The organism is Bradyrhizobium sp. NDS-1 (assembly GCF_032918005.1).
GTDB classification, from domain to species: Bacteria; Pseudomonadota; Alphaproteobacteria; order Rhizobiales; family Xanthobacteraceae; genus Bradyrhizobium; species Bradyrhizobium tunisiense.
Map to the genome: position 1 here is coordinate 5797325 of NZ_CP136628.1, position 57671 is coordinate 5854995.

The 57671-nt window shown below is 63.9% G+C and carries 51 protein-coding genes (2 of these 51 running past the window's edge); 18 read left to right on the forward strand and 33 right to left on the reverse strand.

What is annotated here, in order from left to right; all coding sequences use genetic code 11:
* Positions 1–267 carry the start of a hypothetical protein gene (locus tag RX330_RS27010; protein WP_317240497.1) on the reverse strand. The gene continues 501 nt to the left of window position 1, outside the view, so only the first 267 of its 768 coding nucleotides appear in the window; its start codon is at positions 265–267; its stop codon lies off the left edge, out of view.
* 12 nt (positions 268–279) lie between these two features.
* On the opposite strand from RX330_RS27010, the gene RX330_RS27015 reads away from it, so the two are divergent.
* The gene (locus RX330_RS27015; RefSeq protein ID WP_317240498.1) at positions 280–1197 is read left to right on the forward strand and encodes a Spy/CpxP family protein refolding chaperone; all 918 of its coding nucleotides are present in this window, start codon (positions 280–282) and stop codon (positions 1195–1197) included.
* 18 nt (positions 1198–1215) lie between these two features.
* Here RX330_RS27015 and RX330_RS27020 read toward each other — a convergent pair whose 3' ends face one another.
* The 9 genes from RX330_RS27020 to RX330_RS27060 form a co-directional block, all read right to left on the reverse strand.
* Positions 1216–2079 carry a sugar phosphate isomerase/epimerase family protein gene (locus tag RX330_RS27020; RefSeq protein ID WP_317240499.1) on the reverse strand — a complete coding sequence of 288 codons (864 nt, stop codon included), beginning with the start codon at positions 2077–2079 and terminating at the stop codon, positions 1216–1218.
* A complete protein-coding gene (locus RX330_RS27025) occupies positions 2079–3269 on the reverse strand; it encodes a dihydrodipicolinate synthase family protein (protein WP_317240500.1) in 1191 nt (396 codons plus the stop codon). The genes RX330_RS27020 and RX330_RS27025 overlap by 1 nt, the downstream gene beginning before the upstream one ends.
* 136 nt (positions 3270–3405) lie before the next feature.
* Positions 3406–4557 (reverse strand): Gfo/Idh/MocA family protein, encoded by a 1152-nt coding sequence (locus RX330_RS27030; protein ID WP_317240501.1) that lies wholly within the window; start codon positions 4555–4557, stop codon positions 3406–3408.
* Positions 4554–5951, reverse strand: a complete 1398-nt coding sequence (locus RX330_RS27035) for a hypothetical protein (RefSeq protein WP_317240502.1) — start codon at positions 5949–5951, stop codon at positions 4554–4556. The genes RX330_RS27030 and RX330_RS27035 overlap by 4 nt, the downstream gene beginning before the upstream one ends.
* A 4-nt stretch (positions 5952–5955) precedes the next feature.
* On the reverse strand, positions 5956–6786 hold the full coding sequence (locus RX330_RS27040) for an ABC transporter ATP-binding protein (RefSeq protein WP_317243976.1): 831 nt from the start codon (positions 6784–6786) through the stop codon (positions 5956–5958).
* A gap of 14 nt (positions 6787–6800) precedes the next feature.
* Positions 6801–7793: an ABC transporter substrate-binding protein gene (locus RX330_RS27045; protein ID WP_212081121.1), complete on the reverse strand. Its 993-nt coding sequence runs from the start codon at positions 7791–7793 to the stop codon at positions 6801–6803.
* Between the two features lie 72 nt (positions 7794–7865).
* Positions 7866–8675, reverse strand: coding sequence for an ABC transporter permease (locus RX330_RS27050; protein ID WP_212081120.1), 810 nt, complete (start codon positions 8673–8675; stop codon positions 7866–7868).
* A 226-nt stretch (positions 8676–8901) separates the two neighbouring features.
* Positions 8902–9561, reverse strand: a complete 660-nt coding sequence (locus RX330_RS27055; protein WP_249153134.1) for a TetR/AcrR family transcriptional regulator — start codon at positions 9559–9561, stop codon at positions 8902–8904.
* 249 nt (positions 9562–9810) lie between these two features.
* Positions 9811–10659 (reverse strand): VOC family protein, encoded by an 849-nt coding sequence (locus tag RX330_RS27060; protein ID WP_317240504.1) that lies wholly within the window; start codon positions 10657–10659, stop codon positions 9811–9813.
* A 220-nt stretch (positions 10660–10879) separates the two neighbouring features.
* On the opposite strand from RX330_RS27060, the gene RX330_RS27065 reads away from it, so the two are divergent.
* Positions 10880–11773, forward strand: coding sequence for a sugar kinase (locus RX330_RS27065; RefSeq protein WP_212081117.1), 894 nt, complete (start codon positions 10880–10882; stop codon positions 11771–11773).
* Between the two features lie 17 nt (positions 11774–11790).
* Positions 11791–12705, forward strand: a complete 915-nt coding sequence (locus tag RX330_RS27070) for a ribokinase (RefSeq protein ID WP_317240505.1) — start codon at positions 11791–11793, stop codon at positions 12703–12705.
* Here RX330_RS27070 and RX330_RS27075 read toward each other — a convergent pair whose 3' ends face one another.
* Positions 12706–13926, reverse strand: coding sequence for an NAD(P)/FAD-dependent oxidoreductase (locus RX330_RS27075; RefSeq protein ID WP_317240506.1), 1221 nt, complete (start codon positions 13924–13926; stop codon positions 12706–12708).
* 240 nt (positions 13927–14166) lie between these two features.
* Between RX330_RS27075 and RX330_RS27080 the strand changes: the two genes are divergently transcribed.
* Together RX330_RS27080 and RX330_RS27085 are read left to right on the forward strand one after the other, a co-directional pair.
* On the forward strand, positions 14167–14961 hold the full coding sequence (locus RX330_RS27080) for an enoyl-CoA hydratase/isomerase family protein (protein ID WP_212081114.1): 795 nt from the start codon (positions 14167–14169) through the stop codon (positions 14959–14961).
* Positions 14958–15563, forward strand: a complete 606-nt coding sequence (locus RX330_RS27085) for a histidine phosphatase family protein (RefSeq protein ID WP_212081113.1) — start codon at positions 14958–14960, stop codon at positions 15561–15563. The genes RX330_RS27080 and RX330_RS27085 overlap by 4 nt, the downstream gene beginning before the upstream one ends.
* 62 nt (positions 15564–15625) lie before the next feature.
* Here the strand turns inward: RX330_RS27085 and RX330_RS27090 are convergent, their stop codons facing one another.
* Positions 15626–17344 carry an IlvD/Edd family dehydratase gene (locus RX330_RS27090; RefSeq protein ID WP_317240507.1) on the reverse strand — a complete coding sequence of 573 codons (1719 nt, stop codon included), beginning with the start codon at positions 17342–17344 and terminating at the stop codon, positions 15626–15628.
* 825 nt (positions 17345–18169) lie between these two features.
* On the opposite strand from RX330_RS27090, the gene RX330_RS27095 reads away from it, so the two are divergent.
* Positions 18170–19165, forward strand: a complete 996-nt coding sequence (locus tag RX330_RS27095; protein ID WP_317240508.1) for a hypothetical protein — start codon at positions 18170–18172, stop codon at positions 19163–19165.
* A 77-nt stretch (positions 19166–19242) separates the two neighbouring features.
* On the opposite strand, the gene RX330_RS27100 is transcribed toward RX330_RS27095, so the two are convergent.
* Positions 19243–19668 (reverse strand): hypothetical protein, encoded by a 426-nt coding sequence (locus RX330_RS27100; protein WP_212081853.1) that lies wholly within the window; start codon positions 19666–19668, stop codon positions 19243–19245.
* A gap of 220 nt (positions 19669–19888) precedes the next feature.
* Positions 19889–20713 carry an NAD-dependent epimerase/dehydratase family protein gene (locus RX330_RS27105; protein WP_212081110.1) on the reverse strand — a complete coding sequence of 275 codons (825 nt, stop codon included), beginning with the start codon at positions 20711–20713 and terminating at the stop codon, positions 19889–19891.
* Between the two features lie 88 nt (positions 20714–20801).
* Between RX330_RS27105 and RX330_RS27110 the strand changes: the two genes are divergently transcribed.
* The gene (locus RX330_RS27110) at positions 20802–21779 is read left to right on the forward strand and encodes an SMP-30/gluconolactonase/LRE family protein (protein WP_317240509.1); all 978 of its coding nucleotides are present in this window, start codon (positions 20802–20804) and stop codon (positions 21777–21779) included.
* A 198-nt stretch (positions 21780–21977) separates the two neighbouring features.
* On the opposite strand, the gene RX330_RS27115 is transcribed toward RX330_RS27110, so the two are convergent.
* Together RX330_RS27115 and RX330_RS27120 are read right to left on the reverse strand one after the other, a co-directional pair.
* Positions 21978–23408: an aldehyde dehydrogenase family protein gene (locus tag RX330_RS27115; protein ID WP_212081108.1), complete on the reverse strand. Its 1431-nt coding sequence runs from the start codon at positions 23406–23408 to the stop codon at positions 21978–21980.
* Positions 23409–23707: 299 nt separating this feature from the next.
* Positions 23708–26071 (reverse strand): transketolase, encoded by a 2364-nt coding sequence (locus RX330_RS27120; protein ID WP_317240510.1) that lies wholly within the window; start codon positions 26069–26071, stop codon positions 23708–23710.
* A 134-nt stretch (positions 26072–26205) separates the two neighbouring features.
* Here RX330_RS27120 and RX330_RS27125 point away from each other — a divergent pair, with 134 nt between their 5' ends.
* Both RX330_RS27125 and ppk2 read left to right on the forward strand, forming a co-directional pair.
* Positions 26206–26667: an Lrp/AsnC family transcriptional regulator gene (locus tag RX330_RS27125; RefSeq protein WP_317240511.1), complete on the forward strand. Its 462-nt coding sequence runs from the start codon at positions 26206–26208 to the stop codon at positions 26665–26667.
* 92 nt (positions 26668–26759) lie between these two features.
* Positions 26760–27680, forward strand: coding sequence for a polyphosphate kinase 2 (gene ppk2, locus RX330_RS27130; RefSeq protein WP_317240512.1), 921 nt, complete (start codon positions 26760–26762; stop codon positions 27678–27680).
* Positions 27681–27727: 47 nt separating this feature from the next.
* Here ppk2 and RX330_RS27135 read toward each other — a convergent pair whose 3' ends face one another.
* The 11 genes from RX330_RS27135 to RX330_RS27185 form a co-directional block, all read right to left on the reverse strand.
* The gene (locus tag RX330_RS27135; RefSeq protein WP_317240513.1) at positions 27728–28807 is read right to left on the reverse strand and encodes a zinc-binding dehydrogenase; all 1080 of its coding nucleotides are present in this window, start codon (positions 28805–28807) and stop codon (positions 27728–27730) included.
* A 59-nt stretch (positions 28808–28866) separates the two neighbouring features.
* Positions 28867–29808: a DMT family transporter gene (locus tag RX330_RS27140; protein ID WP_317240514.1), complete on the reverse strand. Its 942-nt coding sequence runs from the start codon at positions 29806–29808 to the stop codon at positions 28867–28869.
* Between the two features lie 187 nt (positions 29809–29995).
* Entirely contained in the window at positions 29996–30835 is an 840-nt protein-coding gene (locus RX330_RS27145; protein WP_317240515.1) for an aldo/keto reductase, read from the reverse strand.
* Between the two features lie 45 nt (positions 30836–30880).
* Positions 30881–31075: a hypothetical protein gene (locus RX330_RS27150; RefSeq protein ID WP_317240516.1), complete on the reverse strand. Its 195-nt coding sequence runs from the start codon at positions 31073–31075 to the stop codon at positions 30881–30883.
* Between the two features lie 141 nt (positions 31076–31216).
* Positions 31217–33919 carry a molybdopterin-dependent oxidoreductase gene (locus RX330_RS27155; protein ID WP_317240517.1) on the reverse strand — a complete coding sequence of 901 codons (2703 nt, stop codon included), beginning with the start codon at positions 33917–33919 and terminating at the stop codon, positions 31217–31219.
* Positions 33920–33946: 27 nt separating this feature from the next.
* The gene (locus RX330_RS27160; protein WP_375847628.1) at positions 33947–35164 is read right to left on the reverse strand and encodes an NAD(P)/FAD-dependent oxidoreductase; all 1218 of its coding nucleotides are present in this window, start codon (positions 35162–35164) and stop codon (positions 33947–33949) included.
* Between the two features lie 10 nt (positions 35165–35174).
* Positions 35175–35603 carry a globin family protein gene (locus tag RX330_RS27165; protein WP_212081099.1) on the reverse strand — a complete coding sequence of 143 codons (429 nt, stop codon included), beginning with the start codon at positions 35601–35603 and terminating at the stop codon, positions 35175–35177.
* A gap of 122 nt (positions 35604–35725) precedes the next feature.
* The gene (locus tag RX330_RS27170; RefSeq protein ID WP_317240518.1) at positions 35726–37105 is read right to left on the reverse strand and encodes an MFS transporter; all 1380 of its coding nucleotides are present in this window, start codon (positions 37103–37105) and stop codon (positions 35726–35728) included.
* A gap of 335 nt (positions 37106–37440) precedes the next feature.
* A complete protein-coding gene (locus tag RX330_RS27175) occupies positions 37441–38235 on the reverse strand; it encodes an ABC transporter ATP-binding protein (protein WP_212081097.1) in 795 nt (264 codons plus the stop codon).
* 11 nt (positions 38236–38246) lie between these two features.
* Positions 38247–39143 carry a nitrate ABC transporter permease gene (ntrB, locus tag RX330_RS27180; RefSeq protein WP_317240519.1) on the reverse strand — a complete coding sequence of 299 codons (897 nt, stop codon included), beginning with the start codon at positions 39141–39143 and terminating at the stop codon, positions 38247–38249.
* A 60-nt stretch (positions 39144–39203) separates the two neighbouring features.
* Complete coding sequence (locus RX330_RS27185) at positions 39204–40526, reverse strand: CmpA/NrtA family ABC transporter substrate-binding protein (RefSeq protein ID WP_212081095.1); 1323 nt, start codon at positions 40524–40526, stop codon at positions 39204–39206.
* 670 nt (positions 40527–41196) lie between these two features.
* Here RX330_RS27185 and RX330_RS27190 point away from each other — a divergent pair.
* The 3 genes from RX330_RS27190 to RX330_RS27200 all read left to right on the forward strand — a co-directional run bounded on the left by RX330_RS27190 (position 41197) and on the right by RX330_RS27200 (position 46212).
* Positions 41197–42036 (forward strand): formate/nitrite transporter family protein, encoded by an 840-nt coding sequence (locus tag RX330_RS27190; RefSeq protein ID WP_212081094.1) that lies wholly within the window; start codon positions 41197–41199, stop codon positions 42034–42036.
* 60 nt (positions 42037–42096) lie between these two features.
* On the forward strand, positions 42097–43833 hold the full coding sequence (locus RX330_RS27195; RefSeq protein WP_317243978.1) for a bifunctional protein-serine/threonine kinase/phosphatase: 1737 nt from the start codon (positions 42097–42099) through the stop codon (positions 43831–43833).
* Positions 43834–44061: 228 nt separating this feature from the next.
* Positions 44062–46212, forward strand: a complete 2151-nt coding sequence (locus RX330_RS27200; protein ID WP_317243979.1) for a heavy metal translocating P-type ATPase — start codon at positions 44062–44064, stop codon at positions 46210–46212.
* 3 nt (positions 46213–46215) lie between these two features.
* Here RX330_RS27200 and RX330_RS27205 read toward each other — a convergent pair whose 3' ends face one another.
* The gene (locus tag RX330_RS27205) at positions 46216–46689 is read right to left on the reverse strand and encodes an SRPBCC family protein (protein WP_317240520.1); all 474 of its coding nucleotides are present in this window, start codon (positions 46687–46689) and stop codon (positions 46216–46218) included.
* A gap of 42 nt (positions 46690–46731) precedes the next feature.
* On the reverse strand, positions 46732–47601 hold the full coding sequence (locus RX330_RS27210) for an SDR family oxidoreductase (RefSeq protein ID WP_317240521.1): 870 nt from the start codon (positions 47599–47601) through the stop codon (positions 46732–46734).
* Between the two features lie 102 nt (positions 47602–47703).
* On the opposite strand from RX330_RS27210, the gene RX330_RS27215 reads away from it, so the two are divergent.
* Positions 47704–48594, forward strand: a complete 891-nt coding sequence (locus tag RX330_RS27215; protein WP_317240522.1) for a LysR family transcriptional regulator — start codon at positions 47704–47706, stop codon at positions 48592–48594.
* A gap of 131 nt (positions 48595–48725) precedes the next feature.
* A complete protein-coding gene (locus tag RX330_RS27220; RefSeq protein ID WP_375847659.1) occupies positions 48726–49196 on the forward strand; it encodes a MaoC family dehydratase in 471 nt (156 codons plus the stop codon).
* A gap of 16 nt (positions 49197–49212) precedes the next feature.
* On the opposite strand, the gene RX330_RS27225 is transcribed toward RX330_RS27220, so the two are convergent.
* Entirely contained in the window at positions 49213–50130 is a 918-nt protein-coding gene (locus RX330_RS27225; RefSeq protein ID WP_317240524.1) for an intradiol ring-cleavage dioxygenase, read from the reverse strand.
* A 162-nt stretch (positions 50131–50292) separates the two neighbouring features.
* On the opposite strand from RX330_RS27225, the gene RX330_RS27230 reads away from it, so the two are divergent.
* On the forward strand, positions 50293–51567 hold the full coding sequence (locus RX330_RS27230) for a serine hydrolase domain-containing protein (RefSeq protein ID WP_317240525.1): 1275 nt from the start codon (positions 50293–50295) through the stop codon (positions 51565–51567).
* 51 nt (positions 51568–51618) lie between these two features.
* On the opposite strand, the gene RX330_RS27235 is transcribed toward RX330_RS27230, so the two are convergent.
* The 3 genes from RX330_RS27235 to RX330_RS27245 all read right to left on the reverse strand — a co-directional run bounded on the left by RX330_RS27235 (position 51619) and on the right by RX330_RS27245 (position 54532).
* Positions 51619–52938, reverse strand: a complete 1320-nt coding sequence (locus RX330_RS27235) for a TRAP transporter large permease (protein ID WP_212081087.1) — start codon at positions 52936–52938, stop codon at positions 51619–51621.
* On the reverse strand, positions 52935–53450 hold the full coding sequence (locus RX330_RS27240; RefSeq protein ID WP_212081086.1) for a TRAP transporter small permease: 516 nt from the start codon (positions 53448–53450) through the stop codon (positions 52935–52937). Before RX330_RS27240 ends, RX330_RS27235 begins: the two co-directional genes overlap by 4 nt.
* An 83-nt stretch (positions 53451–53533) precedes the next feature.
* Entirely contained in the window at positions 53534–54532 is a 999-nt protein-coding gene (locus RX330_RS27245) for a TRAP transporter substrate-binding protein (protein WP_212081085.1), read from the reverse strand.
* Between the two features lie 370 nt (positions 54533–54902).
* Between RX330_RS27245 and RX330_RS27250 the strand changes: the two genes are divergently transcribed.
* The 3 genes from RX330_RS27250 to RX330_RS27260 form a co-directional block, all read left to right on the forward strand.
* Complete coding sequence (locus tag RX330_RS27250; RefSeq protein ID WP_317243980.1) at positions 54903–56360, forward strand: sensor histidine kinase; 1458 nt, start codon at positions 54903–54905, stop codon at positions 56358–56360.
* Positions 56361–56519: 159 nt separating this feature from the next.
* A complete protein-coding gene (locus RX330_RS27255; RefSeq protein WP_317240526.1) occupies positions 56520–57341 on the forward strand; it encodes a FadR/GntR family transcriptional regulator in 822 nt (273 codons plus the stop codon).
* An 87-nt stretch (positions 57342–57428) separates the two neighbouring features.
* On the forward strand, positions 57429–57671 hold the beginning of the coding sequence (locus RX330_RS27260) for an ABC transporter permease (RefSeq protein WP_212081083.1). It continues 579 nt past the right edge of the window; only the first 243 of its 822 coding nucleotides appear in the window; it begins with the start codon at positions 57429–57431; its stop codon lies beyond the right edge, outside the window.

Sequence of the window (57671 nt, forward strand, 5' to 3'; positions counted from 1 at the left end):
CAACGCGAGCAGCAGCGGATGCTCCAGACCCAGAACCGCTTGCTCGGCCGTGAGCAGCGCGCGCAACAACTCGACCTGGCTCGTCAGCAGCGGCTCGGACTCCAGGCTCCGGAGGGGCGCGCTCCGGCGCTTGCGGCGGCCACGCAAGCCGCCGAGCGTGGACGATTTGCCGAGCGCTTCCGTCAGCAGACTACGCCACAAACCCAGGCGGCCCTCGTCGCCCGTCAGAGCGGCTGGGCGCCCCGGCAGGCTTGGCGTCACCGTCATCCTGCTGTGTTCGTGGCGTGGCTTGGGCCGGTGTTCTGGCCTTACGCCTATTCCGACATCTTCAACTACACCTTCTGGTCCTATGCCTACGAGCCCGGCTATTGGGCGTACGCCTATGACGACTTTGTCGACACCGTGTTCTGGGGTGGTGACGGCCCCTATTCCGCCTATGCCAGCATCAACCCCAATGACTATCCGCAAGGCGGCAGCGGCCGCGCGCGGCCGCGCGCCAGCGTGAGCCCGCAGACGCTGCAGCAATTGTGCGGCGCACCGGATAAGGGCGTGACCGCCTGGCCGCTTGCCGATATCGCGCGGGCTGTGCGGCCGGCGCCGGAACAACGAGCACTGCTCGACGAGCTGAAGACCGCGGCTTCGGAAGCTGCCGATGTGTTCAAGGACTCCTGCGCGGAGACCTATGCACTGACTCCGCCTGGCCGCCTGCGCGCCATGATGAACCGCATCAGCGCGACGCTGGAAGCCGTCAAGATCGTGCGGCCGGCCCTGGAGAGGTTCTACAACTCGCTCAGCGACGAACAGCAGGCCCGCTTCAACGCGCTTGGCCCCCATGTCGGCGAGCGCGCGTCACAGCCGCAGGAAGCCGGCGCCGAGGCCTGCGGCGATCCCAAGTCCAGCCTGACCCAGTTGCCGATCCAGAGGATCGAGGCCGTGCTCCACCCCGCAGGTAAGCAAAAGGAGGCGCTCGACCGCCTCGGCGAAGCAACGGCGAAGGGCGTTGAGGGCCTACAAGCGGCCTGTCCGAACGATGTGCCTCTGACGCCGGTCGGACGGCTTGAAGCAATGCAGCACCGGCTCGAGGCCATGCTGACGGCCGCCAAGCTGGTCGAACCCGCGCTGGACGAATTCTATGCCACGCTCAGCAGCGAGCAGAAGGCGCGCTTCAACACGCTGCAACAGGTCGCAGGGCCATGAGGGTAGCGCGCCCTCGACCTACACGACCGTTTTATGGCGCGCGATGCAGGTGCGCAGCACCTCGTCCATCGGCTTGCCCCACCAGTCGTTGGAGAAGATCTCGATCTCGGAATAGCCGGCAAAGCCCTGCGCTTCGACCGCGTGACGTACCGATTTGATGTCGATGACGCCGTCGCCCATCATGCCGCGGTCGTTGAGGATGTCCTTGGTCGGCACCAGCCAGTCGCAGACATGGAAGGCGAGCAGGCGATCCTGGCCGGCACGCGCGATCTGGCCCATCAGCTCCGGATCCCACCAGATATGATAGACGTCGAGCGCGACGCCGAGCATGCCGCTGCGGCCAGGATCGAGCCGGTCGCAGATGTCGAGCGCCTGCTTTGTCGTGTTCACGCAGGCGCGGTCGGCGGCGTAGGCCGGATGCAATGGCTCGATAGCCAGGGGCAAGTTCGCCTGCTTGGCGTAGTCCAGCATCTCGGCGAGCGCTTCCTCGACCTGTCCACGCGCCGCCGCGATGTCCTTCGACGCTGCGCTGCCCGGCCGCGAATATTGCGGCAGGCCGCCGACGACGAGGACGATGCAGGGCGCGCCCAGCGCCTTGGCTTCATCGACGCAGCGCCGGTTGTCATCACGCACCTCACTCCGGCGCGAGGGGTCCGAGGGGAACATGCCGCCGCGGCAATAACCCGACAGATCGAGGCCGGCATCGCGCACCGCACGCGCGGCACGCTCGAGACCGACGGATGCGACCTGATCGCGCCAGGGATCAATGGCGCGGATGCCGTGCCTCGCACAGGCATCGACGATCGCGACGAGGTCACCCTGCTTGCGGACGGTCGCCGTGTTCAACGACAGCCAGCGGTGGTCGGATGAAAAGTCGCGCATCAGGGTTCGATACCGTGGGTGGCGAGCACGGCCTTCATCCTCCGTGTCGCGAGTTCAGGATTGGCGAGCAGGCCGGCCTTGTCGGCCAGACGGAACAGCTCAGCCAGATGCAATGTGGAGCGCGTGCTCTCCTGTCCCCCGACCATGGTGAAATGATCCTGGTGGCCGTTGAGATAGGCCATGAACACGACGCCGGTCTTGTAGAACCGCGTCGGCGCCTTGAAGATGTGTCGCGACAAAGGCACCGTCGGCCCCAGCACGTCGTGGAAGCCGGCTTCGTCGCCGGCTGCCAGCCGCGACAGTGCATAGGACGCTGCCGGCGCGATGGCATCGAAGATACCGAGCAGCGCATGCGAAAAGCCTTCGCTGTCGCCGGCGATCAGCTCGGCGTAGTTGAAATCGTCGCCGGTATACATCCTGATGCGCTTGTCGAGGCGGCGACGCATGTCGATCTCGCGCTGCTTGTCCAGCAGAGAGACCTTGACGCCGTCGACCTTGCCGGCGTTGCCATTGATGATGGCGACGGCCGTATCCATCGCCTTGTCGAGATCTCTCGTGCCCCAATAGCCCGTCAGCGCCGGATCGAACATGTCGCCGAGCCAATGGATGATCACGGGCTCGCGAACCTGCGACAGCACGCGGTCGTAAACCTTGGCATAGTCATCGGCGTTGCGGCCGAGCTTTGCCAGCGCACGCGACGCCATCAGGATGATGCGGCCGCCGACCTTCTCGACCGCCGAGACCTGCTCCTCATAGGCGCGGATCACGTCGTCGATCGACTTGGCGTCTTCAACCGGGAGATGATCGGTGCCCGCGCCGGAGAACACCAGCGCGTTACGGCGCTTGGCGGCCGACACCGAGCGCGTGATCAGCTCCAGCGAAGTCGGCCAGTCCAGTCCCATGCCGCGCTGCGCGGTATCCATGGCCTCGGCGACGCCCAGGCCGAGATCCCACACGTGCTCGCGGAAGGCGATGGTCTTGTCCCAGTCGACGGCGACCGACAGCCAGGGATCGTTGTCAGCGAAGGGATCGGCGACCGTGTGCACGGCCGAGAAGGCGATGCGGTTCAGCGGCCCCTCGAGCTTTGCGGGGAACGTGCGCGAGGCAGCGAGCCGGTAAGTCTCGATCGAGCGATCGGCCTTCGGCAGCTTGAGCGACAAAGACGACATGGGTTGGACGGGCTTATTCATGATCTCGAACCTCTCCTCGTCATTGCGAGCGAAGCGAAGCAATCCAGAATGCCTTCGCGGCGCCAGTCTGGATTGCTTCGTCGCTTCGCTCCTCGCAATGACGATTTGGTAAACATCGCGACTGATCCAATAGACCTCACGCCTTGATCGGGGCGACGTCGATCCAGCGCCGCTCCTTCCAGCTCTTCAGCGCGCATTCGGCGAGCTGTACGCCCTTGGCGCCTTCGAGCAGGGTGAATTTGTAGGGGGCATCCTCGTAGACGTGCCGGATGAACATCTCCCACTGCTCCTTGAAACCGTTGTCGTAGGTGACGTTGTCGGGCAGCTTCTGCCAGTCGCCGTAGAAATCGTGCAATCGCTTCTCGTCGGGATTCCACACCGGACGGGGCGTCGCCTGTCGCGCCTGGATCATGCAGTCGGTAAGACCTGCGACCGCCGAGCCGAGCGTGCCATCGACCTGGAAGGTGACGAGGTCGTCGCGATAGACGCGCGTCACCCAGGACATGTTGATGTGGGCGATGACGCCGCCCTCGAGCTGGAACGTGGCGTAGGCGGAATCGTCCGCGGTCGCCTTGTACTTCTTGCCCTGCTCGTCGTACCGCTCAGGGATGTCGGTATTGCCGATGCAGCTCACGCTCTGGACGTTACCGAAGAGATTGTCGAGGACGTAGCGCCAGTGACAAACCATGTCGAGGATGATGCCGCCGCCGTCCTCGTCGCGGTAATTCCAGGACGGCCGCTGCGCCTCCTGCCAGCCGCCTTCGAACACCCAATAGCCGAACTCGCCGCGCACCGAGAGGATGCGGCCGAAGAAGCCGGAATCCCGCAAAAAGGCGATCTTCTTCAGGCCCGGCAGGAACAGCTTGTCCTGCACCGTGCCGTGCTTGACGCCCTTGGCATTGGCGAGCTTCACGACCTCGAGCGCTTCCTCGAAATTCGTCGCGATCGGCTTCTCGCAATAGACGTGCTTGCCGGCATTGATGGCCTGGGTCAGAAGACCGGGCCGCGCCTGCGTGGTCGCGGCGTCGAAGAACATGGTATCGTTCTTGTCCGCGAGCGCAGCATCGAGGTCGGTGCTCCAGCGCGTGATGTTGAAGCGCCTGGCGAGCGCCTCGACCTTGTCGGCGCTGCGGCCGATCAGGATCGGATCTGGCATCACGCGATCGCCGTTCTTCAGGCGGATGCCGCCCTGGTCGCGGATCGCGACGATGGAGCGGATCAGATGCTGGTTGAGCCCCATGCGGCCGGTGACGCCGTTCATGATGAGGCCGAGGCGTTGGGTGGTCATGCCAGTTGCTCCTGAAGTGATTTTGGCTGTTCGAGCGGGCGCAGCGCCGACCAGTCCGGATGGCCCGAGGTCGCAAAGCCCGCAACATGAAGCGATCCCGTCAGGAGATCACCGTCGTGAATGGAGAGGCGGATGCCCTGCCCGGCATCGGCGTAGAGATCGGGATGCGCGGCCGCGAAGGCCGCAGCTTCGGCGAGAGGCGTCTCGCCAAAGCCGTCGACATAGTGATGGCCGTTGCGCTCGGCATGGGTCACGCCGAGGAAGGCACCGAGCGCAAGGTCCTGCTGCACGGCAAGGCCTGCCTGGCAGGTGAGGTCTTCGCCGGTCACGAAGAACTTTTCGCCGCCCGCACTCCATTTCGCCGCGCGCGTCGCATTGACGATGGACTTGTAGAGGCCTTTGCAGGATTTCGACGATATGCCGCAGTAGCCCAACGCCCGTGCTGCCGGGAACGCATCGTAGGAATCGTCGGCCTCATCGATAATGAAGCCATGCGAAGCCAGCGAGCCGAGCGGCGATTGCCGCGTAATGTCGCGTGGCATCGGCTGCTCGACATAGAGCAAGCGCGTGGCGATCGAACGCAGCGCCGCATCATGATCGAGCCGTTCTATCAGCGCCTGTAACGCCGCGAGGTCGGCATACTGCTCGTTGGCGTCGAGCGTCACCTTGGTGCCGCGCCCGAGTGTATCCAGCTCCTTGCCGATCCGCACCAGCCGCGCCGCATCGGCCACAGGATCGCCCGACAGCTTGAGCTTGAAGTACTGAGCACCGGCATTTTCACGCGGATCGGCAACGCCGCCCTCGCCTTCGACGGCATCATCAAGGCCGACCGTATGTCTGATGGCAACACGTTCCAGCGGCTCGCGGCCGGAAAGAAACGTCCTGATATCCCTCTCGCTCAGATCAGGAGAAAGCCGCGCATCGATACCCGCAATGTTGGCAGCCATTCCGTCGAAGAAACTGGTCCCGGCGGCGCGCAGTAGCGCATCGAGGACCGCTTTGTCGATCTCGGCCGGGCCGTAAGCCGCTGCGAGCGGCGGAATGTTCTTCTTCGCGCAGGTCGCGACCTGGGCACCGATGCACGAGGCATGCAGATCGAATGCTGTCTGGTACTCAGTGCGGGCAAGATAGAGCGCGCGTGCGATCTCCAGCGACCGACGCAACTCGTCCACCGTCTGAGCCGGCGACAGCTCCGGCCGCTTGTCGAACCATTTCGGCACCAGCAGCTCGGCGCTGGCGCCGACCGCGGTGCCTCGGCCCTCGACCTCGATCTCGACCCGCACGAACAGCTGCGGCGTCGCGTTGATCGTGATCGCGCCAAAGCGGAACGGCCGGGCGAACTGCACGGGTCGTTCGAAGAAGGCGATGTCTCGCAGCTTCAGGCGCGGCGCCATGGTCTTAGTCCAGAGAACCTTGCGAGAAAAAGTGCTTGCGGATGCGCTGCACGAGCTCGGTGAAGACAGGATCGGCCATCGCGTCGAGCGAGCGCGGGCGCGGCAGCGGCACGTCGTAGATCGCGGCGATCGCGCCGGGGCGCTCGGTCATGACGAGCACGCGGTCGGCGAGGAATACGGCCTCGGGAATCGAATGCGTGATCAAGAGCACCGTCTTCTTCGTCTCGCGCTGGATCCGCATCAACTCGACATTCATGCGCTCGCGCGTCAGCGCATCGAGCGCGCCGAACGGCTCGTCCATCAGCATGATCCTGGGATCGTGCACCAGCGCACGGCAGATCGAGGCGCGCTGCTGCATGCCGCCGGAAAGCTGCCAGGGCAGCTTCTTCTCGAATCCTTCGAGTCCGACCATCCTCAACAATTCCTTGGCGCGCGGGAGATATTTGTCCCGCGGCAGCCGCTTCATGTCGATCGGCAGCATCACGTTGCTGAGGATGTTGCGCCAGGGCAGGAGCAGCGCGTTCTGGAAGACGATGCCGACATTGCCGTGCGGGGTCGTCACCTTCTCGCCTTCGACCAGGATTTCGCCCGTGGTCGGCGGCAGCAGGCCCGAGATCAGCTTGAGCAGCGTGGACTTGCCGCAGCCGCTGGGGCCTACCACGACGAAGAACTCGCCGTCGTTGATGTGAAAGTCGAGCGGCCGCAGCGACGGCACATCGCCATCGCGCGTCCGGTAGGTCTTCGACACGCCTGACAGCTTGATGCCCGACGCCTCGCCGGCAGCCCGGTCGCTCACCAGTCTCAGATGTGCGGCCGGCTGCGCGGTTTCACTCATGACTGTCGCAGATTTCACGTGCCACTCTTCGGCAGATAGTCGTTGGTGTAGAAGGCCTTCGGGTTCTCCTTGGCCTTCGCATCGAGACCGCCATATTCGACCATCAGATTGACCGAGTCCGTCATGTTCTGGTCGGTAACCTGGAACGGCCGCTTGCCCTTGGTCTCCGCCGTTCGGTAGAGCGGAATGGTCAGCTCGAAACCTTGCGTCAGCGTGTCGATCTTCCCGCCCTTGGGGTTAGCGTCGAGGATCGCCTGCGCAGCGGCCCTCGGCTCCTTCTCGGCGGCTTCGACCGCCTTGGTCGTCGCCGACATGAAGCGGCGGACGAGATCGGCGTTAGCCTTCACATAATCGGTGTTGGCGATGACGCCTGACGACACCATGTTGATGCCGTAGTCGGCGAACTTGATCGGATAGACGTCCTTGCCGGTGGCGTCCTTGATCTTCATCGACTGGTCCATGACGTAACCGAGCAGGAGATCAGCCTGGCCGTTGATCACGGCGTTGAGCTTGGTCTGGCCGTCGCCGGCAACGGTTTTGAAGTCGCTTTCCTTCAGGCCGGTCTTCTTCAGGAACAGCGGCCAGATCTGGGTCATGGAATCGGCCGGCGTGATCGCGACCGTCTTGCCCTTGATGTCCTCGGGCTTCCTGATGTTCTTGTCGGCGAAGCCCATGGCGGACATCGGCGAGGTCTGCAGCAGAACGCCGGTCGCAACCACGGGCGCCCCCTTGATCGCAGCGCGCATCATGGTGGGGACGTCGACATAGCCGAAATCGGCGGTCTTGGCAGCGACGGCCTGCGTCGTCGCGGCCGAGCCGCGGCCTTCCTGGATCTCGAGGTCGATGCCCTCGGCGGCGTAGATGCCCTTGGCCTTGCCGTAATAGAACGGCGCGTGCTCGCCATAGACGTACCAGTTGAGCATCAGCACGACCTTGTCGGCGGCCTGCGCCGGCATGGCCGCGAAGGTCATCAGCACCGCCGAAACGGCCCCTATCCACTGCTTCATCGTCACTCTCCCTTTGCCGTTTTACGTCGGCCATTGTTGGCCGATCATCGTTTCACGTCAGAACCAAAATCCTTAAGAGGCGAAAATCACGTCCTCGCGCTGGCTGACATGCCAGGGAATGACCAGCTTCTCGATGCGGTCGACGATCCAGAACAGAACCACGCCTAGCAGCGCGAGGATCACCAGTGCGGCGAACATGGTCGGCAGATCGAACGTGCCGATGGAGCGCTGCATCACGTAGCCGATGCCGGAATTGGAGCCGACGAATTCGCCGACGACGGCGCCGACCACGGCAAGCGTCACCGACACTTTGAGCCCCGAGAAGATCGCGGGCAGCGCGTGCGGCAGGTTCACCGCACGGAACACCTGGAAGCGGCTGCCCTGCATCGCACGCGCGAGATCGACCATGTCAGGGTCCACCGACTTGAAGCCCTGCACCGCGGAGACGACCACCGGGAAGAAGCCGAGCAGGAACGCCGAGATGACTTTTGGAATGATGCCGAAGCCGAACCACACCACGAACAGCGGCGCGATCGCGATCTTCGGCACGGACTGCGAGAACACCAGCAGCGGATAAACGTAGCTCTCCACCGTCTTGGAGCCCGCGATCAGCATCGCCACGGGAATACCGAACAGCGCGGACAGCGCGAAACCGCAGACGGTCGCATAGGTCGTCGGCCAGGACTGGCGCAGCAGTTCCGGCCATTCCGTTCGCAGCACCGCGACGACATCGAGTGGCGCCGGGATTTGGTACGCGGGGATCTTGAACAGGCGGATCGCGAGATCCCAGGCGACGACGATGAAGACGAGGAACAAAAACGGCCGAACCCAGGCTGCATTCAACAGCTTGGAAACAGCGTTCTGCGGCTTCGGCTCGGCCAATTTTCACTCCCGGCAGTCTTCTTCGTTGTGACGAGAAATTAACCCGTTGGATAAATACTGTCCAGAACTTTCCCTGTGACGTTTTGCGGCGGGTTCCGGGCGTGCCAAAGTCATTCCGGGTCGATGCGAAGCATCGAACCATGGGTGCTTTGCGCACCTGAGAATCGTGAGATTTCCGGGTTCGGTCCTACGGATCGCCCGGAATGACGGCGGGGAAATTAGCGGACTAGACCGTCTGCACTACGGCCGCGCGCGACTTCGGTGCCTTCGCGATCTCGAACAGCGCGACCGACTGTCCCGTCAGGGCAGCCAACACGAGGCCCACCATGTGCGCCAAGCGCTCGTCCTTGGCCTTTTTTTCCAGCAGATCGCGGCCGAAGATCACGCTGAGGGTCGCCGAGTTCGAGAGGTAGAAGAAGCACAGCCCTGCGATGGAGATGTAGAGCTGCACCGGATCGACTGCGACCTGGAAGTCGCCGCTGTCGACGCCGCGCCGCACCACGGTGCGGATCATCTCGACGAAGGGGGAGTGCATCGACTTGACCTTGGTCGACTTCTTCAGGTGCTTTGCGCGCGCGAGGTTCTCGGTCTGGAGCAGCGACAGGAATTCGGGATTGCGCAGGAAGTAATTCCAGGTGAACTCGATCAGGCGCCTGATCGCCTCGGGCGGCTCGAGATGCTCGAGATCGAGTCCCCGCTCCTCGCTGCGGATCTTGTCGTAGGCGCCTTCGAGCACCGCCAGATAGAGTTCGTCCTTGTTGCCGACGTGATAGTAGAGCATGCGCTTGTTGGCGCCGGCTTTCGCTGCGATGCGGTCGACACGCGCGCCGGCCAGGCCGTGGGCGGAAAACTCCTGCTTGGCGGCTTCGAGAATGCGCAGCCGCATCCCCTCGGGGTCGCGCTGCCATTTCAGAGTTCGCTTTGCCGTTGCCTTCGCCAAACCTGGTGCTCGCTGGGTGCCGTCGCTACGCGTGTAACACGCGGGCGGGCGTTTGAGAACGCAAGGTTGCTGGTTGGCTCCGTCATTCCGGGGCGCGCCCTCTTGGGGGCGAGCCCCGGAATCCATTGTGCGGCAGGGGCGGTGGATGAATGGATTTCCGGGCTCGTCGCTTCGCGACGCCCCGGAATGACAGAATCACTCCACAGGCTTCTGCGAGCGCTCCAGCAGCACGGTCGCGATGCCGCAGGTGCCGCTCCGCACCGTCATGATGCGCGTGCCCGGCTTGCGGCCGTTGCGGACTTCGCTGACGTCGAGGCCGGCAGCGATCAGCCGGGCGCGGGTGGCGTCGATGTCGGCGACGCGCCAGCTCAGGCCCCAGAGCCGGTCATGCGCGAGGTCACCGCCGGCGACCGGCCGGCGCACCACCTCGACGATGAGGTCACCGCAGCGGAAGAACATCAGCTGGCCCCAATCCTGGTGCGAGCGGTCGAGCGCCAGATCGAGGCCGAGCCGCGCGCCGTAGAGCGCTGCGGCACGTTCGGAATCCTCGGTCGTGACCACGACATGATCGAGCGCGTCGATCGGCGCGATGTCGGTCGCGACCGATTTGGGACGCTCGTCGGCCAGCTCGAGGAAGAACATGCGCACGCCGCGCGTGAGCTCCGTGGCCGCACGCGTGCGCTTCCAATGCAGCACGGCGTCGGTGACGGCATCGCTGCTTTCGACCTCGGCGATCGGATCCGGTCTCAACGCCACCCGCTCCAGCCGGCGATGCATCTTGCCGATTTCCGCGACACGAAAGCACAGGCTGGCGAGCACGCCGTCATGGTCGTCGAGCAGCGCGCGCATGCGGTCGGCGGTGACGCTGAAGCCGCTCGGTGCCATCAATTCGATCGTCGTGTTGTCGAGGGTGAACAGCACCCGGTCGGCGCCCTCGCCGGAGTTCTGCCAGGCCGGCGCGCGCCCCAGAAGCGTCTGATAGGCCGCCTTGGCCGCACCGATATCCCGGACCAGCGCGACGACGTGATCGAGGCCGGTGATCATCTTTCCCCCTTTGATCGGCCTATTGGTGACCGGAACCGTGAGCCGAAACACGGCATTTGCCCGGGCTTGGCATTGCCCTGTCATGGTCGTATTCCGGCAACATGCTGACCTCAAGCGCTTCGGGCGATAGATTTGCGAATAATTTCAGCGTCCCCCCGGAGCGGAACCGGTGCTAGAGTAATCTCTCCGGCCGGGACCACAAGCGCATCACGGACAAGCAATGCAGGCTCTCTTCATCGGACAGACCTATATCGACGTCGTCTTCATCACCGACCACATGCCGACCGGCGACGAGAAGCACGTGGCCTCGGACTACGCAGTGTCGTTCGGCGGCAACGCGGTGACGGCGGCGTTCTGCTGCGCCAAGCTGGGCATCGTGCCGGATCTCATCGCCACCGCGGCCAATGACTGGCTCGGGCGCATGTTCCAGGACATGTGTGCGAAATACGCGATCTCGCTGCACGGGCGGAAGGTGAACCAGTCCTCGCTCTCCTTCATCATGCCCAAGGACGGCAAGCGCGCCATCGTCCGCTGCCGCGACGACGAGCACATCCACCCCTTCCCGATGCTCAATCTCGGCGGCTGCCGCGCGCTGCATGTCGACGGACATCAGCCGGATGCCGCGCTCCATTACGCCAAGGTCTGCCGCGAGGCCGGCATCCTGACCTCGCTCGACGGCGGCGGCCTGCGCACCAACACGCATGAGCTGCTGGAATTCATCGACGTCGCGATCGTTGCCGAGCGTCTTTGCGAGCAGATGGACCTGACGCCGGAGAAGATGCTCGATTATCTCAAGGGCCGCGGCTGCAAGATCGGGGGCATCACCATGGGCGAGAAGGGCCTGCTCTGGTACGACGAAACAGGGACGGTGCAAGTGATGCCGGCGATGCCGATTCCGCGTGAGCGCGTGATCGACACCAACGGCGCCGGCGACGTCTTCCACGGCGCCTACGTCTATTCCTACCTCGCCCATCCCGGCAAGAGCTGGCGCGAGCATTTTGACTTTGCCCGCGCAGCGTCGACCTTCAAGATCCAGCGCCTCGGCAATGAGGCCGGACTGCCGACGTTGGTCGACATCGCCAAGGTCAGGCACGAATTCGAGGTCAGGGTCTAGCGTTCGCCGAGGTTATCATGGGGCGCGTCTTCGTCGCCGGCAGCATCAACATGGATGTGGTGGCGACGGCCGATCGCCACCCGCGGGTCGGCGAGACCGTCGCGGGTAAGCAGGTGCTGTACTTTCCGGGCGGTAAGGGCGCCAACCAGGCGGTGGCGGCGGCGCGGCTCGGCGCAGGAACGACGCTGATCGGGCGGCTGGGCAAGGATTCGTTCGGGGCCGAGCTGAGGGCGTTCCTCGGCGATCAAGGCGTCGATCTGGCGTCCGTCCGCGGCGCGGACACGCACACCGGCACTGCGATCATCACGGTCGCCGAGGCTGACAACACCATCGTCGTTATTCCCGGTGCCAACGCGCTGGTCAGCGCGGACGATATCGCCGATGTGCCGCTGGCGAAAGGCGACGTCGCGGTCAGCCAGTTCGAGATCCCGCTGCCGACCATCGCCGCCTTCTTCCGGCGTGCCCGCGAGGCCGGGACCACGACCTTGCTCAACCCGGCGCCGGCGCAGGAGATGTCCGGCGAACTGCTCGCGCTGATCGACATCCTCGTGCTGAACGAGACCGAGCTCGGCTTTCTCGCCGGCGTAGGGGTGTCCGACAGCGACGAGGCCGCACGGATCTTCGACGTCGCGCGGAAACTTCAGGCGCGGCAGGACCAGACCATCTGCGTCACGCTCGGCAAGCGTGGCGTGCTTGCGCTTGCGGGGCGCGAAGAGATCACCGTGCCCGGGCGCACCGTGAAGGCGATCGATACAACCGGCGCCGGCGACTGCTTCGTCGGCGCAATGGCGGCGCAACTGGCCGGCGGTGTGCCCTTGCGCGCCGCCCTCACCTTCGCCAACGCCGCAGCGTCGATCAGCGTGCAGCGGATGGGCGCCGGGCCATCGATGCCGACGGTCGGGGAAGTTGCGGCTGTTCTCGGCGCCGGTTAGTCACGCCAGCGCGCTCTTCAGGTCAAAACTTTCGTCGGCGGCCTGCTCCGCCGTGATCGAGCGGTCCATGGCCTGCAGGCGGCGGCCGAACATGTGATCGCCGGCGCGGTTGATGGATTCGATGCCGAGCAGCTTCTCGCCCTTGTAGCAGAACGCGGAAAACGCCTTGTTGGCGGGATCGCCGCGCAGAACGACGCGGTCGTATCCGGTGGTCAGCCCTGCGATCTGCAGCTTATCGTCGCCCTGGTCGCTCCAGAACCAGGGATGGCCGTCGTAGAGCTTTCGGTCGCCGGTCAGCCGCGCGGCGAGGCAGCGGGCGTGGTCAGTGGCGTTCTGCACCGATTCCAGCCGCAGCGATCCGCCGAAGCGCGGGCTGGCGAACAGCGCGCAATCGCCGATTGCGGAGATATCAGCGTCAGCCGTCGAGAGGTATTCGTCGACGATGATGCCGGCCGCAACCGGAAGTCCCGCCTCGGCTGCCAGCTCGATGTTCGGCAGCACGCCGACGCCGACCACGACGAGGTCCGCGGGCAGATGCCGTCCGTCGCTCAAGGAGACGCCGGTGACCTTGCCGTTCTCGGCTTCGATCGAGGTCGCCTGCACGCCAAGATGGATGCGTATGCCGGCCTGGCGATGGCCCTCCTGAAAATACTCCGAAACCTCCGCCGTCACCGCCCGCGCCATCACGCGCGGGGCGAGCTCGAGCACGTCGACCTCGAGGCCCTTGATCCGGGCCGTCGCGGCGAATTCCAGGCCGATGAAGCCGGCGCCGATGACCACGACCCGCGTCTTCAACGGCATGATCGCGCGCAGCGCCTGGCTCTCGTCCAGAATGCGCAGATATTTCACGTCGGGCAGATTGGCATTCGGCAGATCAAGCAGCCGGTTGCGCGCGCCGGTCGCCAGCACGAGGTGACCGTAGGCAAGCGTCTCGCCGGAGGCGAGATGCAGCTTGCGCCCCGCGCGGTCGATCGACACCGCGCGGCCCGCGACCAGCTCGATCTTCTGGTCGTGGTAGAATTTCTCCGGCCGGAACATCAGGCTCTCAGGACCGGCCGAGCCCTTGATGTAGGCTTTCGACAGCGGCGGCCGCTGATAGGGCAGATGCGCCTCGTCATTGATGAGGCAGATGCGCTCGGAAAAGCCCGCCTGGCGCAAGGATGCCGCGGCCTGATAACCGCCATGGCCGGCACCGACGATGATCACCGGACCGTCGGTCATTGGAGCAGCCCACTTTCGGAGACACGAGCGTGACCCATGTCGTCTCCTCTTCGCTGATTTTGATTTGCTGGCCTCAGGAGGAGCCGGCGCTCGTGTCCGTTCCTTGGCAAAGGCGAGTCTATTTGAGCCTATCGGTCCGCCCGGCGCAAGGGCTGCCGGGGCACTGGCGGCCCGGGGATTGTCACCCCGTGCCTTCTGCGATTTAGTTGCTGCTAATCACCTCCTGCCGGAGATTTCCAAATGAGTGCGCCCGCCTCCCAGCCCGATGATCCCGCCCTGCTGCGGATCGACGGCCCGATCGCGACCATCACGCTGAACCGTCCCGCCGCGTTCAACTCCATCAACCTCGCCATCGCGCAGAAGCTCGAGCAGCTCGCGGCCTCCATCGAGAGCGACGACAACATCCGCGTCGTCGTGCTCGAAGGCGAAGGCCGCGCGTTCTCGGCCGGTGGCGATCTGCAGACGATCGGGGCGGCCGCCGAAGCGGGTACGGTGACGCCGGTCGTCGGCGAACTCTTGAAGCACTATCACGCCTTCATCGAGATCATCCGCCGCATGCCGAAGATCTCGCTGTCGAGCGTGCACGGCTCGGCCGCCGGGGCTGGCATGGGCCTTGCCTTCGTCACCGACCTCTGCATCGCCGCGGACGACGCAAAATTCACGCCGGCCTATGCCAAGATCGGGGTGTCGCCCGACGGCGGCTCGACGGTCGGCATCGTCGGCACGGTCGGCTCCCGCCGCGCGCTGCAGCTCTTCCTCGCCGAGGACAATTTCAGCGCGCAGCAGGCCCATGAATGGGGTCTCGTCGCCAAGGTCGTTCCCGCCGCGGAATTGAAGGCGGCCACGCGAAAACTCGCCGAGCGTCTCGCGCAGAACCCGCCGGCCGCAATCGCCGGCACCAAGCAGCTGGTCTACCAGGCCGCCACCACGGCGGTGAAGCAACAGTTGGATGCCGAGGAGCACAAGATCATCATGGCGATGAACACGCAGGAATTCCGCGTTGCGGTGAAGAAGTTCACGAGCAAGTCGAAGTGACGCCCGCGCGCGGTTTCTACGGACTTCGCCACGGCGCAACCGACTGGAATCGCAAGGGGCTATTCCAGGGCCGGACGGACAACGCGCTGAACGAGGACGGCCTGCGGCAAGCGCAGGAGGCAGCCCAGATGTTACGCGGCGTCGGCATCAGCCGCATCATCGCAAGCCCGCTGGTCCGCGCGGTGCGGACCGCCGAGATCATCGCAAACGCAATCTCGGTGCCGCTCGCGATCGACGACGGCATCGTCGAGTTCGATTTCGGCAGCTTCGAGGGCCTCCCCGTCCGCGATCTCATGATCAAGCACGGCGTCACATCGGCGACGGGCCTCGTGTCGATCCTTCCGACCGACGGAGAAAACTGGGATGCCATGGCCGGACGGTCGCTGGCTTGCGTCTCCGCTTGGCTCGAGCGACATCCCGGCGACGACCTGCTGTTCGTCTGCCACGATGCGGTGATGCAGGCCATGGCGAACGCGCTGTGCGGCAGCTATTTCAAGAACAGCCATGGCGTGCCGTTCCGCTACGTCTGCGAGGCCGGGCAATGGCGGATCGAGCAAGTCGCTACGGCGGACAGATATGGCCCGTCCCCGCCGGCGACTTGAGGCAGCCGACCGATTTCGGCGCCCGCCGCTCGTGCGGTCCGAACGTTCGTTCGAAGGGTTGATCAGCCCTTCTCGGTCTTCTTCCCGTTCCTCTGCATGAAGTCGAAATCGCAGCCCTCGTCGGCCTGCATGATGGTCTCGTGGAACAGCCAGGCGTAGCCGCGCCGCGCGTCTTCCGGCGCAGCAGCCGGCTTCAGCATAGCGCGGCGCTGTTCGAGTTCGGCTGCGTCGACCAGCAGCTCGATGCTCCGCCTGGCAACGTCGAGGCGGATCATGTCGCCGTTCTGCACCAGCGCCAGAGGCCCGCCGACGGCAGATTCCGGCGTGATGTGCAGCACGATGGTGCCGAACGCGGTACCGCTCATGCGCGCGTCCGAAATGCGCACCATGTCCTTGGTACCGCCGCGCGCGAGCTTCTTCGGAATCGGCAGATAGCCGGCCTCGGGCATTCCGGGCGCACCCTTGGGGCCGGCATTGCGCAGCACCAGCACGTCGTCGGCGGTCACATCGAGATCGGGATCGTCGACCCGCAAGGTCATGTCCTCGACGGATTCGAACACGACCGCCCGCCCGGTGTGCTGCAACAGCCTGGGGCTCGCGGCCGATTGCTTGATCACCGCACCGCGCGGCGCGAGATTGCCCTGCAGGACAGCGAGGCCGCCCTCTTTCTTGATCGGATTGTCGCGCGAGCGGATCGCGTCCTGGCCGGGCACGTCCTCGGCATTCGCGACGACGTCGCGCAGCGCCTGGCCTGAGATGGTGTTGGCGTCGAGGTCGACGAGATCGCCGAGTTGCGCCAGCAATTTCGGCACGCCGCCGGCGTGGTGGAAGTGCTCCATGTAATGTTCGCCGGACGGCTTGAGGTCGACAAGCACCGGCACCTCCCGGCCAATCTGGTCGAACACTTCGAGGTCGAGCCGGTGTGGCGAGCGATGTGCCATCGCGGTCAGATGGATCAGGCCGTTGGTCGAGCCGCCGATTGCCTGAAGTACCACCTGCGCATTTTTGAAAGACGCCGGCGTCAAGAGCTCGCTCGGCTTCGGCCCTTTCGCCTTCGCCATCTCGGCCGCCACCTTGCCGCTCGCCTCGGCCAGGCGGAAACGCTCGGCATGCGGCGCCGGGATCGTCGCGCTCATCGGCAGCGACAGGCCCATGGCCTCGATCATGCAGGCCATGGTCGAGGCCGTGCCCATCACCATGCAGGTGCCGACCGATGGCGCCAGGCGCCCGTTCACCGCCTCGATCTCAGCATCGTCCATCTCGCCGGCGCGATATTTGGCCCAGAGGCGGCGGCAATCGGTGCAGGCCCCTAACACCTCGCCCTTGTGATGACCGACGACCATGGGACCGACCGGAATGACGACGGTCGGCAGGTCAGCGCTGATCGCTGCCATCACCTGCGCCGGCAACGTCTTGTCGCAGCCCCCGATCACGATCACCGAATCCATCGGCTGTGCCCGGATCATCTCCTCGGTGTCCATCGCCATCAGGTTGCGCAGATACATCGATGTCGGATGCGCAAAGCTCTCGGCGATGGAGATGGTCGGGAACACGAACGGCATCGCGCCCGACAGCATCACGCCGCGCTTGGCGGCTTCGATAATCTGAGGGACGTTGCCGTGGCAAGGATTGTAGTCGCTATAGGTGTTGGTGATGCCGACGATCGGGCGTTCCAGCGCGTCGTCGGAATAGCCCATGGCCTTGATGAACGCCTTGCGCAGGAACAGCGAGAAGCCGGCATCGCCATAGCTGGTCAGTCCCTTGCGCAAACCACTCGTCATCATGCCACTCCTTCCAGCTTACCATCGTGGTATCCCCTCAGGTTGGATTGTCAATAAGATCGACCCAAACAGTCGCACGCTACGGCACCTTCCGTCGCTTCGAGCGCCAAGCGTTGATGATGCGGGCGCGGCATCGTTCGCCACGAGAAACATGTCGCCGCAACCGTTGCGGTTCTACTCCACGGACGAAGGTGCGGCAGATCTTCGGGATCAGGAAGATGTCGACACGCAACTGCCCGGAGCAATCGCATGAAGCACCCGGCTTCCCGATCGCAGCGGCCTTCAGCCCTTGCCGCGGAGTATGTCGGGTACGACCAGCCCGCTTTCATGAATCCCGACGTCACGTTCAGCACATCCTCCTCGGAACATTTGAAAGCGCGCAGCAGTCGGACATGCGCTGGTCGATCCTGACAGGCCACATTCGAGGCATAGTGTTCAGTTGGGGCCGGCGCACCGGGTTATGTTTGCGGAGGTGTCGAGGCAAGAGACAAGTCCGGCCGGTTCAGCGCTCGCTTCGGTGGTCCCCACGCGCGCCAGGATCAATTTCCGTCTCGGCACCGGCGATCGCAGACCGGTCACAGAGTCGGTGCAGCCAGATTTCGGGTTCCTAATCAGGTCGGCCTCCGGGACCGGGCTTGCATGTCGTGCCTGGCGCGCCCCAGCCTCAGGCAAGCGATGGAAGCGGGAACCTACCCCCGGCAGCCGCGACATTTGAACGCAACTAAGAATGACTCGCAACAATTGCATCACGGCCTGTTCCGTGGAATCTTTTGCGAATGACTTGCATTTGCATAGCTCCGGCTTGGCCTGGGAGCATCCCGATGCATGCATCGCGGAGATTTGGGTGAGGGTGGATCGTTCGTGCCTAGAAAATTGAGCTTCCCACGCGCCGCTGCAGTCGCAGCGATGTTCGCTGGTCAACTGGCGAGCTGCGTTTCAGCCTTGGCCGAGGATAAGTCGAAGCCGGTGCCTGGCAGCTCGCAGAGCCATCGCACTCCGAAGCCGACGCAAAGCCTGCCATCAGCCCACGTGGACATCGACACCGAGCACATCTTCGGCTTCAGCATGGGCTCCGATATCGGCAATCCGGGAGACATCGAGGTCGAGTTCGAGAATGTCGGCGCGTTCGGAAAGCGTTCGGGCACTTACGCAGCCTGGGCCAATCTCAATCAGGTCAAATACACGGTGTCGGATAATTTCCGGATCGCACCCGGGTTTTCGCTGAGCGGACAGCACATCAAGGGCGTGCCGGGACTTGCCGATCATCGGGATATCGCTTTCAGCGGCGCAGCGCTCGAGCTGCGCTACAAGCTGGTCGACCGCACAGTCGCGCCGTTCGGATTGACCCTCCACGCGCAGCCCGGCTGGAGCCGGATCGACGACGGCAGCGGCATGCATATCGCCCAATATGGCGGTGAATTCGCCGCGCTGTTCGACAGCGAACTGATCAAGGACAGGCTGTTTGCGGCTTTCAACGTCTGGTACGCGACGGGCGGAACGCGCGAAATCGCGACGAACCTGTGGCGGCACGATTCCGAGATGCAGCTCCAGTCCGCGATATCTTATGTGTTGACGCCCGACCTCGTGCTCGGCCTCGGCGTTCGCTACGCGCGGGCCTATGACGGTGGCGCGCTGAACCGCTACGTAGGCGATGCTGTCTTCGCGGGGCCCACCTTCTCCTACACCATCTCGAAGGAGGTCGGCATCTCCGGCACCTGGCAGATGCAGGTTGCGGGCAACGCCGTCGGCGACGGCCGCAGCCTCAATCTCGAGCAGTTCGAGCGGCATCAGGCGTTGTTGCGCATCAACCTGCATTTCTGATGTCGACCGCCGCGACGCTGAAGGTTTTCTCCACTCCCGCCGACCGATCTGCGGGCCGGCTGGAGCGCTGACTATCGTCAATACCGTCTTAGCAGACCGCGCCCCACGCCGGCCTCGCCATAATCGGCGCAGGCTCTCCTTGGGTCTTTGATCAACTCTGCCCGAACGCGCCTGAACGTTTTGCTGGCCGCTTCGGACACCTCGGGGCGAAACTTGGTGAAATCGTAAGTGTCGCCGTCACGCGCCTTGATGGCAGCCGAATAGGCGTCAATCATGGCCATCGCTGCATCAGGGCTGCCGAGCATCCGGGCGCCGAGTTGAACACTGCCGGCACCATCGACCTCGTAACCGACGCAGCGCTGCTCGAGCACCACGGACGCGGTGACGAGCTGGTCGAGAAACGTCGCCTCGGCATTGCTCAGCGTTGCGGCTTGCACCGGCCCGGGCACGAGTCCCGACACGATCATCGCGAGCATCGCGACATCAGACATTTTGATTTTCATTGTCGTGGCACTCGAATTGCGCTCGCGCATATCGAGAACCCCAGCGATTCTTCGGTGTTGACCTAGATCAACGGGAACGCCGTGTATGTTTTGCCCGCGGCCAAGTCATGCACCCGAACGCGTCATTGCGAGCGCAGCTAAGCAATCCAGAGTCGTTTGCCGCGGAGGGATTGAGGAGTGCTTTGCTGCGTTCGCAATCAGGATGATGCTCCAGCGAGGACTACCGCTTATTCCAGTCGATCACGCGACTTGTATCAGCGTCGAACTCCATGCTGCAGAATGTACCGCCCTGAAAGTAATCACCGACCGGGTCCGGCTTCAGCTTGGCCTGCTCCGCCATTGCATGCTCGCGGAAATCTTCGGCCCGGCCCGTGGGGCGATAGCCGAATTCGTAGGCACGGTGATTGTCCCACCAGGCGCGTTCGTTGAAGGAAGCGCCGTAGAAGACTTCGAAATGGATGTCGGGATGCTCGAGCCCGATGCGGCAGAGCTGCACGAGGTCATCGGGCTTGAGCCAGATCGAGAGCCGGCGCTGGTCGAGCGGCATGTCGCCGAAATTGCCGATGCGCAGGCAGGTGACCTTCATGCCGTGCTTGTCGGCGTAGAGCGCGCCGAGAGCCTCGCCGAACACCTTGCTGACGCCATAGCGGCCGTCGGGACGCGGGGTGACGTCGGCGCCGATCTTGTGGTGGCGCGGATAGAAGCCGACGGCGTGGTTCGACGAGGCGAACACGACGCGCTTGACGCCCTTCCGGTAGGCGGCCTCGAACAGATTGTAGCCGCCGATGATGTTGGCCTGGAGGATTTGATCCCAGGTACCTTCGACCGAATAGCCGCCGAAATGGAGGATGCCGTCGACGCCCTCGCAGATCGCCTCGCACTGCGCGAGATCGGCGAGGTCTGCCGCCTTGAACTTTTCGTTCGCGCCGAGATCGGCGGGCGGCTTGATGTCGGAAAGCAGGAGATCCGGATAGATCGGCGGCAGCAATTTCCGCAGGCTCGTACCGATTCCGCCCGAAGCTCCCGTCATCAAAATGCGTGGCATGTCTTCCTCACCTGTAGTGGCCGATTTGCGGACACGTGTCCCTAATGATAGCAGGATTGTCCAGAGGGAACGAAACGAGAGAACCGACATGAATGAGGCATCGTCCCACTCCCAGGAACGTCCGGGCTGGCGGCCGGCGACCTATTACCCCGATCCCGCGATCAAGGCGCTCGATCCCCGCTTCGAAAAATACTGGCTGAAGCTTTCGGCGGTGGAACGGTTGGCGACCGGCCTGCGCTGGGCCGAAGGCCCGGTATGGTTCGGCGACGGGCGCTATCTCCTGTGCAGCGACATCCCGAACCAACGCATCATCAAATGGGACGAGGAGACCGGCGCGGTCTCCGTGTTTCGCAAGCCTTCGAATTTCGCCAACGGGAACACCAGAGATCGCCAGGGCCGGCTCGTCACATGCGAGCATGGCGGCCGCCGCGTAACTCGCACCGAATATGACGGTAGCATCACCGTGCTGATGGACTCGTTTGGCGGCAAGCGGCTGAACTCGCCGAACGACGTCGTGGTGAAGTCCGACGGCTCGATCTGGTTCACCGATCCGACCTTCGGCCTGCTCGGCAATTACGAGGGCTACAAGGCCGAGCCGGAGATCGAGCCGAACGTCTATCGGTTCGATCCCGCGACCGGCAAGGCGACCATCCTCGCCGAGGGCGTGCTCGGTCCGAACGGGCTGTGCTTCTCGCCGGACGAGAAGATCCTGTACGTCGTGGAATCCCGCGGCGTGCCGAACCGCAAGATCCTCGCTTATGACGTTTCGCCTGACGGCACCTCGATCTCCAACAAGCGCGTCCACATCGATGCCGGCCCGGGCACGCCTGACGGCATGCGCTGCGACGTCGACGGCAATCTCTGGTGCGGCTGGGGCATGGGCGATCCCGAGCTCGACGGCGTCGTGGTGTTCGCGCCCGACGGCGTCATGATCGGCCGCATCGCCCTACCCGAACGCTGCGCCAATGTCTGCTTCGGTGGCGTCAAGCGCAACCGCCTGTTCATGGCGGCAAGCCAGTCGATCTACGCGCTGTATGTGAACACGCAAGGCGCGGCGGGGGGATAGGCGCCTGCTCTTCCCCGTCATTCCGGGGCGCGCCAGCTTCGGCGCGAGCCCGGAATCCATCGTGCGACGGTCTCTGTGGATGAATGGATTCCAGGCTCGTCGCTTCGCGACGCCCCGGAATGACAAAGAGAGAGATGCGAAAATAAAACGCCGGAGCGGCTTCCCGCTCCGGCGCTATGTTTGTTCAGACGCTAAAGCTTACGCCGCGTTGAAGCCGGCGACCGCCTTCACTTCGAGGAAGTCCTCGAGGCCGTACTTGCCCCACTCGCGGCCATTGCCCGACTGCTTGTAGCCGCCGAACGGTGCGGTGCGGTCGTTGGGGACGCCCTGGAGATTGACGTTACCCGCACGGATCTGCCGGCCGACGCGCTTGGCGTCCTCGACCGAAGCGCCCGTGACGTAGCCGGCGAGCCCATAGGGCGTGTCGTTGGCGATGTGCACGGCTTCGGCTTCGTCCTTGGCACCGATGATGGTCAGCACCGGTCCGAAGATCTCTTCACGGGCGATCGTCATGTCGGGAGTGACGTCGGCGAAGATGGTCGGACGGACATAGAAGCCCTTGTTGACGCCCTCGGGCAGGCCCGGGCCGCCGGCGACGAGAGTTGCGCCCTCGTCGATGCCCTTCTTGATCAGGCCCTGGATCTTGTCCCACTGGCCGCGGTTGACGACCGGACCGATGGTGGTGCCTTCAGCGCGGGGATCACCGGCCTTGGTCTTGTCGGCGACGGCCTTCGCGATCGCGGCGACTTCCTTCATTTTCGACAGCGGCACAATCATGCGCGAGGGCGCGTTGCAGGACTGGCCGGAGTTGTTGAACATGTGCATCACGCCGCCGGTCACCGCCTTCGTGAGGTCAGCACCTTCGAGGATGACGTTCGGCGACTTGCCGCCGAGTTCCTGGCTCACGCGCTTCACGGTCGGCGCAGCACGCTTCGCTACATCGATGCCGGCGCGGGTCGAGCCGGTGAAGGAGATCATGTCGATGTCAGGGTGCTCGCTCATGGCGGCGCCGACCTCGGGGCCGAGGCCGTTGACGAGGTTGAACACGCCCTTCGGCACGCCGGCTTCATGCAAGATTTCCGCGAAGATCAGCGCAGAGGTCGGCGTGAACTCCGACGGCTTCAGGATCATGGTGCAGCCGGCGGCCAGCGCGGGCGCAACCTTGCAGGCGATCTGGTTCAGCGGCCAATTCCAGGGCGTGATCATGCCGACCACGCCGATCGGCTCGCGCAGCACCATGGCGGTGCCGACCGGCTCCTCGAAATGATAGTTCTTGAGCACGTCGAGCGTGGTCATGAGATGACCGAGGCCGGCACCGGCCTGGAGCTTCTCCGCCATCGGCAGCGGCGCGCCCATCTCGTCGGAGACCGCAGCACCGATCTCCTTGAGACGGCCCTTGTAGATCTCGATGACTTTCGAAAGCAGCGCGACGCGCTCCTCGCGGCTGGTCTGGGAGAACGTTACGAAGGCGCGCTTGGCGGCGGCGACGGCCTTGTCCACGTCGGCCTTGGAGCCCAGCGCAACCTCGTACATCGCCTCTTCCGTCGCGGGGTTGACCACGGCGGTGGACTTCTTGACGGCGGGATCGACCCAGGCGCCGTCGATGTAGAATTGCATGCGATTGACCATCGTTAACCTCTTCTTGGGGGCATGTGGGGGCGTTTCGGCAGGCATCCTTGCACGAAAGCGCCGGCAATTGAACCCGCCATATGCGGGGCCAGCGTTGCGGCGGACGCGCGGAATATGGGACGCGATTTGGAGCGAAGCAAGCGGCCATGGGTCCCGGCTCGGCGTCGCGTCATTTCATGCCGCAACGCGTCCGGGACACGAGATTATAACGAGTCCAGACTCTCACGTGCCCCGGACGCAGCGCAGCGCTACTTCAGCGGTGCGCTGCAGAGCCGGGGCCCATGCGGGGGTTACCCCGACTACACCGCCATCTTCCGATGCAACACGGGCGCGCCGGTGGTGAGGCTTTCGGCCGCATCGATGATCGCATTCGCATCGATGCCGTAGTGCCGGTACAGGTCAGCGATGGTGCCGGTCTGGCCGAACTGCTCGACGCCCAGCGCCTCGACGCGGTGGCCACGGACGCTGCCGAGCCAGCCGAGGGCGGAGGGATGCCCATCGATCACGGTCACGATGCCGCAATCGCGCGACAGCGGCGCCAGCAATTTCTCGATGTGGCTGAGATGCTGCACGCCGCGACGGTCGCGCCGCAATTTTCGCGCAGCGGTCCAGCCTGAATGGAGTCGATCTGCCGAGGTGATCGCGAGCAGGCCGATGTCGCGCCGGCTCTCGCCGATGAAGCCGGTCGCCTCGATCGCCTCCGGCGCGACCGCGCCGGTATAGGCGATCACGAGTTCGGCATTCGGCCCCGGCTTGCGCAGCCAATAGGCGCCCTCGGTGACGCCCTGCGCAAGCTCCGGCGTCATGATCCGCTGCGCCTGCTCGATGCTGCGCGTCGAGAGCCGCAAATAGACCGAGCCGCCCTCGCCCGGCTCGCGCTGCATATGGTTGAAGCCCCAACCCATGATCACGGCGAGCTCGTCGACGAAGGCCGGCTCGAACGCGGCGAGCCCGTCCTGTGCCATGCCGATCAGGGGCGTTGCGATCGACTGGTGCGCGCCGCCTTCAGGCGCCAGCGTGATGCCTGATGGCGTCGCGGCCACCATGAAGCGCGCATCCTGGTAGCAGGCATAGTTCAGCGCATCGAGGCCGCGCTCGATGAAGGGATCGTACAGCGTGCCGACGGGCAACAGCCGCTCGCCGTTGATCTGGTGCGACAGGCCGAGCGCCGAGAGCATGATGAACAGGTTCATCTCGGCGATGCCGAGCTCGAGATGCTGGCCCTTGGGTGAGGCGTCCCAGTTGTAGGTGGACGGAATTTTCTCACTGCGGAATAAGTCCGCCTTCTCGGCGCTGGCGAACAGGCCGCGCCGGTTCACCCAGGGGCCGAGATTGGTCGAGACCGTGACGTCCGGCGAGGTCGTCACGATGCGCTTTGCCAGTTCGCTGTCGCCGCGGGCGATCTCGTTCAACACGAGGCCAAACCCCTGCTGGGTCGACATCTGCGGCGACGGCTTGAACGCGAGCTGCGGGGGCACCTCGACAACCGGCGCGGTCAGGCGGCGGCCGTCCTGGTTGAACGGCACGCGCGCGAGGAAGGCGTCAAGCTCGCCTGCGGATTGCGGGAGGCCCTCGTATTTGTCCCACTCATGACCGGGTCGAATGTTCTGGCTGTCGCGATATTTCTCCATCTGCGCGACCGTCATCAGGCCGGCATGGTTGTCCTTGTGACCCTGGAACGGCAGACCGACGCCCTTGATGGTGTAGGCGATGAAGCAGACCGGGCGATCGTGGTCGATGGACTCGAACGCCTCCAACATGCTCGCCATGTCGTGGCCGCCCAGATTGGACATCAGCGCCAGCAATTCCTCGTCGCTGCGCTTGTCGATCAGTTGCGTGATCTGGCCCTGGTCGCCGATCTCGTCGTGCAGGTGCTTGCGGAACGCAGCGCCGCCCTGGAAGCACAGCGCGGCATAGAGTGCGTTCGGGCAATTGTCGATCCAGCGCCTGAGGGCCTCGCCGCCGGGTTCGGCAAAGGCCTCGCGCATCAGGCGACCGTATTTCACGATGACCACGTCCCAGCCGAAATTGCGGAACATGGTCTCGAACTTTTCCCAGAGACCTTCGCGCACCACCGCATCGAGCGACTGCCTGTTGTAATCGACCACCCACCAGGTATTGCGCAGGCCGTGCTTCCAGCCCTCCGCGAGCGCCTCGAAGATGTTGCCTTCGTCCATCTCGGCATCACCGACCAGGGCAATCATGCGCCCTTCGCGGCGATCCTTCATCCAGCCATGCGCCTTGACGTAGTCCTGCACCAGCGACGAGAACAGCGTCTGCGCGACGCCGAGGCCGACCGAGCCGGTGGAGAAATCGACGTCGTCGACATCCTTGGTGCGCGAGGGATAGGATTGCGCGCCCTTGAAGCCGCGAAAATTCTCAAGCTTCTCGCGGCTCTGCCGGCCGAACAGATACTGGATGGCGTGGAACACCGGGCTCGCATGCGGCTTCACCGCGACGCGATCCTCAGGTTTCAGCACGTGGAAATACAGCGCCGACATGATGGTCGCGAGCGAGGCGGACGAGGCCTGGTGGCCGCCGACTTTGAGGCCATCCGCGCTCGGGCGGATGTGGTTGGCATGGTGGATGGTCCATGACGACAGCCACAGCGCCTTGCGGGCCAGAGCGTTCAGGGTGTCGAGACGGGTGGAATCAACGGGCATGGCAATGCTCCCGGCAACAGGTACCGCCGATGATACGCCCGCGGGCGGCGGTAAACTTCTCAATTTATCGCGCAATACCCGCTGATATTGGGATACCATACCAATATCGTCCAGAATATGCAGGTTTCATCCCAATGCCAGAGCTCGACACCATCGACCGCAAAATCCTCGCGCTGCTCCAGGCCGACAGCCGCATGACCATGCAGGAGCTCGCCGACAAGGTCGGGCTATCGGTCTCGCCCTGCCACCGGCGGGTCAAGCTCCTGGAGGAGCGCGGCGTCATCTCGCGATACATTGCGACCGTCGACCAGAAGGCGCTCGGGCTGCACGTCAGCGTGTTCATCTCGATCAAGCTGGCGCGGCAGAAGGAGGAGGACCTCAACCGCTTCGCGCGCGCGATCTCGAAATGGGACGAGGTGCTGGAGTGCTATCTGATGACGGGCAACCGCGACTACCTGCTGCGCGTGGTGGCGGCCGATCTCGCCTCCTACGAGACGTTCCTGAAGACCAAGCTGACACGGCTCGACGGCATCGCCTCGATCGAGTCCAGCTTTGCGCTCAGCCAGGTGAAATATTCGATCGCGCTGCCGGTGTGACCGGCGTCAGCGGGATTGCACGTTGTCACATGGGCGCAACAAACCCCGCCGATGGTCGTTGTGACTGGTAATTCGAGCCGAGAGATGGACCCATGACCGCATCCGATCGCAAATCCCAGATGTCCAAGCGCGAGCGCATCATCCAGGAACTGGCCGACGATCTCGACGAGGAGCTGGAGATGGAGCTGGATGATACCCGTCTCGACGAGCTCCTGGACGAGACCGAAACGCTGAGCCCGACGGTCGATCGCAGGCTCTATTTCCGGGAACTGCTTCGCCTTCAGGGCGAACTGGTCAAGCTCCAGGACTGGGTGCAGAGCGAGAAGAAGAAGGTCGTCGTGCTGTTCGAGGGCCGCGATTCCGCCGGCAAGGGCGGCGTCATCAAACGCATCACCCAGCGGCTCAATCCCCGCATCTGCCGCGTCGCGGCGCTCCCTGCTCCGAACGAACGCGAGCGAACGCAATGGTACTTCCAGCGCTACGTCGCGCATCTGCCGGCCGGCGGCGAGATCGTGCTGTTCGACCGCAGCTGGTACAACCGGGCGGGCGTCGAGCGCGTGATGGGCTTCTGCACGGAGGACGAATATCAGGAGTTCTTCAAGACCGTGCCCGAGTTCGAGCGCATGCTGATCCGCTCCGGCATCATCTTGGTCAAATACTGGTTCTCGATCACCGACGACGAGCAGCAGTTCCGCTTCACCATGCGCATCAAAGATCCGCTCAAGCAGTGGAAGCTGAGCCCGATGGACGTCGAATCCCGCAGCCGCTGGGAGGCATACACCAAGGCCAAGGAGACGATGCTCGAATACACGCACCTGCCGGATTCGCCCTGGTGGATCGTCGATGCCGTCGACAAGAAGCGCGCCCGCCTCAACTGCATCGCGCATCTGCTCAGCCAGATCCCCTACCAGGAGGTGTCGCGCGCGCCCGTGGTGCTGCCGCCACGCGTCCGCAATCCCGACTATCAGCGCGGTCCGGTTCCGCCGGAAATGTACGTGCCGGCGAAGTACTGAGTAGGTCTTGTAGAGTGGGTAAAGCGCCTTTGCACCCTACAAGAGCGTCACCGCCACGGCTGCACGATGATCTTGGTGTGCGCCTCTGGGTTGGCAAGATCGGCGAACGCCTTTGCGACGCCGTCGATGCCGACCTCGGCCGTCACCATCGCCGCCGCGTCCACCTGCCCTTCCGCGATCAGCCGCAGCGAGCCTGCGAACTCCTCCGGCGTATAGCCCAGCACGTATTGGACGTTGAGCTCCTTCATGATGCCGAGCATCGGCTCGTTTCTGTCGCTCTCCATGCAGACGCCGACCACGACGATTTTGGCATCGCGCGGGGCGCCCTCGAAAACCTGCTGCAACAGCCCGGGCACGCCGACGCATTCGAAGATGATGGCAGGCTTCAGCGCCGGCAGCATGGCCTGGAACGGCGGCCGCGCCGCTTTCTCCGCGTCGGACATCTGCGCGTGCTCCGCCCAGGTCGCATAGGGTTGCGACACCTTGGGATCGACGACGATGTCCGCGCCAAGCTTGGCGGCGAGCGCGCGGCGCGCCGGCGAATAGTCGGCAGCGATGATCGGATGCAGGCCCTTGATCCTCAGCGCCGCAATCACCGCAAGCCCGACCGGCCCGCAGCCGATCACCAGCGGCACCTCGCCGCCACGGATATTGGCTTTCGCCACAGCGTGGACGCCGACCGCGAGCGGCTCGGTCAGCGCGGCGTGTTCCGGCGCGAGACCGTTGGGCACTTCGAGCAGCAGCGCTTCGCTGAGCAGCATCGCCTCGGCATAGCCGCCGATATTGTCGTTGGAGTAGCCGATGCCCTCGATGCCCTGCGGCGTCACCAGCGCCGGCAGCGAGCAGACGCGCGTACCCGGCTTGAACTTGCGCGCGGTACCGGCTCCGTAGTCGACGATCTCGCAGCAGAACTCGTGGCCGAACACGACGTCGCGCGACAGATCCATCGGCTTGCGCCCGGTCTTCCGCGCCATCTCCACCATGCGGTGAGCATGCTGACGCGCATGCAGATCGGAGCCGCAGATGCCGCAGGCGAGCGTCTTGACCAGCACCTGGCCGAGCCCCGGCGTCGGTTCGGCCATCTGTCCCACGACAATCTCACCGTTCCTGAAAATCGCAGCGCGCATTCGGCTCCTCCCTTATCGTTGGAGCCGTTGATAGCACGAAGCGGACGCGCGGACTTGCGTCAGGGGTTCGGGGAACGCTCTTCCAGCACCAGCAGTTGGGCCCGACGCACTCGCTCGCGATGGGCGATGTAGAGGCCGCTCGCAACGATGAAGGCCGCGCCGACGATGGTCCAGAGATCAGGCACTTCGCCGAAGATAAAGAAACCCAAAATGCTGACCCAGAGCAGCTGCGTGTAGGAGAACGGCGCCAGCACCGAAGCATCGCCATAGCGGTAGGCCAGCACGATGATCCACTGGCCGACGGTCGAGGCAACGCCGATCACGATGCCGAGCCCGATTGCGGTCCAGCTCGGTGTGACCCAGACGAACGGCACCATCACGCTGAGGATCACAACGCCCGTCAGCGCCGAATAGGCCATGGTGGTGAGGACGGCCTCTCGGCCGCTCATCATGCGCGTCAGGATCAGCGCGGCAGCCCAGCAGAACGCCGAGATGATCGGGAAGAATGCGGCGGCATGAAAAGCACTCGTGCCCGGCCGCAGGATGATCAGCACGCCGGTCAAGCCAATGCCCGTGGCGATCCAGCGGCGCATGCCGACCTTCTCGCTCAGGAAGATGATCGACAGCGCGGTGACGAACAACGGCGAGACGAACCCGGTGGCGGAGGCTTCCGCGATGGGGAGGAAACTCAAGCCCGTGATGAAGAACAGCGAGGAGCCCAGCAACGCGGCGCCACGCATCAGCTGCAAGCCAAGACGCTCGGTGCGCATCGCATGCAGCGGCGAGCCCGGCATCATCACCGGCGTGAACAACAGCGCGAAGGTGACGAAGCGGATCCAGGTGATCTCGATCGACGGCAGGCTGGTCGACAGGTATTTCGCGGTGACGTCGGAGCAGCCGAGAAAGATCGTCGACAACAGCACCAGCGCAATGCCTTTGAAGGGATGATCGACGCGCGCGAGCGCGCGGCGAGCCTTCTGCTTCTTCTCCGGCGCGGGCATGGGAATACTATCGAGCCTTGCGGCTACGGCGGGCGGCGGTGTCACTGTGGGAACCCGGCAAAATGCGAATCGAGAACAGTCGTAAAAAACGACAATTGCGCCGCGTTCACAACTTCCGAAAACAGGATGCCGATATGCGCCGGCCGCCGCGCGCGTCAATGCTCCGTTAATAATGAGCCTTTGTGCATTACAGCATGGGCAGGCCGCGCGGCTTCGGCCCGCGCGGAAACGCCGCATCGAGCGCGGAAATCTCCTCTTTCGTCAGCACGAGATCACCGGCCCCGGCATTCTCGCCGGCATGTTCTGCGGACGACGCCTTCGGGATCGCGAACACCGTAGTTGCACGGGTGAGAAAGCTCAGCGCGACCTGACGCGGCGTCACGCGACGCGCCTCCGCAATCTTCGCCAGCACAGCGCCGCCCTTGCTGCGCGCATCCGGGAAATCGTCGTGGCCGAACGGTGAATAGGCAACCACGGCGACGCCATTCCGCTCGCACCAGGGGATCACCGCGTGTTCGATCGCGCGTTCCTTGAGGTGATAAAGCACCTGATTGCAGGCGATGCGGCCTTCGCCGGCGACCTCGAGAATCTCGTCGAGATCGTCGACGTCGAAATTGGAAACGCCCCAGGATTTGACCTTGCCTGACGTCACCAGCTCCTCGAACGCAGCGACGGTGTCTTCCAGCGGATAAGAACCGCGCCAGTGCAGGAGATAGCAATCGAGACGGTCGGTGTTCAGCCGCTTCAGTGAGCGCTCGCAGGCGGTGATCGTTCCGCGGCGCGAAGCGTTGCTCGGCAGCACCTTGGAGACCAGGAACACCTCATCGCGCCGGCCAGCAATGGCGTCGGCAATCACGAGCTCTGCATCGCCATACATCTCGGCGGTGTCGATGTGGGTCATGCCGAGATCGAGCCCGCGCCGAAGGGCCGCGATCGCGCGCTCGCGATCGCCGTGGTCGAGATACCAGGTGCCCTGCCCGATCACGGAAACACTGGTGCCGGTCCTGCCGAAGGGTCTGGTGTTCATGTTCGCTCCGCTGTCGTTCTTCTGCTCAGGCAACCGTTACCAGGTTCAGGAGTTCAATCCGCTGACATCGGCGACCAGCACGCTGCCGGTCGACGACTCCGTGATGTAGGGCCTGTCTGTCCTGGCGCCACCATCACCGTTGGAGGCAAGGTGCAGATCGCCCTTGCGGCGGACCTTGTCGGGCATGGTGAAGCAGAGCCTGGTCTCGATCAGGCGCGGCGGCGTTTCCATATGCATCATTGTTGTTGTGGTTGTTGGCTGGCGGGACGCGCAGCAGCATAGGACACAAACGAGCGCGCGTCGATTGGCGGCGGGCAAGGCCGGGTCCACGCTAGATCATGTCCCGGACGTGCTGCGCAGCATCCGAGGCACGAGACCTACCTACCCCACCGCGCTTGCGATCTTCGCTTGCTTCATCGGCACGTCCGTCGTCGCGATCAGCCGCTTCAACTCGGGGATGCAGGAGCCGCAATTGGTGCCGGCCTTGAGCTTGGCCCCGATTTCGGCGGCCGTGCGTGCGCCGGTGGCGATGCTGTTGCAGATGGTGTCGCGGCCGACGCCGAAGCAGGCGCAGACGATCGGTCCGCCAGAAGCGGCCCCCTCGCCGGACTTGCCCGACAGCAGCATGCGACGCTGATCGTCGGTGACGTGGTCGGCCACGAACAGGCTCTTCACCACCTCCCAATCGCCCGCATCATGCGCGGGTCCCACGAACAAGCAGGTTTCGATGCGGTCGCCCGCGAAAGACGCGGCGCGATAGACCCCGCCGCCGAAGTCGCGATAGTCGGCGACGTCCTCGCCGGCGACGCCCTCCAGCCAGGCCGGCCAGCGCGAAAGGTCCGCATTGTCGGCAAAGAGATAGCCGAAGCCGTCGGCGACAGTGACGCGGGTCCATAACAGGTTCGGTGGCAGATCGAGTTGTTTCCGCGACAAAGCAAAGCCGCGGAAGACATATTCGTAAGGTGCGATCGCGGCCGGCGTCGCCTTGGACTCGGGCTGGCCCGAGAACGGATCGGTGAACGACTGCACCAGCGACCCGACGCGGCCATGCGAGCTATTCATCGCGCTCCAGTGGATCGGGACGAACAGCGTGCCGCGCTGCTGGCGGTCGCTGACCACGGCCTTCAGGATGCACTGGCCGTAGTCGGTGGTGATGCGGGCATAGCCATCATGGACGATGCCGTACTTGCTGGCGTCGTCGGGGTGGATCTCGACGAAGGGCTCGGGCAGATGCGCGCCCAGCCGCTGGCTGAGACCCGTACGCGTCATGGTGTGCCACTGGTCGCGGATGCGTCCGGTGTTGAGCCTGAGGGGACGTGAGGCGCCGGTCTCGCTCCGCAGCGACGGCACCTCCGGCGCAACGAAGCGGCCCTTGCCGTCATTGGTGAAGAAGCCGCCGCTCGCGAAGAAACGATCGCTCGGCGCGCCGCCTTCGCGTACCGGCCATTGCACCGGCTTCAACGCGTCGAAGGCTTCGTCGGACAGCAAGGTCAGTGCGCTGATGTCGAAATCACGGCTGCCGTCGTTCTCGAAGGCCGAGAGCGCGGCATGCTCGCGAAAGATGTCGGCGGCGGATTTGTAGTTGAAACTATCGCCGAAGCCAAGACGTTTGGCGGTCTCGCTCAAAATCCACCAATCGGGACGTGCCTCGCCCGGCGCCGGCAAGAACGAACGCTGGCGCGAGATGCGGCGCTCGGAGTTGGTGACCGTGCCCGACTTCTCACCCCAGGCCAGCGCGGGCAGCAGCACATGCGGCCCCGCCTCGACGGTGTCGTTGGAGAGCACGTTCTCGGAGACCACGAACAGTTCGAGCTTCTTCAACGCCTCGCGCACAAAGTCCGCATCCGGCAGCGACACTGCCGGGTTGGTGCCCATCACCCAGAGCGCCTTAACCTCGCCGCGATTGATGGCCTCGAACAGCTGCACCGCCTTCAGCCCCTCATGGGTGGCGATGTGCGGGGCCTTCCAGAACCGCCTGACGCGATCGATGTCAGGCGGCGTGAAGCCCATATGAGCAGCGAGCATATTGGCGAGGCCGCCGACCTCGCGGCCGCCCATGGCGTTGGGCTGGCCGGTGAGCGAGAACGGCGAGGCGCCTGGCTTGCCGATACGCCCGGTGGCGAGATGGCAGTTCAGGATCGCATTGACCTTGTCGGTGCCCTGCGCCGACTGGTTGACGCCCTGTGAATAGAGCGTGACGACCTTCTCGGTGTCGCGGAACATCTTGAAGAAATCGGCGACGTCCTGCTCGGAGAGGCCCGTGGCGAGCGCGGTCGCGGTGGCGCTGCCGGCAATGCTCCGGGCGCGCGCCAGCGCCTCGTCGAAGCCTGACGTGTTCTGCGCGATGTAGTCCCGGTCCAGCGCGCCGTTGTCGGCGAGATGGACCAACAGGCCACAGAACAGCGCGGTGTCGGTGCCGGGCTTGAGCCCCAGGAACAGATCGACGTCATCGGCAGTGTCGGTACGACGCGGGTCGATCACGATCATGCGCGCGCCACGCTCCTGCCGGTTCTTCAGCATGCGCTGGAACAGCACCGGATGACACCAAGCCGCGTTCGAACCGACGAAGACCAGCAAATCGGCGTGGTCGAGATCCTCGTAGCAGCCGGGCACGGTATCGGCGCCGAAGGCGCGGCGATGGCCGGCGACCGACGACGACATGCAGAGCCGAGAATTGGTGTCGACATTGGCGGTGCCGAGAAAGCCCTTCATCAGCTTGTTCGCGACGTAGTAGTCCTCGGTCAGGAGCTGGCCGGAGAGATAGAACGCGACTGCGTCGGCGCCGTCGCGCGCAACGATGTGCTGCATGCGATGGGCGACGTGGTCCAGTGCATCGCTCCAGGCGACACGCTCCAGCACGCCCTTGCAGCGGATCATCGGATAGAGCAGACGGCCTTCCAGCCCGACGGTCTCGCCGAGCGCGGAGCCCTTGGAGCACAGCCGGCCGAAATTGGCGGGGTGATCAGGGTCGCCGGCGATCGCAGCCCCGCCCTTGCCGTCCGGTGTTGCCAGCACGCCGCAGCCGACGCCGCAATAGGGACAGGCCGTCCTGGTGGCACGAAGCGTGGGATCGATCACCGTCATATCAGGCTGCCTTATCAAGCTGGCGTGTCATGCCGCCTTGGAGGGACGCGCGAGCGCGCGGCCGAACATCATGTCGGTGCGGATCGCCGCCACCTTGTCGCGATTGCGGATCAGCTCGAGATACCAGAGCGCATCGACGGTATCGCCGATCAGCACGGCGCCGGTGAGCCGTCCGTCCGCGATGACGAGCTTCTTGTAGGTTCCGCGCCTGCGATCGGTCAGCACGAGGCTTTCGCTGCCCTCCCCGCCCATGAAATCGCCGGCGGAAAACACGCTGACGCCGGAGACCTTCAGATTGGTCGAAACCACGCTGCCCTGATAGGAAGCAGGACGTCCGGCGAGATGCCGCGCTAGCACGCGCGCCTGCTCGTAGGCGGGCTCGACGAGGCCGTAGCAGGTGCCGTGATGCTCGGCGCATTCGCCGAGCGCGAAGATGTCGGGCGAGGACGTCTGCATGACGTCGTTGACGACGATGCCGCGATTGACCGCGATCCCCGCCTCTTTCGCCAGCGCCGCGCTCGGTTTGATGCCGGCCGCGAAGATCACGGCATCGGCCTCGATGCGGCTGCCGTCGGCAAGCTCGACGGCTTCGACATGATCATCGCCATGGATGCGTGCGGTCGAGGCGTTGAGCAGGATGCGGATGCCCTTGCGCTCGACCAGCGTCTTGAGCAGGTCGGCGGCCGGCCCGTCGAGCTGACGCTCCATCAGCCGGTCCATGAGGTGCAGCAGCGTCACCGGCGCGCCGGCCTTGGCGAGGCCGTAAGCTGCTTCAAGTCCGAGCAGGCCGCCGCCGACGACAACGACGCGCTTCTTGGCCGCGGCAAGCGTCAGCAACAGGTCGACGTCGCGGGTGTCGCGAAAGGTGTGCACGCCGGCGAGATCGGCGCCCGGCACCTTGAGCCGCAGCGGCGTCGATCCCGTGGCAAGCACGAGCTTGGAATATTCCATGCTCTCTTCGCCTTCGATCTTCAGCTCGCGGCGGCCGACATCGATCTCGGTGACGCGATAGCCGTAACGCACGGTGACGCCGCGATTCCGCCACCAATCCGCCGGCCGGAGTTCGATCTCGTGCGAGCCGGTCTCGCCGGCCAGCACGGATGAGAGCAGCACGCGATTGTAAGCGAGCCGCGGCTCCTCGCCGATAACGGCGACCGCGTAGCGGCCGAGGGCGGTCTTGGCGAGCTCGTCGACCAGACGCGCGGCCGCCATACCGTTACCGACGATGACCAGCGGTTCACTCACGAGGCATCTCCTATTCAGCGGCCTGCGGCTGCGCGCCGTAGGCTTCGGACATCATGTAGCCGGACAGCACGCCGTAGACATCGGTCCACGCTTTTGCGAGTTCGGGCGTCCAGTCTTCACCGAGCCCCTTCTCCAGGGTCCACAGCAGGGCCGCGCCGACCACGGGGTAGTGCTCGGCCTTGGCGCCATAGGCGACATGGCGCTTGGCGAGCACCGAGGCTGAGGGAAGGATCGAGTTCAGGTTCGACAGGCCACCGACAACGGCAGCGAGCATGCCCATCAGCTTCTTGCGCTGCTCGGTCATGTCCTCGGGAAACATCGTGCGCACGGACGGCGCCATCTCGAAAAGACGATCGTAGAACAGCACCGCAGCCTGCGCTGAAATCGGTGCGACCTTGGCGAAGCTCTGCTGGACGAGGGCGATCTGTTCTGGCGTCATGCTGTTCTCCTGTCTGTTTCGGTCTGCCTTCGCCCGCGCCGTTGCGGAAGAAGTTCATGGGTCAAACGTCATCAGAGGGACTTCTCCCCGCGTACGGGGAGAAGCGAGATTCGTACCAAGTATTAGACCCTTGCTTCGGCAAGGCTTGCCGCCCCTTCACCCTGCGGGCTGCGACGCAGGTAGAACCACCAGGTCAGAGCGAGACAGGAGGCGTAGAAGGCGAGATAGATCGCGAGCGCGAGCTGCGGCCCGCCGGTGATGGCGATCGACTTGCCGAAGCCGGTCGGGATCAGATAGCCGCCGACGGCCCCGATGGCGCCGATGAAGCCGACCGCTGCACCGCTCTCGATGCTCGCCGTCTTGAGCGCCAGCGCGCGCGCCGTGTCGCCCTTGCCGCGCACCTTGAACAGATTCTCCTCACGGAAGATCGAGGGGATCATGCGATAGGTCGAGCCGTTGCCGATACCGGTCGTCACGAACAGGATCAGGAACATCGACAGGAAGCCGATGAAATCCTTCTGCCCGACGAAGTAGAGCACGCCGACCGTCGCGCCCGCCATCACGATGAAATTCCAGAACGTGATGATCGAGCCGCCGATCTTGTCCGCAAGCCAGCCGCCGAGCGGACGCGACAGCGAGCCAACCAGCGGGCCCAGGAATGCGATGGCAATCGTGACCTGCGGGAACTGGGTCTTGATCAGCAGCGGAAATGCAGCGGAATAGCCGATGAAGGATCCGAACGTGCCGATATAGAGGTATGCCATGATCCAGGTGTGCTTGCGCTTCACGATCGCTAGCTGGTTCTTCACCGACGATTTCGCCGTGGTGAGATTGTTCATGAAGAACACGGCGCCGAACACCGCGATCGCGATCGGCAGCACCCACATCAGCCCGGCGTTCTGGAGGAAGATGCCGTCGACCGGCGTTGCCTGGAACAGGTTGAAGACGGCGAGCGTCATCAGGATCGGGGTCAGGAGCTGTACGCTGGAGACGCCGATATTGCCGCCGGCGGCGTTGAGGCCCAGCGCCCACCCCTTCATCCGGTCGGGGAAGAAGAACGAGATGTTGGTCATGCTGGAGGCGAAATTGCCGCCGCCCAGACCCGCGGTCGAGGCGACCAGCAGCATCAGCCAGAACGGCGTATCGGGCTGGCTCACGAAATAGGCAAGCGACAGCGTCGGAATGAACAGGATCGCCGCACTGAAGATGGTCCAGTTGCGACCGCCGAAGGTCGTCACAGCGAAAGTGTAGGGAAAGCGCATCAAGGCGCCGATTAGGCCTGGCACCGCCACGAGCTGGAACAGCTGGTCGGTGGTGTAGTGGAAGCCTGCCTGCGGCAGCTTGGTGGTGACGATGCTCCAGATCAGCCAGACCGAAAAGCCGATATGCTCGGCGACGATCGACCAGATCAGATTGCGTCGCGCGATAGACTTGCCAGTCGCATTCCAGAATGCCTCATCTTCGGGGCGCCAGTCTGAAATCCAAGTTGGATTCTTCGTCATTGAGTATCCCTTCCAGGCTCACCGCTGCGTCGTTGCAGGCTCTGCCTCACATGGAGGCGCGCTCCGAGGCTTCACCCCGGTGGCGAGTTCACGATGCTGATTGATGGTGTTGAGGGACGTCGTCGTTGGCGTCGCGCAAAGACGTTTCAATTTCCGTGCCAATTGCGCGCATGCTGGAAATCCAGGGATTTCAGCACGTTATTCGTATTGCCAGAATTCGTTGCGAAGCGTTTCCGCTCGCTAAATTTGCGATTCGCTCAATCCTTGTGCGCCGCACAAGGATTGAGCGGGATGTCGATTATTTGGGCGCAAGCATTCTCGCGTTAGCCGTTCGCTTACGCGGCCTCGACGAAGCGATGACGCTCGTAGAGGAATTCGAGCACACGCTGCCGGCACTTCAGATAAGTGGCGTTGGTCGCGAGCTCGAGCCGCCGTCGCGGCCGCGCCAGCGGCACCTCCAGCACCTCGCCGATCCGCGCGCTCGGCCCATTGGTCATCATCACGATGCGGTCGGACAACAGCACGGCCTCGTCGACGTCATGGGTGATCATCAAAATGGTGTTGCCGAGCTTCTGATGCAGCGCCATCACGGAGTCCTGCAGGTGAGCGCGCGTCAGCGCGTCGAGCGCGCCGAAGGGCTCGTCCAGCAGCAGCACCTTCGGCTCCATGGCCAGCGCCCGCGCAATGCCGACACGCTGCTTCATGCCGCCGGAAATCTCCGAGGGCCGCTTGTCCCGGGCATGGGCCATCTGCACGAGATTGAGATTGTGCATCACCCAGGCGTCGCGCTCGGAACGGGACTTGGTCTTGGCGAAGACCTTGTCGACGCCGAGCCTGACGTTCTCGTAGACGGTGAGCCACGGCAGCAGGCTGTGGTTCTGGAACACCACGGCGCGGTCGGGTCCCGGCGAATTCACCTCGCGGTTCTCCAGCAGTACGCCGCCGGTGGTGGCATTTGTCAGGCCCGCGATGATGTTGAGCAGGGTCGACTTGCCGCAACCGGAATGGCCGATGATCGAGACGTACTCGCCCTTCTCGATCGTCAGGTTGATCTCCTTGAGCACCTCGGTGCTGGCGGCGCCGCGGGTGAAGACCTTGTCGATGTGGTCGAGCTTCAGATAGGCGGTCATGTGCTCTCTCCTCAGTTCTGCGCGGTGCCGCGGGTGACGACCTTGCCGAGGCCCGCGATCAGGCGGTCCAGCACGAAGCCGATGATGCCGACATAGAACAGCGCCAGGATGATCTCGCTGATATGCGACGAGTTCCAGGCGTCCCAGATGAAGAAGCCGATACCGACGCCTCCGATCAGCATTTCCGCGGCGACGATCGCGAGCCAGGACAGGCCGATGCCGATGCGAAGGCCCGTGAAGATGTAGGGCGCGGCCGCCGGGATCATGATCTTGGAGAAGAACTCGAGCGGATTGAGCTGCACGACGGCAGCGACGTTGCGGTAGTCCTGCGGGATGTTGCGGATGCCGACAGCGGTGTTGATGATGATCGGCCAGATCGAGGTGATGAAGATGACAAAGATCGCCGAGGGCTGGCCGTCGCGGAAGGCCGCGAGCGAGAGCGGCAGCCATGCCAACGGCGGAATGGTGCGCAGCACCTGGAACAGCGGATCGAGCCCGCGCATCGCCCAGACCGATTGCCCCACGAGAACGCCGAGCGCGATGCCGGCGATCGCCGAGAGCGAATAGCCAAAGGCGACGCGCTGGAGACTGGCGGACAGATGCCAGAACAGACCCTTGTCGATGCCGCCATGGTCGAAGAACGGATCGAGGATCAGCTCCTTGGTGTCAGTGAACACCTTCGACGGCGGCGGCAGAGCCGAGCCGGCTCGGCGGCAGACCAGCTCCCATATAAGCGTAAGCAGCGCGATCACGACCAGGGGCGGGATCACGCGCACGGCCGTCTCCCGCGCCATGCGCGCGTAAGCTTCCGTGCGCGGGGGGCGCTTCGGCGTCAGCGCGACGACCGGCGCGGCGCTGGCCGCAGGCGTCGCAGTTTCAATCTCAATCTTGGCGGCAGTCATGTTCATCGCAATATTTCTCCGGCTGCAAAGGACGACGCGGCCGCCCGAAGGCGGCCGCTGGCTACATCAGACTTCGACGCGCTTGATCGCGAGCGACTTCAAATAGGCAGCCGGGTTTTCCGGATCGAACACCTTGCCGTCGAAGAAAGTCTCCTTGCCGCGCGAGGTGGATGTCGGGATCTCAGCGGCCGCGACGCCCAGCGTCTTGGCCGCATCGCGCCACATGTCCTCGCGATTGACCTTGGCGATCAGCGCCTTGGTATCGAAACCGGCTTCGTACTTGCCCCAGCGGATGTCCTCGGTGAGGAACCAGAGATCGTGGCTCTGGAAGGGGTAAGAGGCGAAATCCCGCCAGTACTTCATGATGTGCGGCGAGTTCTCGACCACCTTGCCGGGAATGCCGTAGTCGAACTTTCCGGCAGTGCGGTCGAGCACGTCTTCGACCGGGCAGTTCATCCACTGCCGCTTGCCCATGATCGCGGCGAGCTCGGCCTTGTTCTCGGCCTTGTCGGCCCATTGCTGGGCTTCCATCACTGCCATCAGCAGCGCCTTGGCCGCCTTGGGATATTTGTCGACGAAGGCGGCGCGCATGCCGAAGGATTTCTCGGGATGCTTGTTCCAGAGCTCGCCGGTATTGATTGCGGTGTAGCCGATCTTCTGATGGATCAGCTGCAGATTCCAGGGCTCGCCGACGCAGAAGCAGTCCATGGTGCCGACCTTCATGTTGGCCACCATTTGCGGCGGCGGCACCACGATGGTCTCGATGTCCTTGTCGGGATCGATGCCGCCGGCGGCGAGCCAGTAGCGGATCCAGAGGTCGTGCGTGCCGCCGGGGAAAGTCATCGCGGCCTTCACGGCCTTGCCCGACGCCTTCTTCTTCTCCAGCGCCGCCTTGAAGGGCGCTGCATCGACGCCGAGCTTGAGGTCGGCATATTCGTTGGCAACGGAGATGCACTGGCTGTCGAGATTGAGCCGCGCCAGGATGTACATCGGGGTCGGCTGGTTGTTCTGCGTCACCTTGCCCGCCGAGATCAGGTACGGCATGGGCGTGAGGATATGGGCGCCGTCGATGCCGTTGCCTTCGGAGCCGAGCACGAGATTGTCGCGCGTCGTGCCCCATGAGGCCTGCTTCTGCACGTCGGTGTCGGGCATGCCGTATTTGGCAAACAGGCCCTTGTCCTTGGCGACGAAGAGCGGGCCAGCATCGCTCAGCGCGATGAAGCCGAGCTTGGCGCCCTTGACTTCGGGACCTGCATCCTGGGCGAAGGCGCCGGCGGGGAAATTCAGTTTTGCGGCGGCGAGAAGTGCGGCGGTGGAGCCGGTGGCTTTCAACAATTGACGGCGGCTCAGGCCAGTCGATTCCGAGGGCCGGCGGGTGCGCTTGGTCATAGGCAGTGTCGTCCTTTGCATCGTTGCAGAATTGATTGGCGTCTGTGCACACGAGCAGCCCGTCCGTCCGGCGGCGCCATCTTTGGCGCATGCGAACGCACGACGGGGGAGACCCCCGTCTGGTGGCGTCAGCAAATCGGATGAGAAGTCTCGCGGGACGGCTTCAATGGCGTCGACTGGAACTATTCAAGCTTCATGCCAAGCCCGACACCGTGAAAAGGACAAAATTTTCAATGCGTTAAAGAGTTCACGCCAGAATGTCGCAGGCCTGCGCCGCATGCGAAATTTGCGATTTGCTCAATCCTTGTGCGACGCACAAATGTTATGCAATAGCTCACGCAAGAGGCCGAGCGCGTACCAGGATCAGTTCAAGAGATCGCGCATCAGATTGATATCACTGCGTCTTTCCTGCGCCCTCGGCCGGCACGCAACTTGCATTTCCTTTGGCGTCAACGAAGACTGCGGCTTGCCGCATTGTTGCAGCCTCTGGCGGCTGCATCCCGGAAGCTCAACTGCTTCGCGGCCTTTTTGGTCCTCGTGACGCGATTCCCAAGGCTTCCAAACTCTCAATAGCTCTCGTGCGCGGCCGGCCAGCCCGCACGGCCCAAGACGTTCAGCCGCGCTCCTGAGGGGCGTGTCGATCTCACTTACGAAGCAAAAGGAACCATTGATGTCGTATCTCGCGCCTTCGGAATTCGTCACCAAGATGGTGGATGCAGGCGAGTCCAAGATCTTCATGTCCACCCGGGATACCATCATCCGCGCCTACATGGCCGGTGCCATCCTGGCGCTGGCGGCCTGGTTCGCCGTCACCATCACCGTGAACACGGGCCAGCCGCTGGTCGGCGCGCTGCTGTTTCCGGTCGGCTTCGTCATGCTCTACTTGTTGGGCTTCGACCTCCTGACCGGCGTGTTCGTGCTCTCGCCGCTGGCCCTGATCGACAAGCGCCCGGGCGTCACCTTCGGCGGCGTGCTGCGCAACTGGGGCCTCGTCTTCGTGGGCAATTTCGCCGGCGCGTTCACCGTGGCCTTCATGATGGCCTTCGTCACCACCTTCGGCTTCACCCAGGCGCCCGACAAGGTGGGCGCGGCGATCGGCAACATCGGCGAGGGCCGAACGCTTGGCTACGCCGCCCACGGCGCGGCCGGCATGGCGACGCTGTTCCTGCGCGGCATGCTCTGCAACTGGATGGTCTCGACCGGCGTCGTCGGCGCCATGATCTCGACCTCGGTGCCCGGCAAGGTCATTGCGATGTGGATGCCGATCCTGGTGTTCTTCTACATGGTGTTCGAGCATTCGGTCGTGAACATGTTCCTGTTCCCGTCGGGCATGCTCCTCGGCGCGAAGTTCTCGATCATGGACTATCTGATCTGGAACGAGATCCCGACCGTGCTCGGCAACCTCGTTGGCGGCCTCGCCTTCACCGGCATGACTCTCTATGCGACGCACGTCATGACAAAGCCGAAGCGCCAGATCGACAAGGTCGCGAAGCCCCGCGTTGCGGCCTGATCGAACACGTCTCGACAGGGGAGCCTCGCCCAGCCAGGGTGAGGCTCCTCTCTCCTGGTGATGACGATGCCCCTCGGTCTCCTGATCTCGGTCGGCCAGCACTCCGACAAGGGCCGCAAGCCGGTCAACCAGGACTTTCACGGCGTTCTCATTCCCGAGGAGCCGCTGCTCAGCCTGAAGGGCATCGCCGCGGTCCTTGCCGACGGCATCTCCTCCAGCACGGTGAGCCAGATCGCCAGCGAGTCGGCGGTCAAGAGCTTCCTGATGGACTATTATTGCACGTCGGAATCCTGGACGGTGAAGACGTCCGCCCGCCGCGTGCTGGACGCAACCAATTCCTGGCTGCACGCGCAGACGCGCAAGAGCCAATACGCCTATGACCGCGACAAGGGTTATGTCTGCACCCTGACCGCCATGGTCATCAAGGCGACCACGGCGCACATCTTTCATGTCGGCGACTGCCGCGTTTACCGCGTGGCGGGCAAGGCGCTCGAACAGCTGACCGACGATCACCGGATCATCGTGTCGTCGGAGCAGACCTATCTCGGCCGCGCACTCGGCATCAATCCGCAGCTCGAGATCGATTATCAGGCGTTCGAGGTCGAGGCCGGCGACGTTTTCCTGCTGGCGACCGACGGCGCCTACGAATTCGTCGACGCGCGCTTCGTCACGAGCGCGCTGAGCGAGCATGCAGGCGGGCTCGACGGAGCGGCCAAGGCCATCGTCGAGGAAGCCTACCGGCGCGGCAGCGACGACAACATCACCGTCCAGATCCTGCGCATCGACGCGGTGCCGCAGCGCGAGCCGGCCGGCATCTTCAATCAGACGTCACAATTGCCGCTGCCTGCGCTGCCGGAGCCGCGCGCGATCTTCGACGGCTACCGCATTGTCCGTGAGATTCACGGCAGCAGTCGCAGCCACATCTATCTCGCGGTCGACGTAGAGACCGAGGAGCCGGTCGCGCTCAAGCTGCCGTCGGTCGATTTGCGCGACAATGCCGCCTATCTCAAGCGTTTCCTGATGGAGGAATGGATCGCGCGCCGGATCGACAGCCCGCACGTGCTGAAGCCGCTGTCACAGTCCAGGCGGCGCAGTTACCTCTACGTAGCGACCGAATTCGTCGAGGGGCAAACCTTGAAGCAATGGATGACCGACAATCCACGCCCGGATCTCGAAACCGTGCGCGGACTGATCGAGCAGATCGCCGCCGGGCTGCGCGCCTTCCATCGTATGGAGATGCTGCATCAGGACCTCAGGCCCGACAACATCCTGATCGACAAGACGGGCACCGCCAAGATCATCGACTTCGGATCAGTCAAGGTGGCCGGCGTCGCGGAAGCGGCGCCGCCGGACGAGGCCGACGAAATCCTGGGCACCGTCCAGTATACAGCTCCGGAGTATTTTCTTGGGCAGGGCGGCACGCCGCGCTCCGACATGTTTTCGCTGGCGGTGATCTGCTACCAGATGCTGACCGGAAAACTGCCTTACGGCACACAGATTGCCAGGATCCGGCGCAAGGCGGACGTACGAAGGCTCAAATACCGCCCGGCCGACGACGATCGCAACGTGCCTGCCTGGGTCGACGGCGCGCTCAAACGCGCGCTGCATCCTGATCCCTACAAGAGGCATGAGGATCTGTCCGAATTCGTCTTCGAGCTCCGCACGCCCAACCCCGTCTATCTCGACACGCGGATCACGCCGCTGTTGGAGCGCAGTCCGTTGATGTTCTGGAAGCTGACGACGGCGGCACTCGCCTGCGCGGTCGTCGTGCTGCTCGCGTTGCTGCACACGCGTTAAACGTATGATGGCATCGACGTCAGCCCTGTGGGGAGCAAGCGGAAGCATTGTGCTCGCCGGAGCATCTGGTGATCTGGCCGGCTGTTCGGCGTGGATTGCCCCTGTCGCAGGTATAGGGTCCATATGGAGCGTCATGCCGACGAAATCGAGGTGACCGTCATGACGGTATCTGTGCCGAACGAGTCCGCTGGCGCTGCCGGCAATGCGCTCAATCTGCGCGTTGAAGGCATGGACTGCGGCGCCTGCGCGATCAAAGTCGAAAACGCGCTCAAACGGCTGCCCGGCGTGAGCCACATCAATATGAACTATTCGACCGAGACGCTCTCGGTGCGCCTCGACGAGGATCGAACCTCGCGAGAGATCATCGAGGGCAAAATCCGGGCGCTCGGCTACACACCGAAGCCGCTGAGCGGAGCGTTCCTCGGCACGTCCGACGCCACGGCCACGCACGAGCAGGCGCCGGGTGCAGAGCCCTGGTGGAAGACGCGCAGGGGCCGAATGGTTCTCGGCCTGGGCGGCCTCCTCGCGTTTGCGTTCGCCATCTCGACAGCAAGTCCCGAACTCTCGTTTTGGGGCTACGGCGCTGCAGCGCTCATCGGGCTCGTGCCGGTCGCGCGGCGGGCTTTCGTGGGCGCTCTATCCGGCACGCCGTTTGGCATCGAGACTCTCATGACCGTTGCCGCCGCCGGGGCCATCGCGATCGGTGCCGCCGAAGAGGCGGCGGTCGTCATAGTCCTGTTCGCGATCGGCGAGCTTCTGGAGACCGTGGCGGCGGGGCACGCCAGGGCGGGAATCAAAGCTCTGGTTGATCTCATGCCGCGAACCGCCCGGATCGAAGAGGGCGGCCAGGTTCGAGAGGTCCCCGTCGAGCGTTTGCGTGTGGGCGACATCATCGCGGTTCGTGCGGGCGACAGGGTGCCTTCCGATGGCGCCGTGATCGAAGGCCAATCCGAGGTTGACGAGGCGCCCGTTACTGGCGAGTCAACTCCGGTCGCAAAGGGCGTCGGCGATCAGTTATATGCCGGGAGCATCAATGCGAATGGAACGCTGCGCGTTCGGCTCACGCGCACTGCCGCTGACAATACGATTGCACGCATCATTCATCTGGTTGAAGAAGCGCAGGGATCGAAGGCGCCCACCGCGCGTTTCATCGATCAGTTTTCGGCACGATACACGCCGGCTGCCATGGCAGTGGCAGCGCTCATCATGGCCGGACCACCTCTCGTCGCCGGAGCTGATTGGTACACCTGGATTTATCGCGGATTGGCGACCCTGCTCATCGCGTGCCCCTGCGCGCTCGTGATCTCGACGCCCGCGGTAATCGCCTCCGGCCTTGCATCGGGTGCACGGCGCGGGCTTCTCATCAAAAGCGGAGCAGCCCTGGAAATCCTGGGCAAGGTCAGGACCATCGCCTTCGACAAGACAGGCACTCTGACCGTCGGAAGGCCGCAGGTGACCGACATCACTGCGGTCGAGGGAACCGAGAACGATGTTTTGGCGAGAGCAGCGGCGGTCGAAGGCCACTCGAGCCATCCGCTCGGCCTCTCGATCGTCGCGGCGGCGAAAGCGCGCGGTCTCGCAATTCCGCAAAGTTTCGGCGGTATTGCTATTCCCGGCAAGGCCGTTACCGCGCGTCTTCGCGAGAGCTTCGTTTCCGTGGGTTCGCCGCGTTATGCGGCCGAACTCGGGCTATTGCGCGACGATGTCGCATCCGGCATCGAGGCATTCGAGCGTGAGGGGAAAACCATCGTTGTTGTACTCGCCGGCAAGCGCGTCATTGGGTTCATCGCTCTGCGAGACGAACCACGCGAAGATGCGGCGGCCGGTATCGCTGGGCTGAAGGCGCTCGGAATTCGAACCGTCATGCTGACGGGGGACAATCGACGCACTGGCGAGGCCATCGGAAGGGCTCTCGACCTCGAAGTGCAATCCGAGCTTCTCCCCGACGCCAAGCTCGCGATCATCAATGACTTGAAAACGGCCGGTCCGATCACGATGATTGGCGATGGCATCAACGATGCCCCGGCGCTTGCGGCTGCTGATGTCGGCGTGGCCATGGGCAACGGTACAGATGTGGCGCTGGAGACCGCAGATGCAGCGCTCCTCAGGGATCGCGTACTCGGGGTGGCCGAATTGGTCGCGCTCTCACGAGCGACGCTGTCCGTTATCCGGCAGAACATCATCATCGCGCTCGGGCTCAAGGCCGTCTTTCTAGCGACCACGGTGCTCGGCGTCACTTCGCTCTGGATGGCGATCTTGGCCGACACGGGCGCCACTGTGCTGGTCACGGCAAATGCCTTGCGCCTCTTGCGCATGGGGATCAGCTTGGAAAGCGGGACGCTTCCGAAGAAGCGGTCCCCTGAGGCATGTTTGTTATGATGATCAGAGCTTGCCTTCCATGACCAGTTCGCGGGTCCGCTTCAGCGTCGACAGCAGGGCGGCCTTGTAGCCCTGGTCGCTGTCGAACTGCGCCTGCTCGGCTTGCTCTTCGGGGCCGAACGGCTTCTTGCCGCGCAAGCCGGTGTAGCAATAGAACCGCAGTTGCAGACCCCCGGCTTCATCTTCGAACAGTTCGTTGATGATCGCGCCCTCGCGCGGACCGGTGGCCTGAAAGAAGGTCACCTTGCGCTCCGGCTCGAAGGTGATGATCTCGCGCAGATCGCTGCCTGCGATGGTAGCTTCGCGCACGATGTGCGTTGCGCTCTCCTCCACCACCTCGCAACGGGTACAGAGATCGGGTGGAAGAAACAGCCGGGCATCGCGGGCCTTGAGAACCAGGCCTTGCCAGACCTGAGCGCGAGTCAGCAGTGTCGCGCCTTGCCGATTTACAGGAACGGTGGCGGTCGAATAGATCATGATGGAATTCCTTGTTATCGTGATCGGAGAATGCCGTTGGCCTCAGGCGGAGGCAGTGATCTCGGAGACGAAGTCCCGATAGGTGCGCAAGGGGCGGCCCAGGATCTCGGTCAGACGTTCGACGTCGCCGGCATCGGGGATCATTCCCAGGGTTAGGAAACGCTCGCTCATCAGCCGCATGTCGAACGCCATCCAGCTCGGCATGAACTGCCTGAGGTTCTTCTCGAAGCCGGCGGTCTCGTCGCCGGGATAGGCGACGGTGCGCCCCAGCACCTCGGACCAGATGCCGGCCGCCTTTCCGCCGGTCAGCACATCGGGACCAACGAGATTGATGCGCGCGAGCGGAAGCGGCGTTGCAGCCTGCTCGCGACGAACGAGCTCGATCGCGGCGATCTCGCCGATGTCGCGGGCGTCGATCATGGCGAGGCCCTTGCTGCCGATCGGCATCGGATAGACGCCATAACCAAGCACGACGTCCTTGATCGTGACATCGTTATTCATGAAGTAGGCCGGGCGCAGAATGGTGGCGTTGAAGCCCATCTGCTCGATCTTGCGTTCGACACCGAACTTGCCGGCAAGGTGCGGGACGTTGACGTAGCGATCGCTGTGGATCACCGAGAGGTAGACGACCTGTGCGACGCCGGCCTCGCGGGCGAGATTGAGCGCGATCAGCGCCTGCGTGAATTCGTCCGGGACCACGGCGTTGAGCAGAAACAGCGTCGAGACGCCTGACAAGGCGCCGCGCACGGAATCAACGTCCAGCAAATCGCCCTGGGAGACGGCGACGCCTGCCGGCAAATTGGCCTTCGCGGGATCTCGGACGAGCGCGCGCACATCGGCGCCGCGCTTGACGAGCTGTTCGACGACGTGGCGGCCAATCGTGCCGGTCGCACCTGTCACGAGGATGGTCATTGGGATCACTCCGGTTTGGGTCAGAAGACACCCCGAAATTAGTGATCCACATGCGAACCGATAGGCGCTATATATGGACAGACCGTCTCATTGTTGGAACAGATGGATTTACTTGCCCTCGCCGATTTCAATCTCGTCGCCCGCCACGGCGGGTTCGGAAAGGCCGCGCGCGCAACGGGACGTCCGAAAGCAACCTTGTCCCGGCGCGTGTCCGAACTCGAGAGCAGCCTCGATTTGCGTCTCTTTGAGCGCGGGGGACGCACTCTCAAGCTGACCCAGGAAGGACGAGCGCTCCACGAGCGGACGGGCGCACTCCTCACCGAGCTCGACGAGACGGCGGCAGCGATCGCCTCGGGCGGGGACAAGCCGAAAGGCAGGTTGCGGATCAGCGCTCCCCTGCTCTTTTCGCAAGCTGCCATGGGCAGGCTCGCGGCCGGCTTCGCCCTCAGGCATCCGCAAGTCCGGCTCGAGGTCACGACGGATGATCGCTACGTCGACATGATCGAGGAAGGTTTCGACCTCGCGATCCGGGTCAATCCCGATCCCGACGAAAGCCTGGTCGGCCGCATCTTCTTGCGCGACCGACTGGTGGTCGTCGCCAGCCCCACGCTGAAGCGACCCAAGGGCCATCTCGCCATTCCGGTCGTCGTGCGCGGAACGGAGGACGAGGCGGCCTGGGTCATCAGGCGGCCAAGCGGTACATCGCGTATAGCCGTCGATCCCGTGCTTCGCCTGTCATCGCTGATGATGGTTCGCGACGCAGTTCGGGCCGGCGGCGGCGCTGCACGGCTGCCGCTGTCGCTCGTCAGTCACGACCTTGCCGCCGGCACACTGGTGCGCTGGGGCGACGTCCAGGGATCCGACATCGCCCTTTGGACGCTCTATCCCTCGCGGCGATTGCTGAGTGCGCGCGTCTCCGCCTTCCTCGATTATCTGAAGGAAGCTTTTCCGAAGGGAACGCCCGACGAGTTGGCGGCCTACATCGGGGGATGAGCGCATCTCCCGCAATTCACCAATAGCCCCAGCTTGCCGATTAGCTTAGACATTTCGCACGAGCGAGAAGGCCTAAGCACGGATTGGAGCCAAAAGTGAACGACGTCGAACGAACCGTCAGCCCGGACGCTTTGCGAGGAAAGCTGATTCCACTGACCTCATATCGTCAGCTTCTTGACGGCCCTGAGCTGGTATCTGGCTGGCAGACGGTCAACCAATCCATGATCGACATGTTTGCCGATGCGACACATGATCATCAGTTTATTCATACGGACCGCCAACGCGCCGAGCAGGAAACGCCATTTGGAGGCACGATTGCACACGGCTTTCTTACGCTGTCGCTTCTTTCAGCTCTCGCCTTCGACGCGATGCCCGGGGTGGAGGGAACGCGAATGGGCGTGAACTATGGCTTCGAGCGGGTCCGCTTCCTTAGCCCGGTCAGGTCTGGAGCTCGGGTCCGAGGCAAGTTCCGGTTGGCAGCACTGACAGAGCGCGCCGTGTCGATCCAGTCCGCATGGGACAGCATCATAGAGGTCGAGGGTGCGATCAAGCCTGCCCTCGAGGCACACTGGATTACCTTGGCGCTGCTCGATCAGAAGTAGCTGAAGCGGAGATCCCTCACGCCGGCTCCTCGGCTCGCACCCCGAGCGGTTTCGGCGCCATGCCGCCGCCGGGCTTGAGGTGGAATTCATAAGTCATCAGGTGCCACTTTCCACTTGCCCTGGTGCCGTCGGGCATCGCGGGATCATTACGCGGCTCGACCTTGGCAATGAGGTCGTCCTTGACTCCGAACACCACGTCGGAATCCAGATATTTGTCGCCGTCCATGAAGACGTGAGTGATCAGCGGCTCATAGCCCTTCGCGTTGACCAGGAAATGCACATGCGCCGGGCGCATCGGGTGGCGGCCGGTCTGCACGATCATTTCACCGACCGGGCCGTCGGTCGGGATCGGATAGCTGCACGGCAAGATGGTACGGAAGAAGAAGCGGCCGTCGCTGTCGGTGATGAAGCGCGCCCGCGCCGAGGCGCCGATCTCGTCGTAGTTTGGCTTCTGGGAATCATAGAAGCCGTCATCGTCGGCATGCCAGACGTCGACCGGGACATTGGCGAGCGGCTTGCCCTTGAGGTCGGTGACACGGCTCTGCACGAACATCCGCTCGCCGGTCTGGTTGTTCGGCGAGATATCGGCACCGTGCGCGGTCACCTTGTGCTCGCCGACATAGAACGGGCCGAGCACAGTGGTCTGAGTGGCTCCGTCGCGGTCGCGATGGTTGACTGCGTCGACCAGCATGGAGACGCCGAGCACGTCGGACAGGAGAATGAATTCCTGGCGGGTGTCGGTGCATTTCTGCCCGGTCCGGGTCAGGAAATCGATGGCGTAGTCCCACTCCTCGAAGGTGAGGCCGGTCTTGCTCACGTAATCGTGCAGCGACTTCACCAATTCCTGAAGCAGGAATTTCGCGCGCGGATCGGGCGTGCTGTCGAAGCTCCTGATGACGGCTTCGGTGAGATCCGTCTCGTTGAACTGGGTCATGGTGGCTTGCCCTGTGTTTTTTCTCGTTCGCCCGTGGGGGCTCCTCGGAGGCGCTCCAGGAGCAGCCTACACCAGCCGGCCCCCTTGCGTTAAGCGCGAGCGGCTTGGAATGGGGCCGTCATTTGGCTATCAACGAACCGACAGAACTGCCCGGAGGAACTGATGCTCGCGCCCACCCCCGCCTCGCCCGAATCCGTCGGCATGTCCAAGGCCGCACTCGACCGAATCGATGCGCATCTGAAGAGCCGCTACATCGATGCCGGCCGCTTCCCCGGCACGCATCTTCTGGTCTACCGGCGCGGCAAGGTCGCGCACAGCTCGGTTCAGGGCCTTGCCGATGTCGAGCGCAAGCTGCCGGTCAAGGACGACACCATCTACCGCATCTATTCCATGACCAAGCCGCTCACCAGCGTCGCCTTCATGATGCTGGTCGAGCAAGGCCTCGTCGCCATCGACGAGCCCGTCGCCAAGTACATTCCGGAATGGAAGGATCTCGGCGTCTTCGTCGCCGGGACCTATCCGGCCTTCCTGGCCCGACCGCCGTCCCGGCCGATGCTGATCGTCGACCTCCTGCGGCACACCTCCGGCCTCACCTACGGCTTCCAGCAGCGCTCCAATGTCGATGCCGCCTATCGCGCCGAAAAGATCGGCGAGGTCGAGAAGTCTGGCACGCTGCAGACCATGATCGAGGGCCTTGCCAAGATCCCGCTGGAATTCTCTCCCGGTGAATCCTGGAACTATTCGGTCTCGACCGACGTGCTCGGCTATCTCGTCGGCAAGATCTCCGGGGTGCCATTCGAGCAGTTCCTGAAATCACGCATCCTCGATCCGCTCGGCATGACCGACACCGATTTCCATGTGCCGGCCTCCAAGGCGCATCGGTTTGCGGCCTGTTATTCCGCCGATCCCGGCGGCGGCATGACCTTCCATGCCGGCCAGCGGCGCGAGGGCCTGACGCTCCAGGACGATCCGGCGACGAGCTCGTTCCTCACCCCGCCCTCCTTCATCTCCGGCGGAGGCGGGCTGTGCTCGACGGTCGCCGACTATCTCACCTTCTGCCGTGCCCTGCTCAACGGCGGCGAGCTCGGCGGTGTCAGGCTGATCGGGCCGAAGACGCTGGCACTGATGACCAGCAACCACATTCCGGGCGGCCAGGCCCTGCCCGAAGTCTCCCGCTCGCTGTTCTCGGAGGCAACCTACAACGGCATCGGCTTCGGCCTCGGCTTTGCCGTCACAATGCGTCCGGCCGAGACACTGATCGCCGGCAGTCCGGGTGAATACAGTTGGGGCGGCGCGGCCACGACGTCGTTCTGGATCGACCCGGCCGAAGAGCTCATCACCATCTTCATGACGCAGGTGCTGCCGTCGAGCGCCTACCCGATCCGCCGCGAGCTGCGCAGCATGGTCTACGCCGCGATCACCGAGAGCAATCTGTAACCCATTTGACGGGGTCCCGCAGCCGTCGGTGCGGGACCCACTGTCAGACGCTCATTTGAGCATCTCGGGTACAATCAGGCGCGGCAGGAACAGCGACACGCTGGGCCAAACAATGACGGCCGCCAGCACGAGCAGCATCGGGATCAGCATGATCACCGTGTCCTTCAGCGCATAGCGTAGCCGCACACCGGCGATCGAACAGGCGATCATCAGACACAGGCCATAGGGTGGCGTCACCAGTCCGAAGGCCAGCGAGACAATGGAAATGATCGCGAACTGGACCGGATGGAGATCGACGGACTTGGCGAGCGGCTCCAGCACCGTGCCGACGATGATGATGGCCGGGATGGCGTCGAGGAAGCAGCCCACCACCAGAAAGCAAAAGGAGATGAAGAAGCCGGCGGCAACAGCGCCCATGCCCCATGTCGACACATTGGCCAGCAGCTCTTGCGGGATCTTGTAGTAGGCAAGCAGCCAGCCGAACGCACTGGCGGTACCGACGCAGAACAGCGCCACACCGGCGAGACGTCCGGTGTCGAGCAGGGCCTTGTACAATTCGCGCAGACCCGTCTCGCGGTAGAAGAACGCCGAGAGCACGACGGAATAGAGCACCGCGACGCAGGCGGATTCCGTCGCGGTGAACCACCCGAGCAGAATGCCGCCGACAATGATGAACGGCGTCATCATCGCCGGTATCGACCGCCAGATGGCGCATCGCATCTCGACCCAGCTCGACTTGGGATAGGTCGGGTAGCCGCGGCGCACCGCGTAGACGTGCACCGTCGCCATCTGCGCGCCCGCGATCAACAGGCCCGGCACGATGCCGGCCAGATACATCGCCGCAATCGAGGTCGAGATCAGCCCACCCCAGACGATCATGAGGATCGACGGCGGTATGATGACCGCCAGAACCGCCGACACCGCCGTGATGGCGATGGAGAACGAGAGGTCATAGCCCTCCTTCGTCTGCGCATCGATGAAGATCTTGGACTGGCTCGCCGCATCGGCGGTGGAGGAGCCCGAGATGCCGGCAAAGAACACCGACAGCACGACGTTGATCTGCGCCAGCGACCCCGGCCAATGTCCGACCATCGAGCGCGACAGGGACACCAATCGGTCGGTGATGCCGCCGATGCTCATCAGGTTCGCCGTCAGCAGGAAGAACGGCACCGCGAGCAGGATAAATGAATTGTAGGCGTTGAACGTCTCCTGCGCGAGCGTCATCAGCGACAGACGCGGCTCGATCAGCAGGATCGGCACGCAGGCAAGGCCGAGCGCGAAGGCGACCGGCACGCGCACGATGAGCAGGCCGACGAAGACCCCGAACAGCACCATCGCGGCCTGTCCGGCAGAAAGCACATTGCCGCTCATCGCCCTGCCCCAACCAGAATCCGCACTTCATCGATGATCTGTTCGCCGGCAAAGACGATCCACGTCACGCCGGCCACAGGCCAGGCAACGTGAATCAACCAAAGCGGCAGATCGGCCAGCTCAGACGTCCTGTTCCAGGCAAAGCGTGTGAACTCGAGGCCGGCCAGCACGAACACCAGCGCCAGCGCCAATATGCCGATCCGCGCGAGAATCCGCACCGCAGCCTCCGACCGCCGCGACAGGTCCGGCCACACGTCGACTTCGAAATGTTGCGCTTCGCGCACGCCGACCATGGCCCCGATCATTATCGTCCAGATGAACATGAAGCGCGCCATCTCCTCCGTCCAGATGTAGGACGGAATGAAGGGCGTGTAGCGCGAGATGATCTGCAGCGTGACCGGGATAACCAGAATGCCGACACAGGCCGCCAGCAGGAATTGCAGCAATTTCGCATAGGCCGCCGTGACGCGGCGCCACAGCGAGGGTGTGGACGGGACGGGCATGTCAGACATTGGGACTCCGTGCGGCAGCACATCCGCCAGGTCCGGGCAGGAAGCGGGGCCTGCCCGGAAGATGATCGGCGGTCCGAGCGACCTCAGACGACGTTGATCTTCTCGAAGATGCCTTCCGCACCGATTTCCTTGGCGTAGGCCGCCATGACGGGATCAGCGAGCTTCTTCATGGCGTCCCGCTCCTCGAAGGGAACGCGCTTGAGCTTGCCGGCCTTCTCGAGCGTGTCGAGCTTGACCACCTCTTCGCTCGACTCGAGCTGACGGCCGTAGTCGCCAGCCTCCTTGCCGGCCTTCATGATCGCGTCCTGCAAATCCTTCGGCAAGGTCTTCAGCGTCTTCACCGAGAAGCAGATCGGCCGGATCGACACGGCGTGCTGGGTCAGGTTGAGATGCGGGGCCACTTCGTAGAACTTCATCGCCTCGACGCCGGCCGCCTCGTTCTCGCCGGCCGATATCACCCCGTTCTGGATCGCGTTGTAGACTTCGTTATAGGCGATCACCGTCGGGCTCATGCCGACGGCCGCAAAGGTCTTCGACCAGATCGGCGCGCCCTGCACGCGAACCTTGAGCCCCTTGAGGTCGGCGAGATTCTTGAGCGGCTTGTTGGCGAAGATGTTGCGGATGCCGCCGCCGGCATAACCGATCAGAACGACCTCGGCCTTCGCTGCGACCTCATCGGCCACCGGCGCCAGGATATTGGCCTCGACGACCTTGTTCATGTGCTCGATGCCCTTGAACACGAAGGGCGCATCGATGAACGGGGCCGCCTTGGCGAAGGTCGACATGTGGGCCGGCGACACGATGCCGTAATCGACCGCCTTGCCTTGCGACATGTATTCGAAATACTGCTTCTCGAGGCCGAGTGAGGAATTCCTGTGCAGGGTGAAGTTGACGGGCTTGCCGTAATACTTCTTCACCAACTCCTCGAACCGTAGCAGTGCCCGGTTGAAGGCGTGGTCGTCGTTGAACTGGACCGCACCGTTCAGCGTGACGGGCGCTTGCGCCCTGAGGATCGACGGCATGCCGATCGCAGCCGCCGCAGTGGTCGCCCCGATCCCAGCGAGAAATGTCCTTCGCTTCATCGTCTCCCCTCCCTTTGATGCTCCGCCCCTGTCGCCGGGGCGTAAGCGCAGCCGGTCTACGGCCGGCGTTCGGGAAGGGTATGAAAAACTACGGCGGGACGGAAGTGATTTCGGCTGGGCTAAGGCAACTCCTTCGTCGCAGGGTGACCTGCTGTTGCACTGCAACTCGGGCTCCTGCCAGCACGCACTCCTGTCCCTTGCTTGGAGATCTGAAAATCTGTGCCCGATATGAAAATCGTGGCGCCGCGCAAGCCCCGCCCGTATGGTCTCCCCAAAACCATAATCCGGCGCCGCTGTGCCGGAACCGGGACGCCTGCGTTTGTCAAAGCTCACCCTGCCGGTCCGGCTCGCTCTTCTCGTCACGGGAACCATGTTGCCGCTGATCGTTTTTGCGGTTGGCATTGTTGTCTACAATTACCAGCAGGATCGAAGCGACGCGACCCGTCGCGTGCTGGAGAATGTGCGCAGCATGCGCCTGGTGCTGGATTCCGAGGTGCAGCGGATGACCGGCGGCTTGCAGGTGCTCGCACTGACCAATTCGCTGCGCCAAGACGACTTCGAAACTTTCCGCCGCATCGCGCTTGGTTTCGTCGAGCAGTACGGCAAGGGCGGCGTCGTGCTGATCTCCGACCGCAAGGGTCGGCTGTTGTTTTCCTCCGCGACGGAGGACGCCGCCAGCCTGCCGCAACGCGGCCATCGCGAGATCATCGACAAGGTGTTTGCAACCCGATCGCCGCAGTACTCCGATCTGTTCGCCAGTGCTATCGACGGGCGACAGGTGCTCACCGTCGAGGTTCCGGTGTTCCGCGACGGCGAGGTGATCTACGACCTCTCCTTCAGCCCGCCAATCCGCGTCTTTCAGGAGCTTGTGGAGAAGCAGCGGCCCGACCAGTTCTGGACCGTATCGCTGCTCGACACCAAGGGCTTCATATTCGCGCGCGTGCCCAACCCGGGCGAGACGGTCGGCAAGCAAGCCTCCGGCCCGTTATACGAGGCCATGTCTCGAACCGCCGAGGCCGCCCTTTCCACCGTTTCGCTCGACGGCGTCGCGCTGTCATCCGCCTTTACCAGATCGCAGCTGACCGGCTGGACGGTCGTGGCCGGCGTCGCCGAAAGCTCGTTGAGCGCGCCGCTCTGGCGCAACATCGCCATCACCAGCCTGATCGGCGGCGTCCTGCTGCTGACCGGACTGACGTTCGCGATCAGGATGGCTGCGACGATCGCGCGCGGCGAGATGCTGCACAATCTCCTGATCGACGAGCTCAACCATCGCGTCAAGAACACGCTGGCTCTGATGCAGGCGATCGCGGTGCAGACCTTCCGCAGCGCCAGCCGTGACGAGCGGACGAAGTTCGAGGGTCGGCTCGGCGCGTTGGCGGAGGCGCATAACCTCTTGAGCCAGGAGAAATGGGCGGGCTCCGAGCTGAGGGACGTGATCGCCCGCGCGCTTCAGCCGTTCCTTTTAAGCAACCCCGACCGCATCCGCATGGCGGGCCCTGCGGTGCCGCTGTCGCCGCGGCTCGCCGTGGTGATGTCGATGATCGTCCACGAGATCGCCACCAACGCCGCGAAATACGGCGCGCTGTCCAATGAGACCGGCCGGGTGACGCTGGACTGGGAAGTCATCAGTGAAGCGCCCAAGCCTCGGCTGCGGCTGATCTGGACCGAGGTGGGCGGACCGCCGGTGACGGCGCCGGTGCAGCGCGGCTTCGGCTCGCGCCTGATCGAGCGCAGCGCACGCGACCAGCTCGGCGGTGAAGCAACCGTCGACTTCCTGCCGCGCGGCGTCGTCTGTACCGTAACCTGCACGCTGGACGAGACGCGGTGATCCACCGCCCCCCGACCGAATATTGCAACGCAGCATGCGTCTCCTGCGACAATTACGCTCGCCTCTCCCAATCATCCGATGTTAAACATCGGATGATTGTCGCCGATGCGACATGAGAAAAGAACAGGCCGAAACAGGCTGGCAGGGAGAGACGTGCGGGTGGCAAGAGCACGGCCTAAGCCAACTGACAAGTTGATCAAGCCCGGCCGCATTCGCGCCGTACTGACGACGCTCGGGCGTGAGATCGCCCAGGATCTCATTCCCGTCGGGACGACCCTGCCGCCGGAGCCGGAACTTGAGGCCCGTTTCGGCGCGGGGCGCGGCGTGGTGCGCGAGGCGATCAAGTCGCTCGCGGCCAAGGGCCTCGTCAGCGTCAGGCCGCGCCATGGCACGCAGGTGCTGCCGCGCCACGAATGGAGCTTGCTCGATCGCGACGTGCTGAGCTGGCTCGTTGGCCAGGACGAACCGGATCGTGACCTCCTGCTGGCGATCCAGGAGGTGCGCTCGATCATCGAGCCGGCAGCCGCAGCACTTGCCGCCGAACGGGCCACCAAGAACGACCTCTGGCGGATCGACACCGCCTTGGCTGCGATGCAGACCGCAAAGGACCAGGCGAGCGCCCTCGCCGCCGACAAGGCTTTCCATCTCGCCATCCTGGATGCGACCCGCAATCCCGTCCTGCAGGGCTTCCGAGGCGCGATCGACACCATCCTCGGCACCGTCTTCACCGTCGCTGTCGGAGGCCCCGGCGGCTGGTTCAAGGATAATCTGCCGAACCACGTTGCGGCGGCTCGGGCCATCGAGAGCGGCAAACCGGAAAAGGCGCGCGCCGCGATGGAACGCCTGCTCGGCTACACGCGATTGAGGCTTGCGAACCGGAAGACAGTCACCGCGGCGGCAGCGCGCAAAAAGGACGGATCGGCCGTGCGCATGACGAAGAAGTCGGGCGTCAGAAGCAGGAGAAAACATCGTGGACCTTGACCAAAGGTCTGCACGTCATCGTCGCGATGTCAGGAATAATCAGCGTGAGATGCCGGGACAGGCATAGCTGAGCGCCAGGGAGGTCAAATGCAGGTGACGGGCAGTCTGAAGGGCCGATCGTCGCGACTGATCCGCAGCGTCAATGCGCTGGCGGGAGCTGCGATGTTCGTTGCGCCGCTGCTTGCACTGGTCGCAATCTGGGCCATCGTCGTCCCGCTGTTCAACGTCAATCCGCGCGTGTTTCCCTCGGTCGGTGCGGTCGGCGGGGCGGCCATGGAGTCGATCCGTGACGGCACGTTGTTCGCCCATGTCGGTGCCAGCCTGGTGCGC

Bases quoted from the DNA above. Each gene is read 5' to 3' on its own strand.
- RX330_RS27020 (WP_317240499.1), bottom strand. From the start codon at position 2,079: ATGCGCGACTTTTCATCCGACCACCGCTGGCTGTCGTTGAACACGGCG.
- RX330_RS27025 (WP_317240500.1), bottom strand. From the start codon at position 3,269: ATGAATAAGCCCGTCCAACCCATGTCGTCTTTGTCGCTCAAGCTGCCG.
- RX330_RS27030 (WP_317240501.1), bottom strand. From the start codon at position 4,557: ATGACCACCCAACGCCTCGGCCTCATCATGAACGGCGTCACCGGCCGC.
- RX330_RS27035 (WP_317240502.1), bottom strand. From the start codon at position 5,951: ATGGCGCCGCGCCTGAAGCTGCGAGACATCGCCTTCTTCGAACGACCC.
- RX330_RS27040 (WP_317243976.1), bottom strand. From the start codon at position 6,786: ATGAGTGAAACCGCGCAGCCGGCCGCACATCTGAGACTGGTGAGCGAC.
- RX330_RS27045 (WP_212081121.1), bottom strand. From the start codon at position 7,793: ATGAAGCAGTGGATAGGGGCCGTTTCGGCGGTGCTGATGACCTTCGCG.
- RX330_RS27055 (WP_249153134.1), bottom strand. From the start codon at position 9,561: ATGCGGCTGCGCATTCTCGAAGCCGCCAAGCAGGAGTTTTCCGCCCAC.
- RX330_RS27060 (WP_317240504.1), bottom strand. From the start codon at position 10,659: ATGATCACCGGCCTCGATCACGTCGTCGCGCTGGTCCGGGATATCGGT.
- RX330_RS27065 (WP_212081117.1), top strand. From the start codon at position 10,880: ATGCAGGCTCTCTTCATCGGACAGACCTATATCGACGTCGTCTTCATC.
- RX330_RS27070 (WP_317240505.1), top strand. From the start codon at position 11,791: ATGGGGCGCGTCTTCGTCGCCGGCAGCATCAACATGGATGTGGTGGCG.
- RX330_RS27075 (WP_317240506.1), bottom strand. From the start codon at position 13,926: ATGACCGACGGTCCGGTGATCATCGTCGGTGCCGGCCATGGCGGTTAT.
- RX330_RS27080 (WP_212081114.1), top strand. From the start codon at position 14,167: ATGAGTGCGCCCGCCTCCCAGCCCGATGATCCCGCCCTGCTGCGGATC.
- RX330_RS27090 (WP_317240507.1), bottom strand. From the start codon at position 17,344: ATGACGAGTGGTTTGCGCAAGGGACTGACCAGCTATGGCGATGCCGGC.
- RX330_RS27095 (WP_317240508.1), top strand. From the start codon at position 18,170: ATGCATCGCGGAGATTTGGGTGAGGGTGGATCGTTCGTGCCTAGAAAA.
- RX330_RS27100 (WP_212081853.1), bottom strand. From the start codon at position 19,668: ATGAAAATCAAAATGTCTGATGTCGCGATGCTCGCGATGATCGTGTCG.
- RX330_RS27105 (WP_212081110.1), bottom strand. From the start codon at position 20,713: ATGCCACGCATTTTGATGACGGGAGCTTCGGGCGGAATCGGTACGAGC.
- RX330_RS27110 (WP_317240509.1), top strand. From the start codon at position 20,802: ATGAATGAGGCATCGTCCCACTCCCAGGAACGTCCGGGCTGGCGGCCG.
- RX330_RS27115 (WP_212081108.1), bottom strand. From the start codon at position 23,408: ATGGTCAATCGCATGCAATTCTACATCGACGGCGCCTGGGTCGATCCC.
- RX330_RS27120 (WP_317240510.1), bottom strand. From the start codon at position 26,071: ATGCCCGTTGATTCCACCCGTCTCGACACCCTGAACGCTCTGGCCCGC.
- RX330_RS27125 (WP_317240511.1), top strand. From the start codon at position 26,206: ATGCCAGAGCTCGACACCATCGACCGCAAAATCCTCGCGCTGCTCCAG.
- ppk2 (WP_317240512.1), top strand. From the start codon at position 26,760: ATGACCGCATCCGATCGCAAATCCCAGATGTCCAAGCGCGAGCGCATC.
- RX330_RS27135 (WP_317240513.1), bottom strand. From the start codon at position 28,807: ATGCGCGCTGCGATTTTCAGGAACGGTGAGATTGTCGTGGGACAGATG.
- RX330_RS27140 (WP_317240514.1), bottom strand. From the start codon at position 29,808: ATGCCCGCGCCGGAGAAGAAGCAGAAGGCTCGCCGCGCGCTCGCGCGC.
- RX330_RS27145 (WP_317240515.1), bottom strand. From the start codon at position 30,835: ATGAACACCAGACCCTTCGGCAGGACCGGCACCAGTGTTTCCGTGATC.
- RX330_RS27150 (WP_317240516.1), bottom strand. From the start codon at position 31,075: ATGATGCATATGGAAACGCCGCCGCGCCTGATCGAGACCAGGCTCTGC.
- RX330_RS27155 (WP_317240517.1), bottom strand. From the start codon at position 33,919: ATGACGGTGATCGATCCCACGCTTCGTGCCACCAGGACGGCCTGTCCC.
- RX330_RS27165 (WP_212081099.1), bottom strand. From the start codon at position 35,603: ATGACGCCAGAACAGATCGCCCTCGTCCAGCAGAGCTTCGCCAAGGTC.
- RX330_RS27170 (WP_317240518.1), bottom strand. From the start codon at position 37,105: ATGACGAAGAATCCAACTTGGATTTCAGACTGGCGCCCCGAAGATGAG.
- RX330_RS27175 (WP_212081097.1), bottom strand. From the start codon at position 38,235: ATGACCGCCTATCTGAAGCTCGACCACATCGACAAGGTCTTCACCCGC.
- ntrB (WP_317240519.1), bottom strand. From the start codon at position 39,143: ATGAACATGACTGCCGCCAAGATTGAGATTGAAACTGCGACGCCTGCG.
- RX330_RS27185 (WP_212081095.1), bottom strand. From the start codon at position 40,526: ATGACCAAGCGCACCCGCCGGCCCTCGGAATCGACTGGCCTGAGCCGC.
- RX330_RS27190 (WP_212081094.1), top strand. From the start codon at position 41,197: ATGTCGTATCTCGCGCCTTCGGAATTCGTCACCAAGATGGTGGATGCA.
- RX330_RS27195 (WP_317243978.1), top strand. From the start codon at position 42,097: ATGACGATGCCCCTCGGTCTCCTGATCTCGGTCGGCCAGCACTCCGAC.
- RX330_RS27200 (WP_317243979.1), top strand. From the start codon at position 44,062: ATGGACTGCGGCGCCTGCGCGATCAAAGTCGAAAACGCGCTCAAACGG.
- RX330_RS27205 (WP_317240520.1), bottom strand. From the start codon at position 46,689: ATGATCTATTCGACCGCCACCGTTCCTGTAAATCGGCAAGGCGCGACA.
- RX330_RS27210 (WP_317240521.1), bottom strand. From the start codon at position 47,601: ATGACCATCCTCGTGACAGGTGCGACCGGCACGATTGGCCGCCACGTC.
- RX330_RS27215 (WP_317240522.1), top strand. From the start codon at position 47,704: ATGGATTTACTTGCCCTCGCCGATTTCAATCTCGTCGCCCGCCACGGC.
- RX330_RS27225 (WP_317240524.1), bottom strand. From the start codon at position 50,130: ATGACCCAGTTCAACGAGACGGATCTCACCGAAGCCGTCATCAGGAGC.
- RX330_RS27230 (WP_317240525.1), top strand. From the start codon at position 50,293: ATGCTCGCGCCCACCCCCGCCTCGCCCGAATCCGTCGGCATGTCCAAG.
- RX330_RS27235 (WP_212081087.1), bottom strand. From the start codon at position 52,938: ATGAGCGGCAATGTGCTTTCTGCCGGACAGGCCGCGATGGTGCTGTTC.
- RX330_RS27240 (WP_212081086.1), bottom strand. From the start codon at position 53,450: ATGTCTGACATGCCCGTCCCGTCCACACCCTCGCTGTGGCGCCGCGTC.
- RX330_RS27245 (WP_212081085.1), bottom strand. From the start codon at position 54,532: ATGAAGCGAAGGACATTTCTCGCTGGGATCGGGGCGACCACTGCGGCG.
- RX330_RS27250 (WP_317243980.1), top strand. From the start codon at position 54,903: ATGTTGCCGCTGATCGTTTTTGCGGTTGGCATTGTTGTCTACAATTAC.